The organism is Streptomyces sp. NPDC048603 (assembly GCF_043199475.1).
Classification (GTDB): Bacteria; Actinomycetota; Actinomycetes; order Streptomycetales; family Streptomycetaceae; genus Streptomyces.
The window spans coordinates 1-55,932 of sequence record NZ_JBICVY010000011.1 but is presented as its reverse complement, the minus strand read 5'-3'; the positions used below and the strand labels follow the sequence as shown (position 1 = coordinate 55,932).

Genomic DNA, 55,932 nt, shown 5'->3' with positions numbered 1-55,932 from the left:
CCTGGCGCTGACCGCGCCGGACCCGGAGGCGCCCCGGCTGCTGTGCGTGGAGATCCACGAGGGCAAGCCGCTGTCCTTCATGACGGAGACGGCGGCGGCCCTGCTGGCGGAGCTGGCCGGCCGGGAGGACGTCGTGTTCGTCCCGACCACCACCCGGACGCGCAAGCAGTACCAGCGCATCCGCTTCCCCGGACCGCCCGCGCCGTACGCGATCTGCGCGAACGGCGGCCAGCTGCTGGTCGACGGCGTCCCGGACCGGGACTGGCGGCGGACGGTCGCCGCGCGCCTGGCGCGGGAGTGCGCCCCGCTGGAGGAGGTGCACGACCGCCTGACCGGCACGGCCGACCCGGCTTGGCTGCGCAAGGCCCGGGTGGCGGAGGACCTCTTCGTCTACCTGGTGGTGGAGCGGGCGCTGGTGCCGGAGGAGTGGCTGAAGGCGCTCACGGAATGGGCGGAGGAGCGCGGCTGGACGGTCTCCCTGCAGGGCCGCAAGATCTACGCCGTCCCGCGCCCGCTGACCAAGAGCGCGGCGATGCGGGAGGTGGCCCGGCGCACGGGGGCCACGCACACCCTGGCCGCGGGGGACTCGCTGCTCGACGCGGACCTGCTGCTGGCGGCGGACCGGGCCTGGCGGCCGGGACACGGCGAGCTGGCCGAGTCGCGGTGGCAGGCTCCGGGAGTGGTCGCGCTGGCGACGGCGGGCGTGCTGGCGGGCGAGGAGATCGTCAGGGCGTTCGGGGAGGCGGCGGACGCCGCGAACCGGGCGCTGTAGGTGGCGACGGACGCTGCGAACCGGGAGGCGGCGGGGGCGGAGCCCGAGTAGGCTCCTCGATCATGACAAAGGGCAACACCACCAAAATCACGGATGAGTTGTACGCCTACATGCTCGCGCAGAACCCGCCGCTGACCGCGGCGCAGCACGGGCTGATCGAGAAGACCTGGGAGAAGTTCCCGGACGCCGCGGGCATGCAGTCGGCGGAGGAGCAGGGACCGCTGCTGGCGTTCCTGGTCGGGCTGACCGGCGCCCGTCTCGTCGTCGAGGTCGGCACCTTCACCGGCTTCTCCACCCTCTCCATGGCGCAGGCGCTGCCCGCCGACGGGCGGATCATCGCCTGCGACGTCTCCGAGGAGTGGACGGCGTACGGGCGCGAGGCATGGGCGGAGGCCGGCGTCGCGGACCGCATCGACCTGCGGATCGCCCCGGCGCTGGACACCCTCCGGTCGCTCCCGGCCGAGCCGCACATCGACATGGCCTACATCGACGCGGACAAGACGAGCCAGATCGCCTACTGGGAGGAACTCGTCCCGCGGATGCGCCAGGGCGGCCTGATCGTCACCGACAACACCCTCTTCCACGGCAAGGTCGTGGACGAGTCGGCGCCCGGCACCCCGGCCGCGGTGCGCGCCTTCAACGAGCACGTCCGCGAGGACAAGCGGATGGAGAGCGTCCTGCTCGCCATCTCGGACGGCCTGACGCTCTCCCGCAAGCGCTAGCAGCAGGCAGGGGACACGGGGGCAGGGCTAGCAGCAGCCCCCGCCACCGCAGCAGCCCCCGCCCCCGGCCGCCGGGGCGGGGGCGCTGCTGGTGCCGCCGACGGCGACGGCGGAGAGCAGCTTCACGGTGTCGGGGTGCCCGGCGGGGCAGTCGGCGGGATCACCGGACTCGGCCATCGGGCGGCTGAGCTCGAAGGTGTCGTCGCAGGTCCGGCAGCGGTATTCGTAGCGAGGCATGCAGGCATGCTAAACGCTCAGGACTGGTGGGGGAGCTGCCGCCGCAGGTACTCCTCGTGCCCGCTCGACCGGGCCTGGAGCCGGGCCCGGGCACGGTCCTCCCGGGCGGCCTGCTCGGGATGGCGGGCCCGCCAGTACGGGTTGTCGTGCGGGAGCGCGCTGCCCACCCGCCCGTACATCCCGAACCACATCAGCATCACACCCACCACGAAGCTGAACAGCACGTTCTGGATCTGGAACGCCAGGAAATTGAGCTCCGTGTCCAGCAGGGCGAGGTTCACGAACCCGCTGGCGATGAAGGCCAGGCCGAGCACGATGTTGAGGGTGGAGGCGAAGTTCCCGCCGATCACCATTCCCGTGAACAGCAGCAGCCCCACACAGATCGACAGCACGCTCAGCGAACCGTTGGTGTTCAGCCCCAGCACCCGGTCCCCGCCGGTGTCGAAGAACCCGATGTTGTCGGTGAGCCCCAGGATCCCGAAGGCGACCAGCAGGAGGCCGGTCAGCCCCGCCCCGACCCGGTAGACCTTGCTCAGCTTGTGGTCGACCGGCAGATGCTCGTCGAGCCGCGCGGTCACCGGGATCCGCAGGTGCGGCTCGACATGACTGGTGACGGGCATCCGCAGATGCCCTTCGGCATGACTGGCCATACCCCCAGCCTGCGCCGCCCGCGGCCCGGGGACAACCGGGTGCCGGGCCGGGCACCCGCCCGTCGGCCCCGGGCGGTGATCAGCCCAGCCCGCGCTGGGCGCGGATCTCGCCGACGACCCGTCCCACGCCGCTCCGCACGTCCTCCAGCTCCTTCAGGAACTGCCAGTAGTCGGGGTGCCGGCCGGTCAGCCCCGCCACCGCCCGGTCCACCCGCGCCACCGCTTCGTCCAGCGGCCGGGCGTGCCGCGGATCCGGCACCGTACGGCCGTCCATCGCGAGCCGCTGCGCGTCCCGGATCGCGAACCGGGTCCGCGAGACCTCGACCTCCGGGTCCCGGGCCACCGCCTCCAGCTGCTCCAGCCGGTCCTGCGCCTCCGACACCGCTCCGTCCACCGCGTCGAGCAGCGCCCGTACCGTCGCGAACAGCGCGGTGGCGTCCGCCCATCGCTGCTCCTCGCGTGCCTTGCCGGCCTCGCGTAGCCGTTCCTCCGCCTGCGCGACGTCCCGTGCCGCCTGCTCCGGCACCGGCTGCAGGTCCTGCCAGCACGCCGCCGAGAACCGGCGCCGCAGCTCGCTCAGCACGGGATCCACCCGCTCCGCCCGGTTCCGCAGCGCCTGTGCGCGCGTCCGCAGGCTGACCATGCGCCGGTCCATCTCCGCGGCCCGCCCCGGCAGCCGCTCGGCTTCGGCCCGGATGCCCTCGGCGTCCCGCAGGATCCGGTCGGCCCGCTGCAGGGTCTCCGGCACGCCGTGCTGCCCGGCCCCCTGCGTCAGCTTGGTCAGCTCCGGCCCGAGCGCCGCCAGCCGCGCCGCGAGCTCGTCGGCCCGCAGCCCCTGCGCCCGTACGGCGTCCAGCGCGTTGCTCGCCCCCAGCAGTGCCGCCCGCGCCCGCTCCCGGGCCGGCGCCACCTGCGCGAGCTGACTCTCGGCCCGGTCCAGCAGCGGCCGCAGCCCCTCCGCGAACCGGTCCAGCTCGCCCTTGACCCGCACCAGCTCGTCCCGTGCCCGGTCCAGCTGCTGCTTGGCCCGCCCGGCGGACGCGCCGTCGAGGTCGACCCGGTCCAGGTCGTACGCGTCGACCGCCTCGATGTAGGTGTGGCTGACCTCGTCGATCCGCCGCCCCAGCGCCCCGAACCCCTCCGCGGCCTGCCGCCCGGCCGGACTCCCGTCCACCGCCGCGATGGTCTCCATGGAGATCCGCAGGTCCCGCTGGGCGGTGTCCAGCTCGTAGAACGCTGCCGCGGCGGCATCCTTCGCGGCCTGCGCGTCCGCCCGCCGGCTCTCGTCCCGCCCACCGAACCACCGCCGGGATGCCGTCGCCACAATCCCTCTCCCGTACGCGTCCGCCCTGCCCCGCCTGCCTCGCTCCATTCTCACCCACCCCTACTCGTTTGCGTCCGGGGTGCGCCGTGCATGTAGGCTGTCCACTCATCCACGGGTGCGTAGCTCAGGGGTAGAGCGCTGCTCTTACAAAGCAGATGTCGGCGGTTCGAAACCGTCCGCGCCCACCAATGTGAAAGGCCCCTCGCCGTAATCGGCGAGGGGCCTTTCACATCTGCTCCTGACATCAACGGGAGCGGATCGGGCGCGACGCCCGCCGCCTCGGGGATCGGGTCCGAACGGTTATGTGCACGGTGGTCCGGTCGGAGCCCGCTGGCCGCATACTGGGCACAATGACAAAGCCAGCTGCACCGAAGCGCCATCTGCCGAGCAGCCCCTTCAAAGCCCCGACCGCGCCACCCCCCAAGCACTTCGCGGTGGGTGACCAGGTTACGCACGACGTGTACGGACTCGGCCGAGTGATCGGCGTCGAGGACGGAATCGCGACGCTCGTCGATTTCGGCTCGGCGCGAGAGCGGATCTTGAGCCCGTACACCAAGATGATCAAACTCTAGGGCCGTTGTCCCGGACCGCGCGGTGACAGCGCCCCGATGCGAGCTTGCAAAGTAGCTTTCGCCGGCTCGAAACCATCCGCGCCCACCGGCGAAGAGGTCCCCAGCCGATCCCGGTTGGGCACCTTCGGCGTGTGCGGGCGCGGGGTGTGGCGCTCACAGCCGGTGGATGTCGTGTGCCCTTGCCGGCGGGAAGCTTCGTCGTGGTGGCGAGCAATCCTCGAAGCCGGGCTTGCCGCACGACCCCGTTCGTTATCGTGTGAGGCGGTGTTGCGGGCGGAGCGGAGGGAGAGTGCCGGTTGAGTCTGGTGCGCAGGACTGGCTGTCTCATACTTCCCGTGGAGATCGACCGGGTCCCCGCATGGACCCCCGGGCCGTTACCCGCCTCCTCCTTATGGCCGTCCAATTCCTCCCACGCGCGCGACGCCGACGAAGACGCCAGACTGCAGTACTTCGAGCCGCGCATCGCCCACACCCTGTACGGCACTTCGGGAGACCCTGTCCGGTGGCACCGCTCATCCACCGTGACGCTGGGCACCCTCACCGTGCTCGCCGTCGAGGTCCTGCGCGCTCCCCCCGGCTCAGGGGCCACCACCGGCCTCGCAGTCCTCCACATACAGCTCGGCCATGACCCCGTCGGTGAGCTCGCGGGCCTCCGTGATCTTTCGTCCCCGGGGTCGGGAGCGGCCAACCGGCAGCGCTGCCAGGACACGCTCCCGGCGGGTGTCCGCATCGCGGCCCGCGCCCGCAGAGCCACCACGATCGGCCACGTGACGTTCGGCAGCGCCGCGCCACCGGTGATGCCCTCGGCCTACGCTGCATGGCCGGCGCAGGACCAGTGGCTGTGGTCCCTCGCTTCGGCCACGTCCTCGTCCGCCTTCCCCCCCGATCGCGAAGACGTCTCACTGTTCGACGGCCGCGTCCACTTCTCCGCGGATTGGCAGGCGCTCATCCTGCGGGACGGCGTCGCGTTCGTGGGAACGAGTCCGGATCCCGGGGGTGGCGATACGTTCCACGCCGCCGCTCAGACCTACGTGCACAGCATCTACCTCGATGTGATCCTCCTCGGACGACTCCAGGCAGATGCCCTCAACGCGCTGGCCAACCGGGTCGCGGACATCTCCCTCCCACGTCTCGGGGCAGGGAGGCTCGGCTCACTGGAGGGCCAACTCATCGAACTCCGGAGGGCGTTCGGACGGGACCACATCACGGTCCACGCCAAGGGGAACGAAATCCTCGAACAATACTGCGCCCAGCACCGGATGCCCGAGCTCCGTGCCCGTCTTGCCGAGGACCTCACCGATTCGGCGCGTTACGTGGAGGTCGCACTCGCTCGGTCCACCAACGCGGTGATGGGGCTGGTGGCGGTCCTGGGCCTTCCGTTCGGTCTTTCCTACGCGGCCGGAGCACTCTGGGGATCCAAGGGCCTGCGCGGATTCCTCGTGTGGACCGCCGTGGCGGGTACGGTTTCGCTCGCCATGACGGCGTTGGGCCCGGTGCGCAGGATGCTCCGCGCCACAGGAACCGAGCTCGACTCTTGAACGAAGCCAGCCGGTAGGGGGGAAGGAAGCAGCATGGTGTCGGCCGCTCTTGATCCGAAAGACCCGCGACTGCAGCGCCTGAACGCACTGCGGCTCATGATCCGGGACTGCGTCCTGGAGGACTCCTACAGATTCCCCGTGGAACTGGACGACGCCATCGTCCTGTCCGCGACGGGACAGGAATGGTTCGAGCGAGTGACCGCGGCAGTTCCGGGCCTGTCGCCCTCGGATGCCAAGGCGGCGGTGTTCGCCGAGTTCATCATCGGGAAGGAGCTCACCTTCATACCGGAGTCCACCGATCTGGACCTGGCCGTTCGCGTCGTCGGCGAAGACGTCAAGTACCGGAGGATCAACTATCCGTGGGTGTTCGGCCGCGAGCTCGACGACGCCTACATCAGCCGCTACGGGAACGAACCGCAGTCGTTCCTCGGCAACTCGGAGTCCCTTCAGCTCCTGCAGATGCTCCCGCAGGGTGTGTTCCAGGTGGCGGACCTGACCGTGGGCCCCCTCGGGATGCTGGTGGTGCCCGAGTATCGCTGCCTGGAGCCGACGACCTGTGGTCCGGCCATCGAGTGCCTGGACCCGGGTTGTGTCGGCGTGCACCATTCACGGCTCAAGACCGGCGAGACCTTGTGCGGCAGGGCCTACCAGGCGATCCTTCCGGACGTGCCCGTGGAACTGGCGCTCGGTCGGCTGGTCCAGGATCTTTCGCTGCCCGACGACGAGTACTTCCGTACCGACAACCGCTGGGGACTTCCCTGGTTGTTGGCGAACGCCCTGTCGGAATCGGAGAGGAGAACGCTTCTCGCCTCCCTCCTCAAGGACAACGTCGATGGCATCCGGGAGTTCGTCGGCCGGCACATCGGGAACGACCTCGGTGGCCGCCCGGCGGCCCGGATCGCCGAGACGGTCGAGGGCGCCGAGCTCTTCCAACTACTGCTGGCGGTCTCGGACCGCAGTCTGGTCCTCAAACTCGAAGACGCCATCAACGAGAACCGCATCAAGGTGGCGCGCACCGAGATCCGGCGTCCGCTGAGGTCGAAACACGACAACGGCGGATACTTCCGGGCGGAGAGCCAGGTCAGTCGCCTGGGCGTGCGCTTCGTGTCCCGTCTGGGCCCGACCGCACCCGTGGCGCTCAAACATCTGATCACTTCGCTGTACGCGGGCGATGCCCTGGAAGACCTGGACTGGCGGTTGCGCACGGTTCCCGGCGGCGATGCCATGACCCGGCTGGACAACTACCTCCGGGCGACGCCGCCGCGGGACGTGGTCGCACACCTGATCCTGGACGACCGGTCTCGTTTGCTCGCTGCCTTCGAAGAGCTCCGCTACGGCAGGTTCCGGATCCCTCGCACCGCGGAAGAGGAGGCGGAACTGATCGACCGCATCCTCTGGAAGCTGGGGCACCCCTTGGACAGCCCGGAGAGTCCCGATGCCGCCGTTAGGCAGTACCGGCAACAACTGCAGGGACTCCTGCAGACACCGGGAGGCTTCGGCGACTCGGTCGGCCGGGTGGAAGAGATTCGCAGCGTCGGAATCAACCTGTTCACCGCGTTGGAGAAGCTGCTGATCAGCACTCTGCGCTTCGTCTGCTGGACGCTGCTTTCCGACCCCTACCCGAATGAACGGCACAAGCGCTTCGTCTACCGGCGCTCCTGGGCCGACCGGTTCTTCGCCGACACGATGACCGATCCGTCGAACGTCCCCAAGGGCTTCGCCTACGACGTCGAGGGCCGGAACTCACTCGGAGTGCTGATCCAGTCTTTCCGAGTTCTCGCGGATGCGTGTGAACAGGCCGTGGAGAGCCCTCAGGACTTCTTGAGGGAAGCCGGCCGTGTGCCCTTCTTCTCCGCGAGGTCCTCCTCCATCTACACCTTCCCGTTCCTCCACACCCGGCTCATCCTGGACCTGAGCGATGAGAGCAGGCAGACCCTGCTGAGCGCGCTACGGGAATTCGCCTCGAAGCTGGAAACCGGCCGGGTGGCGGACCTGCGCAACCGAATCGCCCACGCGGGGGAGGACTTCCCTGAGAGCGGCACGATCTCGGCAGCCTGCGCCATGATCGAACAGGCACTGGACGTCCTGGTGGAGAACGGCCTTCTCCCGTCGATCTACACCTGTGTGGGGCAGTCGATCGATTCCTACAGCCGTAAGATCACCCTGATGGCCGACGGGCGCGGCCGCGAGGTGCAGCTGGTGAGTCCGTCGGAACTGGATCAGTGCGGCCTGCCGGGATACGAGCGTCCGCAGATGATCCTCACCGGGGCCCGACTTGCTCTCACCGGGGAGCCGGTCCGCGTCCGGTACGAGGAGGAGACCGAGTTCACCGCGATGTGGGACGACTACCTCATCTACGCCTCCCAGGCGAGCGACATCCAGGAGCTCGGGTCGGAGTGACGGTGGTCCCCCGACCTTCGAACACTATTTGAGGTTGAGGGTCTGGGTTTCCGAGGAGGTGGCCGGGCGGGCGATGGTGAACTTGACGGTGTAGGTCAGGGGGTCGCCGTCGCTGTCCTGGCATTGGACCTTGGTCCCCTTTTGGGCTACTCGTTGTCGTTGAGTTCTCAACTGTCGGTTGCCTCGGGCGGATCGGTGTAGTCCGCCGTGCGTCACGGTTCGCCGGGGTGCGCGGGGCTTGGCCGGGGGGCGAGGGCGTGGGATGGTCGGGGGATGGCCAAGGGGATGGCGGAGTGGCTGGGGTTGTGGGGGCGGGGGTTCGACCGGAGGCGGGAGCGGGAGCGCGAGCGGTTGCTGGAGCAGTTGCGGAGCGCGACTGCGACTGCGACTGCGACGGGGACCGTGCCGGGGCCCCGGGCGGTGCCGGGGGGCGGGAAGTACGTCGACTCGTCGGCGGGTGGTACGCCGCTGCTCGGTGATCGGCGGGACGACTTCACGCCGCTGCTGGTCGAGTACTACGCGTACGGGCTGACCCAGGCGCGCAGCAGTTTCGTGGTGAGTCAGGTCTTCGCGGCGTTCGGTGCCGGGATCCTGCTGCTCGGGGTCGCGCTGGCCGTGTGGAAGGCCGAGACCACCGGGGATCTGTACGCGGGGATCGTGACCAGCTCGGTGGGGGTGGTGGTGACCCTGATCGGGCAGCTGTTCCATCGGAGGGCGGATCTCGCGCTGCGGCACATGGCCGAGCAGACAGCTGCGCTGCGTGACGATCGCAGGACGGCGGAGACCACGCAGCAGGCCGTGCAGCTGCTGGCCGACGTGGCGGACCCGGCGCTGCGGGCGCGGCTGCAGGCCGGGCTGATCATGAAGCTGTCGGGGGCGGTGCTGCCCGAGGCATAGTGGGGGTATGTGCCGGAGCATCAAGACCCTGCGCCCGCCCGCCCTCCCCGAGAAGGCCACCGAGGAGGAGATCCGGGCCGCCGCGCTGCAGTACGTGCGGAAGGTGTCCGGGTTCCACCGGCCGGCCGCGCACAACCAGGAAGTGTTCGACGCGGCCGTGGACGCGGTGGCCGAGGCGACTCGGGTGCTGCTGGACGGGCTGCAGGTCAGGGGGCGTGCGGCGGCCGTTTGAGTGGTTGCGCGGTTGCCCGGTTGTTCGGTTGGCCGGTGGTTGGCGGGCCCGCGGGCGGGGCGGCTGCTCGTGTGGCGCCGGCGGGCGTGCCGGGTCAGTGGGTGGTTGCGCGGCGGCGGAGTAGCCAGATGCCGGCTCCGAGTGCGCCCGCCGCGAGGGAGCCGCCGATGGCGATCTCCGTGGGGCTGACCCCGCTGATGCTGCCGCCCGTGCCGCCGCGTGCGGCTCCGGAGGTGACCTGGAGGGTGAGGGTGACCCGCTCGCCGCCTGCGCCGCCGCACTCGAACACCACCGCATGGGCTCCGGAGCGGGCGTCCCGGTAGACCTGGGCCGTGCCGATGAGCGTGGTGGATTCGAGGTTGCCCGGGGTGAGCTGGAGTTCGCCGAAGGCGGTTGATGTCACGCGGCCGGTTCGGGTTCCGCAGCCCTGGAGGTTGAGGCCGACACGGCCGCCGGGGGAGACGGTGGTGGCGGACATGCTGGCGGTGGGGGCGGCCGAGGCGGTCGTGGCGGAGGCGAGAGTGATGAGGGCGGCGCTCATGGCCGCGGACGCGGCCCTGGCCCTGGCCTTGGCCTTGGTTCTGGCTCTGTTCCGGGGCTGGGTCCCGGCCGTGGTGGGGGTGGGATGGGCGGGCGTGTGCGTGTGCGTGGCGGGCATGGTGGTACTCCTCGGCTCCGGGAAGCACGGCGCGGCCAGGGCACGGATGTGACGCGGGGTCGGTTGCGCACCGTGTCTCGACGCTAGGAGGGGAGGGGTGGGGTGGCGATCGGGGCCGGGTGAACGGGTGAGGGGTTGGGCCGGGTGGGGGAGCGGCGTTTGAGTGTGGGCGCGTGGTTGGGTCCGTCCGGTGGTCCGGTGGTCCGGTGGTCCGGCAGTCCGGCGGTGAGGCCGTGAGGTCGTCTGGCCGTGCGGTTTGTGTTGGCCGGGCTCGGGGGCCTGAGATCCACGGGGCGGCTGCTGGGCTGGGGCGTTGGGGCGGGGCTCCGGTTGGGCGGGGTGCAGCTGTTGGGCGGGGGTGTCCCGGTGTGCCCACCCGTCCCGCCCTGCGGGACGCCTGCCCACACCGGGGTGGGGCGCCTGCCCGCACCGGGGGGCGGGCGTCCGTAGGGGTGTGGGGTGTTACGGCGTTGCTGTCGGGGTGGGGCGGCGGATCAGGTAGGCGGCCAGGGCGCCGGCGGCGAAGAGGGCCACCAGGGAGACTGCCGTGCCGAGCCAGGTGGTGCCCAGCCACTGGGTGCCGAAGTAGCCCAGGGCCACGCTGTAGCCGGCCCAGGCCATGCCGGCCAGGGCCGACCAGGGCAGGAACTCCTTCACCTTGCGCTGCATCTTGCCCGCGCCCAGGGAGACCACCGAGCGGCCCGCGGGGGCGAAGCGCGCGATGACCACCAGGGCGCCGCCGCCGCAGGCCAGGGCGGTGCCCAGGCGTTCCTGGGCCTGCGTCAGCCGGCGTGAACGGGCGATGGCGCGGTCCAGGCGGGGGCCGCCGCGCCGGGCCAGCCGGTACGCGGCCAGGTCGCCCAGCACCGAGGCGGTGGTCGCGATGACCAGCAGCGCCATGATGTCGGGTACTTGCTCCGGGACGGGTTCGGACGAGCCGGCCGCTCCCGCGGCGGCGGCCGCGGCCGCCGCCGTGATCACCAGGACGCCGCTCGGCAGAACCGGTACGAAGACGTCGAGGATGACGGAAACGGCCACAAGGGCGTAGATCCAGGGGCTCGTGGTCAGCGACCCCATAGTCTCGAACAAAACAGGACTCCCCAGTCCGGTTGGCGTGCCTCGGCATTGAAGCGCCGCGACGTCGCTGGGGCGGCAGGGGCGGCTGACAGCCATACAGCGTACGCCGGGTTGACGGAAGGCGTCCGGCCGGGGCGGTGTGCCTGTCCCCGCAGGTGACGACAACCCGTGCGGGGACTGGGCGAACGGCCTGCGGTGCGTCAGGGGAACTCTGTCAGGTTCCTGTCGAGGACCGTCACCAGGCGTGCGCCCTTGGCGCCTCTGCGCGTCCGCCGGGCCTGTTCCAACCGCAGCCGGGCCGACCGCCCGGAGAGGGCCAGGGTCATCAACTGGTTCCCGAACCAGGGCCCTCCGGACCGCCGCCAGGTCAACGGCGGCCGTCCGGTGCGTCCGTGCTTCGCGAACATCCGGCCGAGCCGGCGTCCGGCCCGGGACCAGCCCAGCCGGAATCCGAGCCGTACCGCCAGGTGGATCGAGTTGTGGACGGGGGAGCAGGTCAGCTGGAACACCCGGGCCGTGGTGGGTATCCGGGGCTCGGCCACGTAGGCGTGGTGGACGTCTCCAGACAGGACCGCCACCGTCGCCGGGGCCCGCGGGCCCGTCCCCACCTCCTCGATCAGATCGCTGAGTGCCGCGAACGAGGCGGGGAACGCGGCCCAGTGCTCCAGATCGCTGCGCCGCCGCAGGTTCTCGCCGATCCGTGCCCAGCGCGGCCCCCGCTCGCCGCGGCACAGGGCGGCGTTCCAGGCCTCCGCGTCATGGACCAGCGGGGGCAGGAGCCACGGCAGTGAGGAGCCCACCAGCAGGTGGTCGTAACCCCCGTGTCCGGCCAGCGCGTTGTCCCGCAGCCACTGCTGCTCCGCCGGGTCGAGCATGGCCCGCCGGTCCTCGGCCAGCACCCGGGCGGCGCGGGTGTCCACCATCAGCAGCCGGGTGCGCCCGAAGTCCCGGCGGTAGCTCCAGCGGACCGAGGCCGGGTCGGCATCCGCCTCGCACGCGAAGGCCCGGAGGGTCTCCGTGCCGTCCGGGCTGTCCCGGACCGCCGCGTACAGCTTGTCCGCCGCGAGTTCCGCCGGGGAGAGGTTGCCCAGGTGCTGGTACACCCAGTACGACATCAGGCCGCTGAGCACGTGCTCCCGCCACCACGAGGTGGCCCGCATCTCCGCGACCCACGCGGCGCTGGTGTTCCAGTCGTCGATGACGTCGTGGTCGTCGAAGATCTGCAGGCTGGGCACCGTGGACAGCAGCCAGCGGATCTCCGGGTCCAGCCAGGACTCGTAGTACAGCCGGGTGTACTCCTCGTAGTCCGCGACCTGCTTCCCCGGCGGGTCGTCCAGGTCCCGCCGGGCCTGCAGCCACCGCAGGGTCTCCCGGGACAGGGCGTCCGCGTACACCTGGTCGCCGAGCAGCAGCAGGAGGTCGGGCCGCTCCGCCTGCGGGTCGGCGGCCAGCCGTGCGGCCAGGGTGTCCAGGGCGTCCGGGCCGTGCGGCCCGTGGGAGTCTGCGGGCGGGGCCGCCTGCCTGCAGGAGCCGAAGGTGATCCGCAGCCCGGGGGAGGGCCGGCCGGGCCCGGCCACGGCCGGGGTGCTGATGGTGCTCGCCGGGAAGGGGCTGTCCGGGAGCGGCCACACCCGCACGCCGTCGAGCAGTACCTCGTAGGCGGTGGTGGTGCCGGGGGTGAGGCCGGTCACCGGGACCACGGCGTAGTGGTGTCCGGCTATCGCGAAGGTGCACACCCGGCCGTGGGCGCCGTCGGCGCAGCGCACCTCGGCCGTGCACGGGCGGCTGGTCTCGACCCATACGGTCGCCGAGCCGCCGGTGTCCCAGTCGACGTGCCGCAGCAGCGGCCCCAAGCGCAGGTCGGCCATGCAACTCCCCCTCCTCCATGCCCGTTTGAACCATCCGGAGGGTCTGGCGGGACCCTTCGAACCCATGATTCAAGGTACGTGGAGGAGGGGGCGTCCGCGTCCCCCGGGCGGGGGAGTCGTCCTGCCTCGCCCGGGGGAGGTTTCTCAGCAGCCGTTCAGGGTGCTCACCAGGGCGTTCTTTTCGGCGGAGTCCATGCTCAGGCCCCAGTACTGCTTCACGTGGACCCACATCCGCGCGTACGTGCAGCGGTAGGAGGTGCGCGAGGGCATCCACTCGGCGGGGTCCAGGTCGCCCTTGGCCTGGTTGACGTTGTCGGTGACGGCGATGAGCTGCGGCCGGGTGAGGTCGTTCGCGAACTGCTGGCGCTTGGCGGTGGTCCAGGAGCCGGCCCCGGACCGCCAGGCCTCGGAGAGTGCGACGACGTGGTCGATGTCGAGGTCGGAGGCGGCGTACCAGGTGGCGCCGTCGTACTCGGAGAACCAGCTGCCGCTGACGGCGGCACAGGAGGAGTCGGTGACCACGTTCACGCCGTCGCGCTTGAGGACGGTCTCGCGGGTGTTGCAGGAGCCGGAGACGGTGCTCCAGTGCGGGAACAGGTCACGGCTGTAGCCACTGGAGGAACCTTCCGCCTTGGGCGTGACCGTGGCCAGGTAGGCGCGGGCCGCGGCGGCGCTCATCGGGGCGGGCGGGGCTGCCTGGGCGGCGGGGGCCGTGATCAGGGCGGTGACGGCCAGACCGGCTACTGACGCGAGCACGCCAAGGCGACGCGCGTAGAACTTGGGCATGACGGGCATGAGGGCTCCCTGGGTGCGGGGGGTGAGCGGCCGTGCGCCCCGGCGGGGCCCGGCCATGGTGGCGGCGCCGGGTATCGCGGGGATGGGCGCCAGGTGACAGGGTGGCGACATGGGCACGTCACATCAAGTCGGGTAACGCGCCCTACTCAAACGGAAGTTGAGCGTCCGGGCGATGGTGTGCCGGTTTCCGGTGTGCATCCCGGGACGGGCCGGGACCAAAGGCCTATTCCGGACCCGCGAAATCGTCGCGTACGCTGTACGGAGCAGAAGGGGAGTAGCTCTTCGCCGGACCGTCGACATACTGCTGGGTCATCCCAGCCGGCGCCCGGAGGCAGGCCGCGGTCAGCGGCCGGCCAGCGAGACCTTCGGCCGCAGTGTCCTTGTACGTACAGGGCGCTGTCGAGCCGAAGCGACCCCTGAAACGGCCAACGGCCAGGTCTCTCGGTTCGGCAGCGTTCTGCCCGACCGATTGAGGTTCCATCCTGTGATCACCTTCAGCGTCATGGCGATCGCGTTCGGCGTCGTCTTCCTCGCCGAGCTGCCCGACAAGACGGCCCTCGCCGGCCTCATGCTGGGCACCCGCTACCGCGCCTCCTACGTCTTCGCCGGAGTCGCGGCCGCCTTCGCCGTGCACGTGGCCCTGGCCATCGCCGCCGGAAGCGTGCTCACCCTGCTCCCGCACCGGCTGGTCCAGGCGGTGGTCGGCGTCCTCTTCCTGGCGGGGGCGGCCATGCTGCTGCTGAAGAAGGACGACGGCGACGAGGAGATCAAGGCGCCCGCGGACCAGTCGTTCTGGAAGGTCTCCGGGGCGGGCTTCATGCTGATCCTGGTCGCGGAGTTCGGCGACCTCACCCAGATCATGACCGCGAACCTCGCCGCCCGGTACGACAACCCCGTCTCCGTCGGCCTCGGCGCCGTCCTGGCCCTCTGGGCCGTCGCCGGCATCGGCATCCTGGGCGGCCGCACCCTCATGAAGTACGTGCCGCTGCGCCTGATCACCAAGGTCGCCGCGGCGGTCATGGCCGCGCTGGCCGTCTTCTCGCTCTACGAGGCCATCGCGCCCTGACGCACCCTGACGCACCCCTGACGTACGGACGCGTACGCGGGAGCGGGAGCGGGAGCGCGGGGCGCGCGCACGCGAAGGGCTTGTCCGGGCAGTCCCCGGGCGGGCCCTTCGCGTACGCGGCTCAGGCGGCCGTGCGCACCGTCAGCCGGATCGAACCCTCGCCGTCCGGCTCCACGCGGATCCCCGTGAGGTCCGGGACGTGCACCGTCGGGCCGTGCTCGCCGGCCCGCGGGCCGACGCCGACCACGCGCATGCCCGCGGCCCGCCCGGCGGCGATGCCGGCGCCCGAGTCCTCGAACACGATGCAGTCGGCCGGGTCCACGCCCAGCTCGGCGGCGCCCTTCAGGAAGCCCTCCGGGTGCGGCTTGCTCTCCGACACCCGCTCGGCCGTCACCCGGACCTCGGGCATCGGCAGCGCCGACGCGGTCATCCGGGCCGTGGCCAGTGCCTCGTCGGCGGAGGTGACCAGGGCGTGCGGGAGCGGACCGAGCGCTGCCATGAACTCGGGAGCGCCCGCGACCGGGACCACGCCCTCGGTGTCGGCGGTCTCCCGGGCGAGCATCTCGGCGTTGTCGGCGTGGTTGAGCGCCATGGGCCGGTCGGGCAGCAGGATGGCCATCGTCGCGTACCCCTGGCGGCCGTGGACCACCTTCAGGGCCTCCCGCGCGTCGAGTCCGTGCGACTCCGCCCACTCCCGCCAGCAGCGCTCGACCACCGCGTCCGAATTGACGATGGTGCCGTCCATGTCCAGGAGCAGGGCCTTGGCGGTGAGGACGACGGGGGCGGGTGCGGTGCTGGCCGGCACGACGGGACTCCAGGGGGAGGAAGAAGAGAACAAGCGGTTCCGCCCGCCGGTCAGGGAATGCGGGCGGAACCACTTTGTTTCTTCACGATACAAAATACCGGGCCGACCGCGCCACCGGCAAACCACGAGGGCGAGCGGGCCGCCCGGGGCGCCTACCAGTCCCAGTCGTCGTCGTAGTCGCCCCAGCCGTCGTCGTCGCCCCAGTCGTCCTCGTACTTCTTGAGCGCCTTCTCCAGCGCCGCGCGCGTGGCCGGGCCGTAGACGCCCTCGGGGTCGGCCGTGACCCGCTCGTCGCGCTGGAACCTCGCGACGGCGTCCTTCGTCTTGCCGGAGTAGCGCCCGTCGACGCGGCCGTGGAAGTGGCCGAGGGACGCCAGGTCCCGCTGGAGCTGCGCCACCTCAGGGCCGGAGTCGCCGGACTGCAGCGTCAGGCCGTCCGTCCTGGGCGGCGCGGCCGTCGCGCCCGGCGGGCGCGAGCCGCTCGCGCCCGGGCGCGCCCCGGGGCCCGTGCTCGTGCTCGGCGCCGAGGTGGCCGAGGGGCCGGGGGAGGAGCCGGCCGGCACGGACGCGGAAGCCGAGGAGGAACGGGACGCGGAGGGGCCGCGCGAGGGCCGGCGGGGGCCGGAGGATTCCTCGCCGGGGCCGGTCGCCGAGGCGCTGGGGCCGACCGGGGCCACGCTCTCCGCGGCCCCCGAGAGCTTCGGATCGGGCAGGGCCAGGTTGCTGTCCCGGTCGTCGTCCCCCGAGCCGCCCAGCGCCAGTACGCCGCCGCCGATCACCAGGACGGCTGCGGCTCCGGCCAGCAGGGGCAGGCCGCGGCGCCGGCCGGCCGCGGCCTTCCGGCGCCGGGCGGACGGCGGGACCGGTCGCAGCAGCACGGTCTCGTCCGTCCGGCCGGACGCGTCGTCCTCGTCCCCCCACCCCCGCGGTCCAGGCGGTCCGGGCGGCGCGGGAGGCGCGTACGGCACGTGCGGTCCGGGCGGTACGTGCGGTCCGGGCGGTCCGGGCGGTACGGAGGCCTCGTACCCGGTGGTCAGGTACGCCGGAACGCCGTAGTCGTGGCCCGCCCCCGACGTGCCGTACGCCGGACCGGCGCCCGCGCCCCACTCCGGCGCGGGCGGTACGGGCGGCAGGACCTGGGTGGCCGGGCCGTCGGCCGCATCGTCGGCCGGAGCGGCGGCTGCGGCGGAAGGGGCGGAGTCCGCCAGGGATATGTACGGGCGGATGTGCAGCGGGTGGTACCCGGCGGGGCGCGCGCACCCGCAGCCGGTTCTCGCGGCACCGCATTCAGGACAGCGCTCAGCGCTCACTCAAACCCCTCCCTGGGAACTGCCAGCGATTATGTAGCCCCTTCCCCACTGCCCCCTACTGCCCGAGAGGCCATAACCGGGCACACCGCTCACCATGGACGTGAGGAGCGGCCCGAGGAGGAGTGCATGGGTCAGGAAGCGACCACGCCCGCCATCGATCCCGATCCCGCCCAGCGGCCCGGCCCGTCCGCCGAGCACCCCGCCCGAGGGGTACTCGTCTCCATCGGAGCCCTGCTGCTCGGCCTGCTGATCGCGGCACTCGACCAGACCATCGTCTCCACCGCCCTGCCCACGATCGTCAGCGATCTCGGCGGCATGGCCCACCTGTCCTGGGTCGTCACCGCCTACCTGCTCGCCTCGACGGCCGCGACCCCGCTCTGGGGCAAGCTGGGCGACCAGTACGGACGCAAGAAGCTGTTCCAGGGCGCGATCGTGCTGTTCCTGATCGGGTCCGCGCTCTGCGGCATCGCCCAGAACATGCCGCAGCTCATCGGCTTCCGCGCGCTGCAGGGCCTGGGCGGCGGCGGCCTGATCGTGCTGTCGATGGCGATCGTCGGCGACATCGTCCCGCCCCGCGAACGAGGCAGGTACCAGGGCCTCTTCGGCGGTGTCTTCGGCGCGACCAGCGTGCTGGGCCCGCTCCTCGGCGGGCTGTTCGTGGACCACCTGTCCTGGCGCTGGGTGTTCTACATCAACATCCCGATCGGCGTGGTCGCCCTGGCCGCGATCGCCACGGCCCTGCACATCCCGGTGCGCCGCGAGAAGCACACCATCGACTACCTCGGAACCTTCCTGATCGCTAGCGTGGCCACCTGCCTGGTGCTCGTCGCCTCCCTCGGCGGCACCTGGGGCTGGGGCTCGGCCCGCGTCATCGGCCTCGCCGTCCTCGGCGCCGTGCTGCTCGTCGCCTTCGTGTTCGTGGAGCGGAAGGCGGCGGAGCCCGTCCTCCCGCTCAGGCTGTTCCGGATCCGCACCTTCACCCTGTGCTCGGTGATCAGCTTCGTCATCGGCTTCGCGATGTTCGGCGCGCTGGTCTACCTGCCGACCTTCCTCCAGGTGGTCCAGGGCGTATCGCCCACCCTGTCCGGCGTGCACATGCTGCCGATGGTCATCGGCATGCTCATCTCCTCCACCCTCTCCGGGCAGATCGTCAGCCGCACCGGCCGCTGGAAGGTCTTCCCCATCGCCGGCACCGCCGTCACCGCCCTCGGACTGCTCCTCCTCCACCAGCTCCACCGCACCACCCCCACCTGGGAGACGAGCCTCTACTTCTTCGTCTTCGGCACCGGCCTCGGTCTCGTCATGCAGGTGCTGGTCCTCGTCGTGCAGAACGCGGTCAGCTACGCCGACCTCGGCGTGGCCACCTCCGGGGCCACCTTCTTCCGCTCCATCGGCGCTTCCTTCGGTGTCGCCATCTTCGGCACGGTCTTCACCAACCGCCTCGACGACAAGCTCGCCGAGGCCCTGGCCGGGGTCACGCTGCCGGCCGGCGCGAGCACCGCCCGGCTGGAGGCGGACCCGCGGTCCATCGCCGAACTCCCCGCCTCGCTGCGCCCCACCGTCCTCGACGCCTACGCCGCCTCCATCACCGACGTGTTCCTCTACGCCGTGCCGATCGTGCTCCTCGCCTTCGCCGTGTCCTGGTTCCTCAAGGAGGACCCGCTCCGCGGCTCGGTGACCGCCCCCGACGTCACCGAGACGCTCGCCTCCAATCCCGTCGAGCGGTCCTCCCGGGACGAGGTCGCCCGCGCCCTGTCCGTCCTCGGCACCCTCCAGGGGAAGCGCCACGTCTACGAGAAGATCACCAGCAAGGCCGGCTACGACCTGATGCCCGCCGCCAGCTGGATGCTGCTGCGGATCAACAAGTACGGCTCGACCGAGCCGGCCCTGCTCGCCGACCGGACCCAGGTACCGCTGCGGGTCATCACCGAGGCCGCCCGGCAGGTCGAGGAGCGCGGCCTCGCCCGTCGCGAGGGGCTGCCGCTCGTCCTGACCGACGCGGGACGCGTGGCCGCCGCGCGCCTGTCCGAAGCCCGGGAGGAGTCGCTCGCCGAGCTGCTGGGCGACTGGTGGGGACCGGACCGGCCCAGGGACCTGACCGAGCTGGTCAAGGAGATCAACGCGGAGCTGTGCGGCTCGGACGCGGAGGAGCCGTACGACCGACTGGCCGCCCGCGACCACGCCGCCCCCTGAGCCGACGCCGCCCCTGAGCCGACGTTGCCCCCCGACCCGACGCCGTCCCCTGAGCCGATGCCGCCGACCGGCTGCCGAAGCCGGCCGGGCCGGCGCCCCCGTGTCAGGCGAGGACCTTCTCGAACCAGTGCTGGGCGTACGGGCCCGAGTTGTACGCGGGTATCTCCGCGTACCCGTGCTTCGCGTAGAGCCCGCGGGCCTCCACCAGGTCCGTGCGGGTGTCCAGCCGGATGCGCGCGGCGCCCAGTCCGCGGGCGGCCTCCTCCAGGGCCGTGAGCAGGGCCGCCCCGCCGCCGCTGCCCCGGGCGTCCGGGCTGACGTACACCCGGGTGAGCTCCGCGGTGGCCGGGTCGAGCAGGCGTATCCCGCCGCAGGACGCGGGCTCCCCGTCCAGCCGTCCCACCACGAACGCGCCGGTGGGCGGGACCAGGTCGTCGGCCGGGTCGTCCACCATGCCCTGGTCGATCTCCGCCTCGCTGACGGAGCGCTTCCAGTACCGGCCGGCCACCTCGGCGTAATAGGCGCGGCGCAGGGCCGTGGCCTCCGGGGTGGTGAAGGCCTCCGGCTCGACGGACCAGGTCCGCTCCGCACGCACGATCTCGTTCTCGTTCATGGCGTCATTCTGGGGTCCGGTCCCCCACCGCCGCGTGGAATATCCACACCCCCGGACCGATGATGGGAAAGGCGTACAAACCGATCCCCGGAAGGGTGTGAGGAGCATGTCGCAGCATCCGGACTGTGCCCTGGTCCGCCGCGGTTACGAGGCCTTCGGCAAGGGCGACATGGAGACGATGGCCACGCTGATGACAGCGGACGTCATCCACCACGTCCCGGGCACCCACCCGCTCTCGGGACACCACAAGGGCAGGGAAGCCGTCCTCGACCTCTACCGGAGGATGGGCGAGGAGACGAAGGGCACCATGCGGGTGGAACTGGAGCGCGTGATGGCGGACGGGCGCGGACACGCCATCGCCGTCCACAAGTGGCACGCCGACCGGGGGGACCGCGGCATCGAGATGCACGGCGGGCTGTTCTTCACCATCGTCGGCGGGAAGATCACCGACATCGACGAATGCAGTGAGGACATCGACGCGGAGAACGACTTCTGGCACTGAGCCTCCGCGGGGCGCCGCACCGCACCGCACCGGACCCGGGCCCAGGCCGTCCGGTCCGGTGCAGCGCCACACGTCCGGTGCAGCGCCACACGTCCGGTGCGGCGCCGCACGTCAGACCACGACGGACGTCACCCCTGCTTCGGGGCCGCCTGCTGCACCACTTCGAACGACCACAGCGTCGAAGCCGAAGCCGCCGGCTTCGGCCGCTCACCGCCGCCGCCCTGGCCGCCCTCGCCACCACCGGCGGTCCCCTGGTGCGCCGCCTTCATCGGCCCCTCCATCCACGCCTGGAAGGCCGCCTCGTCCCGCCACCGGGTGTACACGAGGTACTGGTCCGTCCCCTCCATCGGGCGCAGCAGCTCGAACCACTCGAACCCGTCCGAGTTCTCCACCGAACCGGCCCGCGACGCGAACCGCTTCTCCAGGACTTCCCGCTGCTCCGCCGGGACCGTCAGCGCGTTGATCTTCACGATGCTCATGCCGCCATCCTAGGGAAGCCTTCACGTCCGACCTTGGCGGGACAGGCAGGTTGACGTTGCGCCCCGGGATATCGTCGTCCCGGGTAATTGAGCGCGGCAGCCAGGCGAAGTCGGGGTTGCAGGCAACAGGGCGGGAGGCCGGCGGGGCGTGGCGAATGCGTCAAGGCACAGCGGGGCGAAAGGCCATGCCGGAGTCATAGGCAGAGACGGCGACGGCGCGCGGCTGGGGGCCGCGCGCATCGTGCTCTGGGGCCTGGCCGCCGTACTCGCCGTACGGCAGGCCGCGGCGGTGCTGCGGGTGCCGCCGGGCGACTGGCTGACCGGCATCTACCTGCCCGACCTGGCCTCCGGTTCGCTCTACGACAGCGGGCTGTCCACCGGCAGCCCCTTCGCGGGCATGGTCCTGCGGCCCCTGACCGGGTTCGCCGACCAGTCCCTGGAGATCGCCTGGACCCTCGTCACGCTGCTCTCCGTCGCCGCCGTCGGCCTGGTGGCGGCGCGCGGCCTGCCCGATCCAGTGCCCCGCCGCACCGCCCTGCTCGCCGCGCCCGTGCTGGTCGCCCTGATGATGGTCTCCCTCCCCGTCCGGGAGGCCGCCTTCCCCGGGCAGACCGCCGTACTCCCCGTGCTGCTGGTGCTGTTCGCCCTGTTCCGGGTGCCCGGTGACCGCCCCGCCGGCGTCCTCACAGGCCTGGCCGCCGCGCTCCAGCCCGCCCTGCTCCTCTTCACCCCGCTGCTTTGGCTCACCGGCCGCCGGTCCGCCGCCAAGGCCACGCTCGCCACCTTCGCCGCCGCGTCCCTCCTCGCCCTGGTGACGCTGCCTCGCGAGTCGTGGACGTACTGGGTGGACCACCTCGCCGGCACCCGCCTCGGCGGCAGCCCGGACAGCCTCGCCAACCAGTCCCTGCACGGCGCGCTGCTCCGCTTCGGCCTGGCCGGCTCGGGCGAGACGGCCCTGTACCTCGTCCTCGCCGGTGCCGTCGCCCTGGTCGGCATGCGGCGCGCCGTCCGCTACGCCCGCGACGGCCAGCTGCTGCTGGCCGTCGCCGTGACCGGCTGCGTGGCCGTGGCCGTGTCCCCGACCGGCTGGCGCCACCAGCTGCTCTGGGTGCTCCTCGCGGTGGCCGGCAGGGTCGGCCGGCGGGCCGCCGACCGGCCCGTGTGGCCGGTGGCGGTGGTCCTGGTGATGACCCTGCCCAGCACGGTGCTGCTGCCGAACATGGCCGCGATGGGACCCGTACGCGACAACGTGCTGCTGCTGGCCGCGCTCGCTGCGGCCTGTGCCGTGCCCTTCCTGCCGCGCAGTTCGCCGTACTGGCGGGAGCCGGTGGCCACCTCCTACGGGCACCCGGCCGCGGCCCGCTGGCGCCGGATCCCGCTGCTGCCGGTCTGGCGGCGGGTCCTCAGCCGCCCCAACCTGCTGCTGGAACTGCTGCTCATCCGGGTCGGCTACTCGATGTACTCGCACATCCGGGCCGCCGCGCCGAACAGCCGCGAGGTGGCCGAGGCCAACGCGCACACCGTCCTCGCCGCCGAACGGGCCCTCGGCATCGACATCGAGCACGCCGTCAACCAGGCGGTGGTGCGCACGGAGTGGCTGGAGGGGTTCTTCAACTTCTACTACACCTCCTTCCACTTCGTGATCCCGCTGAGCCTCCTGGCGCTGCTCTACTGGCGGCGCCCCGCCGACTACCGCTGGGCCCGCGCCTCCCTCGGCCTGGCCACGCTCATCGCCCTGTTCGGCTTCTGGCTGTTCCCGCTCGCGCCGCCGCGGCTCATGCCCGGCCTCGGATTCACCGACACCGTGCACGGCCCGCAGGACCTCGCCAACCCCTCGTACGGTGCGATGACCGCCATCTCCAACCAGTACGCGGCGATGCCCTCGCTGCACTTCGGCTGGTCACTGTGGTGCGGCATCGTGATCGTCGCGATAGCGCCGAAGGTCTGGCAGAAGCTGCTCGGGGCACTGCACCCGCTCATCACGGTCTGCGCGATCGTCGCCACCGCCAACCACTGGCTGCTCGACGCCGTGGGCGGCGCGCTGGTGGTCGGCTCCGGATTCGCCCTCGTGTACCTGCTGTCCGGACCGCGACGGCTGCGGGTACGGGTGCCGGCCCAGCGCACCACGGTGCCCGCCGACGGCGACGAAGCCCAGGTCAGGACCGCCGCGAGCAGCCACTAGCAACCGCCGGCAACCACTGGCAACCGCCGGCAACCACTGGCGGCCACGCCGGGGAGCCGCGCTGATCACCGCCCGGGTGCCCTGTCCACAGCCCCCGGGCGGGCCGGGCCCGCGGTCGTAGACTGAAGAGGACCCGCGTCGTGCTCGCCCAGAGCCCGATGGAAGGGGCTGGCCGCCATGACCGCACGGACTGTTCCCCTCGGACCCGGGGCCACGGCCTGGGAGCCCGAGACGGTCACGACCGACCCGTACAACGCGCAGACGCCCATCGCTGCGCTGGCCGAACCGGTCACCCCGGTGGGCGCCTTCTTCGTCCGCGACCACTTCGGGATCCCGGGGACCGAGCCACGCGCCTGGCGGCTCCGGTTCGACGGCGCCGTCGCCGCCCCCTTCGAGCTCTGCTACGACGACCTGTCGGCGATGGACCACCGGGAACTCGACGTGGTCCTGGAATGCGCCGGCAACGGCCGCAGCATGATGACCCCCCGCCCGCCCGGCCTCCCCTGGGACCAGCGTGCGGTCGGCTGCGCCCGGTTCGCCGGGGTGCCCTTCCGCACCCTCGCCGCGCGGGCCCTGATCCGGCCGGACGCCGTGGAGATCGTCTTCGCCGGAGCCGACGCCGGCACCGTGCACGACCGCCGGGTGCACTTCGAGCGCAGCCTCCCCCTGGCCGTCGCCCTCCACCCGGACACCCTCCTCGCCACCCGGATGAACGGCGAACCCCTCGCGGCCGGACACGGGGCCCCGGTCCGCCTGGTGGTCCCGGGACGGTACGCGGTCGCCGACGTGAAGTGGCTGGTCGGGGTGAGGGCCGTCACCGAGCCCTTCACCGGCGTGTTCCAGGCCGAGGAGTACGTCTACGAGGACTCGCGCGGCACCCCCGAAGGGCCCGTGACCGCGGTCCGGGTCAAGTCCATCGTGACCGCGCCCGAACCGGACACGGCCCTGCGGCGTGACCACGAGACCGTCGTACGCGGCCGGGCCTGGTCCGGCGGAGGGTTCCGGGTACGCCGCGTCGAGGTGAAGGCCGCCTTCCAGGACGACGGCCCCGGCCCCGGAACCGGCCCCCACGCCGGAACCGGCCCCGGAACCGGCCCCGGAACCGGACTCGGCCCCCGCCCCGGAGCGGACCCCCGGCCGGCGCCGGACGGAGACCGGGCCGCGGACTGGCAGGAAGCCGAGCTGGAACCCCCGGCCGGCCCGTACGCCTGGACCGGCTGGTCCTTCCGCTGGACCCCGCGCCGCCCCGGCCCCTACCGGCTGCTGGCCCGCGCGAGCGACACACACGGCGACACCCAGCCGGCCCGGCCGCCCTGGAACGCCCGCGGCTACGGCTGCAATCCGGTGGCATCGGTCGACGTGGTCGTCGTATGAGACACGGCCCCCGGTGACGGACCTACGGCGGTGACGACGTGCACGAGATCGAGACGGTGACCACCACCGCTCTGGGGGACACCAGCTACCTCCTGGTCAGCGGGGACGAGGCCGCCCTGGTCGACCCGCAGCGGGACAGCTGGGACCTGGTGGCGTCCTGCACCTCCCGGAAGCTCCGCATCCGGTACGTCCTGGAGACCCACGTCCACAACGACTACGTCTCCGGCGCCCTGGAGGTCCGGGCCGCGACCGGGGCCACCGTGGCCGTCCCCGCCCGCGTCCCCTACGCCTTCGACCACCTGCCGCTCGCCGAGGACGACGAGATCACCCTCGGCGACCTGACCGTCCGCGCCATGGCGACACCCGGGCACACCGTCGAGCACACCTCCTACCTGGTGCTCGACGACCCGGCCCGGCCCCCCGCGGCCGTGTTCACCGGCGGCAGCATGCTCGTCGGCAACACCGGCCGCACCGACCTGGCCGGCGACGACCTCACCGAGCCGCTCGCCCGCGCCCAGTACCGGACCGTGCGGCGGCTGGCGCTGCTCCCCGACCCCACCCGGGTGCTGCCGACCCACGGCGCCGGCAGCTCCTGCGCGGCCGGCCCGGTGTCGGCGGCCCGCACCACCACCGTCGGCGCCGAACGCCTCGCCAACCCCGCGCTGACCGCGCGCGACGAGGAGGAGTTCGTCCGCAGCCGGCTGTCCGGGCTGCCTCCGTACCCCGCCTACTACCGGCACATGGCCACCATCAACCGGAAGGGCCCGGAGGTGCTCGGCGGGGTCCCCGCCCCCTGTCCGCTCACCCCCGAGCAGGTGGAGGGACTGTCCGGGCGCGGCGCGCAGATCGTCGACGGCCGCGACCGCGGCACCTTCGCCGCGGCGCACGTACCGGGCGCGCTCTGCTTCGAACTCGACGACCGCTTCGCGAGCCTGGTCGGCGAGGTCGTGCCGTTCGGCGCCCGCCTGGTGCTCGTCCTGCCCGAGCCCGCCGCCGAGGCCGCCGTCGAGGCGGCCCGCCAGCTGCTGCGGATCGGATACGACGGCATCGCCGGGTACCTGGCGGGCGGAGTCGGCGCCTGGGCCGCCGCCGGCCACCCGGTGCGCTCCTTCCGCACCGCCGACGCCGCGGAACTGGCGGCCCGGCTCGACGGCACCCGGGTCCTCGACGTGCGGCCGGAGCGCCCCGAGGGCGGTGTCCCGGGCACGCTCGCCGTCCCCCTCGCCGAACTTCCGCGCAGACTCGGCGAGATGCCCCGCGACCGGGAGATCTGGACGGTCTGCGGCAGCGGGCGCCGGGCGACCATCGCCGCGAGCCTCCTCGACCTGGCCGGCATCCCGGTGACGGCCGTCGTCCGGGGCGGCGTGGGCGAACTGCGGAAGCACGCGGACGGCTAGGGGCACATCGGGCAGCACGCGCTTCGAAGGGGGAAGAGAGGAGAGAACACCATGGCTGCCACGGGAGGCAACGGCTACGCCCATCCGGAGACCCTGGTGGACACGGACTGGCTGGCCGCGCACCTCGACGACGCGACGGTGCGGGTCATCGACGTGGACGAGGACACCACCGCGTACGAACAAGGCCACATACCGGGGGCCGTGGGCTGGAACTGGACCACCGACCTGCACGCCCCCGTGGGCCGCGACTACCTTGACCGCGAGGCCCTCGGGCGGCTGATGTCCGAGGCGGGCGTCGACTACGACACCACCGTGATCCTCTACGGCGGCAACAACAACTGGTTCGCCGCGTACGCCTACTGGATCCTGCGGCTGCGCGGCTTCAACAGGGTGAAACTGCTCGACGGCGGCCGGAAGAAGTGGGAACTGGACGGCCGGGAGACGACCAAGGAGGTCGAGCGCTACCGGCGCACCGAGTTCACCGTGACGGGCCAGGAGAACCCGCAGTTCCGGGCGATGCGCGGCGAGGTGCTGCAGAGCGCCGGATCCGGCGCGCACCTGGTCGACGTACGCTCCCCGGAGGAGTACCGGGGCGAAAAGCTGGCACCCCCGCACCTCCCGCAGGAGCAGGCCCAGGTGCCCGGCCACATCCCCGGCGCCGCCAACATCCCCTGGGCGCAGGCGGCCAACGACGACGGCACCTTCAAGTCGGCGGACGAGCTGAAGGCCCTCTACGCCGGCAAGGGCGTCACCGCCGACCGCGAGGTCATCGCCTACTGCCGGATCGGCGAGCGCTCCTCGCACACCTGGTTCGCGCTGCACGAGCTGCTCGGCTACCCGGACGTCAAGAACTACGACGGTTCCTGGACGGAATACGGCTCGCTGGTCGGCGTACCCGTCGAGCTCGGGTGAAGCGCGCGAGAGGGGCGGAGCCCGCGCCTCAGGCCGGCGGGATGTTCTGGTTGAGGCGGAACACGTTGTCCGGGTCGCAGCGCCGTTTGAGCTCCCGCAGGCGCGCGTACTTCCGCGCGCCGTACGCCTGCTCCACCCGCTCCGCGCCCTCCTCCATCAGGAAGTTGGCGTAGACGCCCGCCTGGTGCGGGGCCAGCGCCGACCACAGGCCGCGCGCCCAGGCCCGCTCCTCCTCGAAGCCCTCGGCGTCGAGGCAGGTGGCGTTGATGTTGAAGGTGTGCCCCGACGACCGGCCGCCGAAGGCCGTCTCGTCCTCGCCGACCCGGGAGATGGCCCCGCCCAGCTGGAAGATCGGAAAGGCGGTGTACGGGGAGACGATCCGCGCCGCGTGCTCCGCGGTCGTGTCGATCACCTCGTCCGTCAGCCGCTCCACGTCCAGGGACTTGAAGTAGTACCAGCGGCCGGGCGGGAAGGACGGGTCGAACATCGCCTGGTGTGCGGTGAACGGCTTGGGCGCGCACAGGTCCAGCACCGGCGGCGGACCCCACTCCCGCAGCGGCCGCAGCACCCGCTCGCCCTCCTCGACCGGTCCGGCGTAGCAGCACACCACCATCACCACGTGCTCGCCCTGCAGCTCGGCCGGGACGTACGGCAGCGCGGGCGCCCTGCGGTGCACGACGGCCGTGGTCAGCCCGTCCGGGACGGCGGTGATCCAGTCCCGGTAGAAGCGCAGCAGCCGGGCGGACTCGGCGACCCGCCACACGATCGGGCCGGCCAGCACCACCGGGCCCACGGGATTCAGCCGGAACTCGAACTCGGTGACGATGCCGAAGTTCCCGCCGCCGCCGCGCACGCCCCAGAACAGGTCGGGGTTCTCGTCCTCGCTCGCCCGGACCAGGTTCCCGTCGGCGGTGACCAGGTCCACCGCCAGCAGCTGGTCGACGGTCAGCCCGTACCTGCGCATCAGCCAGCCGATGCCGCCGCCCAGAGCGAGCCCGGAGAGCCCGGTGTGGGTGACGATCCCGGCGGGCACGGCCAGCCCGAACGCCTGTGTCTCGTGGTCCAGCTCCCCGAGCAGGACCCCGGCCTGGGCGCGCACCGTACGGCCTTCGGGATCGACCCGGACGCCCTTCATCAGGGACAGGTCGATGACGATGCCGTCGTCGCAGACGGAATGGCCGGGGAAGCTGTGGCCGCCGGAGCGCACGGCGAGCGGACGCCCGGCACCGGCGCCGGTGGTGGCCAGCCGGACGGCCGCCATCACGTCGGCGACGCCCGTGCAGTAGGCGATGAGCTCGGGGCGGCGGCTGATCGAGGCGTTCCACACCTGGCGGGACGTTTCGTACGCCTCGTCCCCGGGCCGCACCAGCGGCCCCCGGAACGGCGACGGGTCGGGTACGGCCCTGGCCATCGGCATGGGCATGTTCCCAGTCTGGCACCGGGCGAGGGGCCGGGCGAGGTGTGGGGCGAGGGGCCGGGGTGGGGGGTCGGGGTGGGGCGTCAGCCGAGGGTGGTATGGGGGAGGGAGGACGCGGCCGGGCCGGTGTCGGCATCGGTGTCGACCAGCACCACCATCAGCGGGCTGGGCCCGGCCGGGGCGCCGTCGAGGGCGCGGAGACGGTAGCGGGCCGTGGTGACCGCCTCGCGGGCCAGGGGGGTTCCGCCGGTGAGCAGCCCGTACGGCATGACGTCGTTGGCGATGCGCAGCGGTGCCGGGCGCCAGGCGCCGGTGGCGGGGTCCCGGCGCTCCAGCCGGTGGCCGGGGAGGGTGCCTCCGGGCATGGCCTCCATCTGGAAGGCGAGCAGCAGGTGCCGGTAGGCGCGGGTGTTGCCGTTGCGCACGGTGACGGTGAACTCCTGGGCCGGGCCGCCCGGCTTCAGCGCGAGCCGGCCGCCGGGGGTGCCGACCGTCATCACGAGCCGGGTGGGTGCGGGGGCCCGGTCCGCGGCCTTCGAGGGGATGGCCGGGGTGCCGGTGCGCGGGGTCCCGGCGGTGGTGGGGACGGCCGAGCCGGTCGGCGAGCCCGCCGGGGCGGACGGAGAAGCGGGAGAGGCGGGGGAGGCCGACGAGGCAGGGGATGTCGGGATGGCGGGGGCGGCGGGGGCGGTGGGTGTGGCCGCCGGGGCCGGCGCTGTCGTCCTGGCCGCCGTACCGGCTCCGGGTGCGCAGGCGGCGAGGGCCGCGGCGAGGGCCCCGAAGAAGAGCGCACGGGTGCGGCGCATGTGGTGGCGTCCCTTGGGTGCGGGTCGGTCGGTTGCCCGTGGAAACCTAACGGGCCCAGGACACGGGGACGACGAGGTCGGGTAACGCTTTCGGCTCTGCCGGGTGCGGTCACGGGCCGAAGGGGCGCCGGGGCGCTGTCGCCCCGGCGCCCCTTCGGCTGGATCGCCGCTCCTGTCATGATCTGCCCGGTCCGCCCGTTCCGCCACTCGGGTGAGGGGCGTGGCAGAGACGGCGGGGGCGGGCGGGTGCGCCTGCGGACGGCAGGGGCCTGGCGTGGAGGATGTCGCCCCTGCCGTCCCGGACCGCCAGGTCAGCCGTGGACGACCTGGAGTTCCTTGATCCCGTTGAGCCAGGCCGCGCGCAGCCGGCGCGGGGCCCCGCCGGCCGCCCGGAGGTCGGGGAGGGCGTCCGCCAGCGCGTTGAAGATCAGGTCGATCTCCAGGACGGCGAGGGACTTGCCCAGGCAGAAGTGCGGGCCGCCGCCGCCGAATCCCAGGTGCGGGTTCGGGTCGCGGGTGATGTCGAAGACCTCGGGGTTCTCGAAGACCTCGGGGTCGTGGTTGGCGGAGGAGTAGAACATCCCCACCCGGTCGCCCTTCTTGATCTTCTGGCCGCCGAGCTCGGTGTCCTGGGTCGCCGTCCGCTGGAAGGAGACCACGGGGGTGGCCCAGCGGACGATCTCCTCCGCGGTCGTCGAGGGCCGGGTCCTCTTGTACAGCTCCCACTGCTCGGGGTGGGTCAGGAAGGCGTGCATGCCGTGGCTGATCGCGTTGCGGGTGGTCTCGTTGCCCGCGACCGCGAGCAGCAGCACGAAGAAGCCGAACTCGTCGGAGTTCAGGTTGCCCTGCCCCTCGGCGGCCACCAGCTGGGTGACGATGTCCTTGGCCGGGCACTGCTTCCGGTCGGCCGACATGCCCATCGCGTAGCCGATGAGCTCCATCGCGGCCTCGGCGCCGACCTCCTCGGTGATGGCGTACTCCGGGTCGTCGTAGGCGATCATCTTGTTCGACCAGTCGAAGATCCTGGCGCGGTCCTTCTGGGGTACGCCGATGAGTTCGGCGATGGCCTGCAGCGGCAGCTCGCACGCGATCTGCGTGACGAAGTCGAAGGAGCCGCCGCCGGCCGCCTCCTTCGCCCCGGCCACGATCTGCCGGGCCCGGTCGCGCAGGGCGTCCTCCAGGCCGCGGATGGCACGCGGGGTGAAGCCGCGCTGCACGATCTGGCGGACCCGGGTGTGTTCCGGCGGATCCATGTTCAGCATGATCAGCCGCTGGGCATCTATCTGTTCGCGCTGGATGTGCTGGTTGAAGCGGATGATCGCGGTGTTGACGTTGGAGGAGAACAGTTCCGGGTGCGTGGAGACGTACTTGACGTCCGCGTGCCGGGTGACGGCCCAGTACCCCTCGTCGTCGAAACCGGTGATGCCGCGGGGCTGCGGGCACCACCAGACCGGTGCGGTCTGCCGCAGCCGCGCGAACTCCGGGTAGGGGACGCGGGACTGGAGGAGATCGGGGTCCGTGGCGTCGAAGCCCTCGGGCAGCGCGGGACAGGTCATCGGGCTCTCCACATCTGATCTGATCCGATCCGACTGAATTCTGACGGCCCATCAGAAATTTGTCCTGAACGTAGTAACGAGTTCTAGAAGTGGCAAGGGCCGCGGCGGCAACTGTTGCGTGGTGCCTCGTGTGGATCCGGTGCGCAAGGCGTGCAAGACCCTTGCGTGACGGGGCTCCGGGCCACTAAGACTTCGGGGAGAACTAGAACGCGTACTAGTTACCTCGGGTAGCTTCGCGTCCGGTTCAATCCGGTCTGGTTCGGTTTGTTCGACCCGGGTCGGGTCAGGTCAGGTCAGGGCGGGGCGCCGGGACGGCCCGCTGTGCAGGTCGTGCAGGATGTGCAGGAGAGGACGAGCTCATGGCCGCGGAACCCGTCATCGTCGAAGCCGTACGCACCCCCATCGGCAAGCGCGGCGGCGCGCTCGCCAACCTCCACCCCGCCTACCTGCTGGGCGAGACCTACCGCGAGCTGCTCGCCCGTACGGGCATCCAGCCCGACTGCGTCGAGCAGATCGTCGGCGGCACCGTCACGCACGCCGGCGAGCAGTCCATGAACCCGGCCCGGAACGCCTGGCTCGCGATGGGCCTGCCGTACGAGACCGCCGCGACCACCGTGGACTGTCAGTGCGGCTCCAGCCAGCAGGCCAACCACATGGTCGCCAACATGATCTCCGGCGGGGTCATGGACATCGGCATCGCCTGCGGGGTCGAGGCCATGAGCCGGGTGCCGCTCGGCTCCGGGTCCAAGCACGGACCGGGCAAGCCCTTCCCCGACGAGTGGAACGTGGACCTGCCGAACCAGTTCGAGGCGGCCGAGCGGATCGCCCGCCACCGCGGCCTGACCAGGGAGGACGTGGACCGGCTCGGGCTGCTCTCGCAGGAGCGGGCGGCCGTGGCCTGGTCGGAGGAGCGCTTCAAGCGGGAGACCTTCGCCGTGCAGGTGCCGACCACCGAGGAGGAGCAGCATGCCGGTCAGGGCATGTGGCGGCTGGTCGACCGGGACGAGGGTCTGCGCGACACGTCCATGGAGGCGCTGGCCCGGCTCAAGCCGGTCATGCCGACCGCCGTGCACACGGCCGGGAACTCCTCCCAGATATCCGACGGCGCGGCCGCGGTGATGTGGGCCTCGCGCAAGATGGCCCGCGCGCTGAAGCTGAAGCCGCGCGCCCGGATCGTCGCGCAGACCCTGGTCGGCGCGGACCCGCACTACCACCTCGACGGGCCGATCGACGCGACCCGGGCGGTGCTCGGCAAGGCCGGGATGTCCCTGAAGGACATCGATCTGGTCGAGATCAACGAGGCCTTCGCCTCGGTGGTGCTGAGCTGGACCAGGGTCTTCGACCAGGACCTGGAGAAGGTGAACGTCAACGGTGGGGCGATCGCGCTGGGGCACCCGGTCGGGGCCACCGGAGCCCGCCTGATCACCACCGCCCTGCACGAGCTGGAACGTCGGGACAAGGAGTTCGCGCTGATCACGATGTGCGCCGGCGGTGCGCTCGCCACCGGCACGATCATCCAGCGGCTCTGACCCGTCCGGCGCCCGCCCCGGCGGGCGCGGCTCCGGCGGCGCCCAAGGGTGCCGCCGGTCACTGACCCTGTGGGATGGGATGCGGAAGGCCCCGGCGGGCCGGACCTGGGGAGGCCGGCCACCGGGGCCTTCGCGTGCGTGTGTGGGGGCGCTGTCGCGTTCGCTGTCGCTGTCGCGCCGGGTGCCGTCGCGCGGGGGTGCCGTCGCGTCGTGCGCGGACCGGGCGTGTGCCCTCGCGTTCGGCGGGGACGCGCGGGGCGCCGTCGACTTCGCTGTCGACGCGCCGCATGCCGTCACGTCCCGTGATGGTGCTGCTGTGCTGCAGGCGGTGCTGGGTGTTGCTGATCCTGCTGGGTGTTGCTGATCTTGCTGGTGGTGCTGGTGCTGCTCGCGCCGCGTGTGTGCTCGCGGTTCCGCGCCGTGTGCGCGGGCTGCGGCCGGCTTAGTACCAGTGGTTGTTCTGCCAGAAGTTCCAGGCGTCGACCGGGGAGCCGTAGCGGGAGTTCATGTAGTCCAGGCCCCACTTGATCTGGGTGGCCGGGTTGGTCTTCCAGTCCGCGCCGGCCGAGGCCATCTTCGAGCCGGGCAGGGCCTGGACCAGGCCGTAGGCGCCGGAGGAGGCGTTGGTGGCGGTGGGGTTCCAGCCGCTCTCGTGCTCGACGATCTTGCTGAAGGCGGCGAACTGGGCCGGGTCCTTGATCATCTGCTGGGCGATCGCCTTGGCACTCGTCGGGGCGGCCTGCGCGGGGACGGCGGCGAGCACGGAACCCGCGACACCCAGGGCGACGACAGAACCGGCGAGGGCCTTCTTGGAAGCGGCGATGCGGCGGATGACAGCGTTGGACACGGATGAGCCTTCCGAAGGGGACAAGGACGGCCGCGGCGCATGCCGAAGACATGCGTGAGCCACTCACGCGGAGGAGAGGGGTTCGTCCGGCGGGGGGCTGTGCGCCCCGGCCGCCTCGGCGACGAGAACCAGTTAGCCAGGCCGACGAGGCCCTGGCAACGACCCCGCCTACGACCGGGGGTAGTGGCCCGGGGCCTCCGGCCCCGGGTGGCGGCGGGGGTGGGAACCGCAGGTGGGAGAGCGGAGGCAGGGTCCGTGAGGAGGTCTGGCGGGACTACTGCCCCGGGTCGTATGTGACCTGGGTCCTGTGGGCCGCCTCACCGGCTCGGGGCCTGAATCTCACCTTCTGTGGTCGGTTGTACCCCTTTCGGGGGTGTGTCCTGGGCCACTTCGACCCCGGATTCGAAGGTGGCGGACGCGTCGAACGCCGCTTTCCGGGTGGCCCGGCGGAGCGCCCGCAGCACGGTGGCACCGAGCACCAGGGTCAGCACGGCGGTCAGCGAGGCCCGGCCCAGGTCCCAGCCGAGGGAGGTGGCCAGGTAATAGGCGCCGAAGCGGGCCAGGTTCTCGGGCAGCGGGTCACCGGCCTGGAAGGAGATGTTCTCGGCGTACCGGAAGAACACCCAGCCCTGCAGGTTCATCACCAGGCCGTACCCGAACGAGGCGACGAACCCGTACGCCGCGAGCAGCCACAGCTCGGCGCGTCCGCGGAGCCGGATCCGGCCGGGCAGCAGGCCCGCGCCCAGCGCGAACCAGCCGAGCGACAGCATCTGGAACGGCATCCAGGGCCCCACCCCGCCGGTCAGCAGGGCGGACGCGAACATGGTGACGGCGCCCAGGACGAAACCGAAGCCCGGGCCGAGGACCCGGCCGCTGAGCACCATCAGGAAGAACATGGGCTCCAGCCCGGCGGTGCCCGCGCCGAGCGGGCGCAGGGCGGCGCCGACCGCGGCGAGCACCCCGAGCATGGCCACGGCCTTGGCGTCCATGCCGTCGTCGGCGATGGTGGCGACCACCACGGCCACCAGGAGCGGCAGCAGCGCGGCGAACAGCCAGGGGGCGTCCTGGGAGTGCGCCAGGCCGGACTGGCCGGAGGCGAGTAGCGGCCAGCCGAAGGCGGCGATGCCGATGAGGGTGACGAGGGCGAGGGCCGCGGCGGCACGGGGGCCGACGGGGACGGGACGGGGCGTACGGGCTGTACGGGCTGTACGGGGGCCCGGGGGAGTACGGCTCATCGGTCGGCCGCTCCTGCTTCGGCCGCTCCCGCTTCGGGTGCTCCGTCTTCCCGTGCTTCTGCGCCGGGTGCTCCGGGCGGTGGACCGGGACGGTCGGCCGTGTCCTGGAGCGGTCCGCTGCGGTAGGTGCGGCCGGGGCGGGGGGCCGGCGGGGCGCCGGTGCCCTCGCCCGCGGCGGCTTCGGTGTTCTCCCTCGGCGCGGGCAGGGATGTGGAGGGCGTGCCGGCCAGGGCCCCGGCGACCTGCGACACCGTGAGCCACGGGGCCGGCGCGAGGATCTTCGCGACCTGCGGGGAGAAGGCGGGGGAGGAGACCACGACCTCGGCGGTCGGACCGTCCGCGACGATCTCGCCGCCCGCGAGGATGACCACGCGGTCCGCCACCTCGGCGGCCAGTTCCACGTCGTGCGTGGCGAGCACGATGGCGTGGCCGTCGGCCGCGAGCCCGCGCAGCAGCTCGACCAGCCGGGCCTTCGCGGCGTAGTCCAGGCCGCGGGTCGGCTCGTCGAGCAGCAGCAGTGCGGGTCGGCCGGTCAGCACCAGCGCGAGCGCGAGGGCGAGACGCTGGCCCTCGGAGAGGTCGCGGGGGTGGGTGTCGTCCGCGACGTCCGGGAGCAGCGCGGACACCAGGCCCCGGCAGGTGCCGGGGGGAGCGCCGGCATCGGCGTCGGCCGCGTCGCACTCCGCCGCGACGGTGTCGGCGTAGAGGAGGTCGCGGGGGTCCTGGGGGACGAGGCCGACCCGGCGCACCATGGCGCGGGGCGCGGTGCGGTGGGGGGTGGCGCCCCCGACGGTGACGGAACCCGAGGCGGGTTCGAGCATGCCGACCAGCGCGGACAGGAGGGTGGACTTGCCGGCGCCGTTCCGGCCCATCAGGGCGATGGTCTCGCCGGGGGTGACGGCGAGGTCGACGGCGCGGAGGGTTTCGGTGCGGCCGCGGCGGACGGTGAGCGTCTTCGCCTCGGCGAGCGGGGCGTGGCCGGCCTGCGGTGGCTGCGCGGGCCGGGCGGTGCTGCGCCGGAACCGGCCGAGAAGTCCCCCACCCCGCCCTCCCCCTGGCTCCGCCGGGGAGACCCCCATGCCGAAACTCAGGGCTCCGCCCCGAGAGCCCGCTTTCCGCGGCTCCGCCTCGGGCCCGGTGGGGGCTGCGCCCCCCGGCGTGCCCAGGGCGGTGCCGCCCGGCGGGAGCGGGGTGGCGGGGAGGCGGGTGTGGAGGGTGGGGGCCTGGCGGCGGGCGTCGCGGACGGAGAGGGGGAGGGGGTGCCAGCCGGCCAGGCGGCCCAGGGCGACCACCGGGGGGTGCACCGGGGAGATCGCCATGATCTCGGCGGGGGTGCCGAGAACGGGGGGTGTGCCCGGGGCCTCCAGCAGCAGCAGGCGGTCGGCGTACTGCACCACGCGCTCCAGGCGGTGCTCTGCCATCAGCACCGTGGTGCCCAGGTCGTGCACCAGCCGCTGGAGCACCGCCAGGACCTCTTCGGCAGCCGCCGGGTCCAGGGCGGACGTGGGCTCGTCCAGCACCAGCACCTTCGGGTGCGCGGTCAGTACGGAGCCGATCGCCACCCGCTGCTGCTGGCCGCCCGAGAGGGTGGTGAGCGGCCGGTCACGGAGTTCGTTCAGGCCGAGCAGGTCCAGGGTCTCCTCCACCCGGCGGCGCATGACGCCGGGCGGCAGCCCCAGTGACTCCATGCCGTACGCCAGCTCGTCCTCGACGGTGTCCGTCACGAAATGGGCCTGCGGGTCCTGGCCGACCGTGCCGACCACGTCCGCGAGCTCCCTCGGCCGGTGGGTGCGGGTGTCCCGCCCGGCGACCGTGACCCGGCCGCGCAGGGTGCCGCCGGTGAAGTGCGGGACCAGGCCGGAGACCGCGCCGAGGAGCGTGGACTTGCCGACCCCGGAGGGGCCGACGAGGAGGGTGAGCTCGCCCTCCGGGATCGTCAGGTCGGCGTCGTCGAGCGCGGGCGCGGGTGCGCCGTCGTAGGAGATGGAGACCTGCTCGAAGCGGATCACGGGTTACGACGCCTCCTTCGGCGGTACGGGCGCCACGAAGGCGGGGAGCAGGCCGATCAGGACGGCGGCGGCGGGCCAGAGCGGCAGGCCGGGGGCGACCAGCGGTACCACGCCCGGCTTCAGGGCGGCCGGGGCGACGGCCGAGGCGTGGATCATCAGGGCGGCGACCGCCGCGCCCGAGCCCGCGACCAGCCAGGACCGAGGGCCCCAGCGGTCGGGCCGGTAGCGGGTGCGGACGCTGCGCCGGCCGCCGAGGCGGAGTCCGGCCAGGGCCAGGACGAGGCCGCCGAGCAGCACGGGCAGGCCGTACGCGGCGCCCGCGGCGGCGAGCAGCCCGTACGTGCCGGCGCACATGCCGATCAGGCCGCCGAGGGTGAGGACGGTGGTGGTGCGGCGCACGGCGGGCGGGACCGCGGCGGTGCGGCCGTAGCCGCGGGCGTCCATGGAGGCGGCGACGGCCACGGAGCGTTCGAGCGCGCCCTCCAGGACGGGCAGGCCGATCTGGGCGATGGCGCGGATGCCGCCGGTCGGGCGTCCGCGCAGGCGGCGGGCCCGGCGGAGGCGGGCCACGTCCGCGACCATGTTCGGCGCGAAGGTCATGGCCACGACGACGGCGACGCCGGCCTCGTAGAGCGCGGCCGGGAGCGACTTGAGCAGGCGGGCCGGGTTGGCGAGGGAGTTGGCGGCGCCGATGCAGACGAGGAGGGCGGCCAGCTTGGCGCCGTCGTAGAAGGCGAAGACCAGCTGTTCGGCGGTGACCCGGCCGCCGAACCGGATGCCCTGTGCCCAGTCGGGCAGCGGCACCTCGGGGAGGGTGAAGAGGACGTGGGTGCCGGGGATCGGGGAGCCGAGGAGTACGGAGAAGGCGAGGCGGAGGGCGAGCACGACCAGGCCGAGCTTGATGAAGGCGGAGTAGGAGCGTGCCCAGGGGGCGGTGGTCTCGCGGCGGGCGGCGACGACGTAGCCGGCGACGGCGACGATCAGGCCGAGGAGGAGGGGGTTGGAGGTGCGCGAGGCGGCGGTGGCGAGGCCGAGCGCCCACAGCCACCACGCGCCCGCGTGCAGGGCGTTGGCGCGGGTCGCCTCCGGAGCGGCCCAGCTCCGCCTCCGGCTCCGCTGGTTGGAGCGCGTCCGTCGGTACGAGGCCCCGCGCGCGGGGTCTGCGGTTGCCCGTGCGGGCGTACGGGGCGCAGGTGGGGCCGGGGCTGCGGTCGCGTCGGGTGCGGCTTCGTCGGGGGTGCGCCCGGCCTGCGGCCGGGCGGTGTTCCCACCCGCAGCACCCGTGCGGGCCGTGGGACCGGCGCGGGTGGCCCCGGTGGGCGGTACCGCGCCGTCGGCGGCCGCGGGCCGGTCGGTGGCCGATGGGGCCGCGTCCGGGGCGGCCGTGTCCGGTTGGGTGGCGGCTGCGTCGGGGATGGCCGCCGCGGACTCGGCCGCCTGGGACTCAGCCGGTTCGGTGGCGGCCGTCGGGTCGTGCTCGGGGGTCATCGGGTGCGGCGGCGGGACCGCACGAGGGCGGCCGTGCCCAGGGCGAGGATCGCGGCGATGCCTGCGAGCAGGCCGAGGGAGGGGCCGGAGCCGGAGTCCTCGGCGGCCGGTTCCGCGGACGTCGGTGCCGGGGACTGCGCGCCGGTCGGTGCGACGGTCGGGGCGGTGGGCTGGTCCGTGGGCTTCGGGGGCGTGTTCGCGACCTGCTCGCCGCAGCCCTGGCGGGGGTAGCCGGAGATCGCGCACAGCAAGGCCGTACTGTCGTAACGGAGCGGCTTGGCCACCGAGGCCAGGGCCTCCGCCGCCGTACCGGCACGGTCCAGCCGGGCGCAGGCCGTGCGCGGCGCGTCCTGCGGCGGGGTCTCGCCCGAGGGGGCGTCCGACGGGAGGCCGAAGTCGATGACCACGGCCACCCGCTTCTTGCCGGCCGCGGCCGGCGTCGACGCGCAGATCGCGGCGAAGTCCGCCGCGGCCCGGGGTTTGGCGACCTCCGCCGAGGCGTCCTTGCTCACCACGAAGCGGAAGCCCTGCACGGAGCCGTCCGCCGGGCGGGCCGCCGAGGGCCCGAGCGTCGCGTACGACCAGCCGCCGTCCGCGGCGCCGTCCCAGAACGACCAGTAGCGGTAGCCCGCGGCGTGAGCGGCGGGCCCGGCGACGAGGACGGTGAGGACGGCGAGGACCCCGGCGAGCAGCAGGGACGCGGCGGAGGCCCCCCGCCTCACGGCTGCTGCTTCTTCCGGCGGCCGCTCAGCAGGATGCCGATGCCGACGCCGGCGGCCGCACCGGCGCCCACCGTCCACCACAGGGCCGAGCCCGAGCCCGAGTCCTTCTCCTCGTTCTCGTCCTTCGACGGCATGCCGCCGGTGGCCTTCGTCGGGGCCGAGGCCGGGGCCGGGCCCTGGGCGTTCAGGCCCGCCACCAGGTCGGTGCCGCCGAACGCCCGCGGGTCGGCGCCGCCCGCGTGCGCGGCCAGGACCAGCTGGGCGTACGCGGCCGGACCGGCCGTCTTCGCCCAGGCGGCGGCGTTCTGCTGCAGCCAGGCCAGCGGCTTCGCCGCGGCCTGCTTGTGGCCCGCGGCGGCCAGCGCGACCACCGCGTCGGCGGTGTTGCCGAAGTCCGGCTGGTCGGTGGCGCCGGGCATCGCCGACATCAGGTGGTCGCCGGAGGCGGCCATGGTGCGGCTCAGGTAGCCCGCGCCGCCCGCCGCCGCCTGCGCCGGGTCCTTCGCGCCGCCCGCCTCGCAGGAGACCGGGTTCGGGCCCACCGGCTGGTCGGCGGCCGGGGCCGCCACGACCATGCCCTTGCCGAGCACGCCCAGCACCGCCGCGGCGGTACCGTCCGCGTTGGCGATGAGCTTGCCCGACTTGTCCGGCTGGAACGCGAACGCGCCGAGGTCGGCCTCCTTGGAGAAGCCCTCCTCCGCGCACGCCACCTGGAGGCCGCGCAGCGCGTCGTAGGCGGTCTTGCCCGCCTTCGACTTGAGCTCGGCGGGCTTCTCTCCGGCGGCCGCGAGCGCGCCGGCCACGATGCCGGTCGAGTTGGCGTCCGTACCGAAGTCCATCGCGCCGCCGGGGCTGTAGCTCCAGCCGCCGTTGTCGTTCTGGACCGACTTCAGCCAGTCCGTGGCCTTCTTCACCTCTGTCTCGTGGCCGCCGAGCGCGGTCAGCGCCTGCACGGCCGCCGCGGTGGCGTTGGAGTCGAGCACGGTGGAGGCGTCGCACGCCTTGGCGGGGTCCGGGCGGAACGAGGCGAAGCCGCCGTTCGCGCACTGCTGGCCGGTCAGCCAGGCCACCGCCTGCGGCGCGGGCTTCACCCCTGCCGTGTGCTGCGCGACGAAGGCCAGCGACTGGCGGAAGACGCCGTCGTAGGTCGGGTCGGCGGTGCCGTACAGGCCGGAGGGTATGACCACCGGGGACGGAGAGGGGGACGGCGCGGCGAGGGCGGCGGGGGCGGCGGCCGCGCACAGCGCGGCGGAGGCGGCGAGCGTGGCGGCGCTGCGGCGGACGTTCATGACGGGGCGGGTGCCTCTTCTGCAGGGGAGCGGGAGGCGGGCGCGCGCCCCTGCAGGCGCCGCCGTGCTCCGGCTCCGTTGACCTCGACGGTGCCGGCCACCCTTCCGGCACGGGGCATTCCGGCTTCCCGGCGCCCGGCGGCAAGGCCGGCGGGTCGGGTCACGGCTGCGGGTCAGCGCCGGATTCCCACCGGCTTCCCCCCGTACGAAAGCGTTGACGACCCGCTCACTCTACCGGCCCTCCCCTGAGCGCACCCGCCCCCTCATACCGTTCGGTACGTCACTCCTCATGCCGGTCACACCGCCCGGTACGTCACCGGGGAGGAGCCCGGGACCGCCTCCGCGCGCCCCAGCTTCACCAGTCGGCGCAGGTGCGCCTCGGCCTCCGAGACGGCGATGTTGCGGGAGCCGTACGGGATCTGTTCCCAGGGCCGGTTCCACTCCATCCGCTCGGCCAGGCCCCAGGGGGTGAGCGGTTCGGCGTCCAGCAGCCGGTGCAGTCCGGTGAGGCGTTCCTCGTGGTGGGCGAGGAGCTGCCGGACCCGTTCCGGGGCGTCGGTGAAGGAGTGCTGGTGGGCGGGGAGCACCTCGGCGGGGGCGAGCCGGCCGATGCGTTCGAGGGAGTCGAGGTAGTCGCCCAGCGGGTCGGTGGTCCGGGTGACGCCGTGCTCGTCGGGGGCCTCGTACAGGCCGATGTGCGGGGTGATGCCGGGGAGGAGGTGGTCGCCGGAGAAGAGGCGGCCGTTGCCGGGCAGGTTCGCCGGGTGCTGCTCCTCCAGGTGCAGGCAGACGTGGCCGGGGGTGTGGCCGGGGGTCCAGACCGCGCGGAGCCGGCGGCCGGCCAGCGGCAGCAGCTCGCCGGGGACGATGTCCCGGTCGGGGATCGCGGCGCGCAGTCCGGGCGGCGTCCGCAGCCTGCCCGCCTCGCGGGCGGCGCGCAGCGGGGCGAGGTGCTCCTCGGGTGCGCCGGCGGTGGCGAGCTTGTCGGCGAGGTAGTCGTACCAGGTGCCCGGTTCGGCGCTGCGGGTGCGCTGGACGATCTCGGTGTCGGCGGGGTGCATGGCGATCCAGCAGCCGGATGCCTCCCGGACCCGGCCGGACAGGCCGTGGTGGTCGGGGTGGTGGTGGGTGATGACCACGCCGTGGATGCCGGAGACGGGGATGCCGAGGGCGCCGAGGCCGGCGGCCAGGGTGTCCCAGGAGGCGGGGTCGTCCCAGCCGGTGTCGACGAGGACCGGGCCGCGGTCGGTGTCGAGGACGTGGACGAGGGTGTGTCCCAGGGGGTTGTCGGGGATGGGGACCTTGAGGGAGTGGACTCCGCCGCCGTGGTCGGTCACCTGAGGAGGCGCCGGCGATGCCCCTGGTGTCCCCGGCGTCCCTGCTGCCTCTGGCACCTTTGACACCTTTGACACCTCCGACACCTCCGACACCTCCGACACGTCTGAGACGTCTGTCATGGGTCCCCCATCCCCTTTTCGGCTCGTACGGTCACGAGAACTTGTTCCAGTCATCAGTAGTAGCCCAAGTCGACCATCTCGCGCACCTGTTGGCGCCGCATTGGATCTCCTGTCGCACTTCTGTCCTGAGCGTGGACTCCTGGAACTAGAACTGGTATCAGTTCTGAATCGTTCTGAAATACCGTCAGGGTGGGCGTCGCAGGCAGCGCAGGAGGCATCAGCCATGACCGAGCTCGTGGAACACGGAAAGCTGTTCATCGGCGGGGAGTGGACCGATCCGCTGGGCAGCGACACCATCGAGGTCGTCTCCCCGCACACCGAGCAGGTCATCGGCCGTGTCCCGCACGCCTCGCGGGAGGACGTCGACCGAGCGGTCGCCGCCGCCCGGCGGGCCTTCGACGAGGGGCCCTGGCCCCGGCTCCCGCTGGAGGAGCGGGTCGCCGTGGTCACCCGCATCAAGGACGCCATCGCCGTGCGGCACGAGGAGATCGCCCGGTCCATCAGCTCGCAGAACGGCTCCCCGTACTCCTGGAGCGTGCTCGCCCAGGCGCTGGGCCCGATGATGGTCTACGACGCCGCGATCACGGTGGCCCGCGACTTCCCGTACGAGGAGCACCGGACCGGGGCGCTCGGGCCGATCCTGGTCCGGCGCGAGCCGGTGGGCGTGGTCGCGGCGGTGATCCCGTGGAACGTGCCGCAGTTCGTGGCGGCGGCGAAGCTGGCACCGGCCCTGCTGAGCGGCTCGACGGTGATCCTCAAGCCCTCGCCGGAGTCCCCGCTGGACTCGTACATCCTGGCCGACATCGCCCGTGAGGCGGGGCTGCCCGAGGGCGTGCTGTCGATCCTCCCGGCGGACCGGGAGGTGAGCGAGTACCTGGTCGGGCACCCGGGCGTGGACAAGGTGTCCTTCACCGGCTCCGTCGCGGCCGGCAAGCGCGTCATGGAGGTCGCGGCGCGCAACCTGACCCGGGTCACGCTGGAACTGGGCGGCAAGTCCGCGGCGGTGGTGCTGCCGGACGCCGACCTGGCCGCGGCCGTGCCCGGCCTGATCCAGTCGGCCTGGATGAACAACGGTCAGGCGTGCGTGGCCCAGACCCGCATCCTGGCCCCGCGCAGCCGCTACGACGAGGTGGCCGAGGCGCTGGTGGCGGCGGTCCGCGCCCAGGTGGTCGGCGACCCGCTGGACCCGGCCACGCAGATCGGCCCGCTGGTCGCGAAGCGGCAGCAGCGGCGCTCGCTCGACTACATCGGGATCGGGCAGGAGGAGGGAGCGAAGGTCCTCACGGGCGGCGGGGTGCCGGCCGGGCTGGAGCGCGGCTGGTACGTGGAGCCCACGCTGTTCGGCGGCGTGGACAACTCCATGCGGATCGCCCGGGAGGAGATCTTCGGGCCGGTGGTCTGCCTGCTGCCGTACGGGGACGAGGCGGAGGCGGCGCGGATCGCCAACGACTCCGACTTCGGGCTGAGCGGCAGCGTGTGGACGGGCGACGTGGAGCACGGCATCGACTTCGCGCGGCGGATCCGCACGGGCACGTACAACGTGAACACCTTCAGCCTGGACATGCTCGGGCCGTTCGGCGGTTACAAGAGCAGCGGTGTGGGGCGGGAGTTCGGGCCGGAGGGCCTGAGCGAGTACCTGGAGCACAAGATGATCCACCTGCCCGCGGGGTACGCGCCCCCGGCGGCCGGGCCGGAGGCCGGTGCCTGATGGGCGACCGCTGGCACGTGGAGGTCGACCGGGGCGTCTGCATCGGCTCCGGCATGTGCGTGAACCACGCCCCGGAGGGGTTCACGCTGGACTCGGCCCGGCAGTCCCACCCCGCGGCGGCGGAGACGGACGCCAACGAGGGCGTCCTCGCGGCGGCGGAAGGCTGCCCCGTCGAAGCCATCATGATCACCCTCCAGGGCTCCGGCGAACCGGTGTTCCCGCCGGAGGAGTAGGTCGCGCACCCGGCGGCCGGGCCCGGGCGGTCCTGGTCCGCCGCCGTGTGTGACACTCCCCGGGCGACCGCAGGACGAACCGTGTCCGCCGGCGCTGCGAACACGAGGGACGTCATGCGCGGGACGGGGCGGTGGGCGGTCCTGGCCGCTGCCGGGGCGGTACTGATGGTGGCCGGATGCGGGGAGCCGCACCCCGGAGCCGGAGCCGGAGCCGGAGCCGTTGCCGCGGCTTCGCCGCTGCCGGGGGTCTCGCCCTCGGCCGGTGCCACCCCGGGCGGCGGGGCTCCGGCCCCGCCCGCCGGGGTGTCCGGCCGCCAGGCCGTGGAAGCAGACCTCCGGGCCGCGGCGGTCGCGGCCGGGGTCGCCGAACCGGAGGCGCTGCCGACGGTCCTGCCGTCGGGCAAGGCCGCGGAGTTCACGGCACACGAGCGGGACCTGCTGGGCCGGATGCTGAACTGCATGGTGACCCTGGGGGAAGGAGGGGGCTCCCCGTCCGCGCCCGGCCCGGACGCCGCGCAGTTCGAGGCGGCGGTGACCGCGCTGACCGGGCGCGGCTGGACGCAGACCGACCGCACGGCGACGCCGGTCGGCCGGGGCGGTGACTTCACCCAGGTCCGGTTCGGCAAGAACGGCTGGACCCTGTTCGCCCGGCGGGCCGGCTTCGACGGCTGGTCCTCGATCCAGCTCACCGCGACCGAACTCGCCTGCGAGAAGCAGTTCACCGACGAGGAGATGGCGTTGCTGGACAAGCTGGGCGACCGCGACCGCGACCGCGACCGCGAGCGCTAGGGGCGTCTCGCCGGCGCGGGCGGGGCGTTCGCCGGGGTCAGGAACCGGACTTTTCCCGGGACCGGGCCGTGGCCGGCGGAGTCGCGGCCTCCGGCGCGGGCGCCGGCGGGGCCGTCAGGTCGATCAGGCGGCACACCGTCTCGATGTCGATCTTCACCTGGGCGATCGACGCGCGCCCCGACAGCCAGGTGATCAGCGCCGAGTGCCAGGTGTGCTCGATCACCCGGACCGCCGACAGCTGTTCCGCGGTCGGCGGGGCGTCCAGCCCCATCGCGTCCAGGATGATCGCCGTGGTCAGCCGGGACACGGTGTCCACCTCGGGGCTCACGCTCCGGTCCGCGAAGGTCAGCGCGCGGACCATGGCGTCGGCCAGGTGCGGCTCGCGCTGCAGGGCGCGGAACGCCCGCATGAGGGTCTCGGCCACCCGCGCCGCCGGCTCCTCGGCCGCCGGCGGCCGCTTCCGCAGCGTCGTGTGCATGTGCTGCAGCTGGTCCTGCATCGTGGCCACGAGCAGGTGCACCTTGGAGGGGAAATAGCGGTACAGCGTGCCGAGGGCGACGCTGGAGGACTCGGCGACCTCCCGCATCTGGACGGCGTCGAACCCGCCGCGGCTGGCGAGCTGCGCGCTCGCGTGCAGGATCCGGCGGCGACGCGCCTCCTGGCGCTCCGTCAGCGGCGGGGACGCCGGAGTGGTGACGGCCTTGGCTTCCGCTGTCATATGTCCCGTTGTCCCGTTCCGAGCCGTTCCGATTGGTTCAGGCGGCTCTTTTCGCGCCGTTCTGGACTGGGCCGGGGGCCAGCATCTCAGGGGCGGGCGCCGTGGCGCGAATCACCTGCTCCGCCTCTTACGGTGTGGTTTCCGACCGGTAGATTCAATCTCCTTGACGGATCAAGTCTGAAACTTGTTCTACATTATCCGAGCGGTTACGCTCCGGCGAAAGTGCAGGGATGAAGGGGGCCGAGAGTGACCGCTGAGGCCATGGTGACGAGCCCTTTTGCGGGTGTCGCCGCCGACGGCGACCGTCCGCTGCGCATCGCGCTCCTCACCTATAAAGGGAACCCGTTCTGCGGTGGCCAGGGCGTATATGTCCGCCACCTCTCGCGCGAACTGGTCAAACTGGGCCACTCCGTCGAGGTGATCGGCGCACAGCCGTATCCCGTGCTCGACGAGGGCGCGACGCTCACCGAACTGCCCAGCCTGGACCTCTACCGCCAGCCCGACCCGTTCCGCACCCCGCGACGCGAGGAGTACCGGGACTGGATCGACCTCCTGGAGGTCGGCACCATGTGGACCGGCGGCTTCCCCGAGCCGCTGACCTTCTCCCTCCGCGCCCGCCGCCACCTGGCCGCCCGCGCGGGCGAGTTCGACGTCATCCACGACAACCAGACCCTCGGCTACGGCCTGCTGGCCGGCCTCGGCGCCCCGCTGGTCACCACCATCCACCACCCCATCACGGTGGACCGCAGGCTCGACCTGGCCGCCGCCCCGGACCGCAAGAAGCGGGCCTCCGTGCGCCGCTGGTACGGCTTCACCCGCATGCAGAAGCGGGTCGCCCGCCGCCTGCCCTCCGTGCTCACCGTCTCTGGCTCCTCCCGGCAGGAGATCATCGAGGACCTCGGCGTGAACGAGGACCGCATCCACGTCGTGCACATCGGCGCCGACACCGACCTGTGGTCCCCCGACCCGTCCGTCGCCGAGGTCCCGGGCCGGATCGTCACCACCTCCAGCGCCGACGTCCCGCTCAAGGGCCTCGTCCACCTCGTCGAGGCACTCGCCAAGCTCCGCACCGAACGGCCCGACGCCCACCTCGTCGTGGTCGGCAAGCGCCCCGAACGCGGACCGGTCGCCCGGGCCGTGGAGACCCACGGACTCCAGGACGCCGTCGAGTTCGTCAAGGGCATCACCGACCGCGAACTCGTGGACCTGGTCCGCGGCGCCCAGATCGCCTGCGTCCCCAGCCTCTACGAGGGCTTCTCGCTGCCCGCCGCCGAGGCCATGGCCACCGGCACCCCGCTGGTCGCCACCACCGGCGGTGCCATCCCCGAGGTCGCCGGAGCGGACGGGGAGACCTGCCTGGCCGTGCCGCCCGGCGACGCCGACGCCCTCGCCGGGGCGCTCGGCCGGCTGCTGGGCGACGCCGGACTGCGCGCCCGGCTCGGCGCGGCCGGCCGGGACCGGGTGCTGTCCCGGTTCACCTGGGCCAAGGCCGCGGAGGGCACCGTCGCGCACTACCGTGCCGCGATCGCCCGCAGCGCCGGCGGCGTCCGTGGTGCCGGCGCCACCCGTACCGCCCGCGACGCCCGGTGACCCGTACGACGTGAAGAACCGCCGGCTCCACTCGCGCCACTCGTGCCACCTGTGCCATCCGCGCCACTCGTGCGACCCGCGCCACTCGTGCCACCCGCGCCACCCAGAACGTCGCCCAGACCTTCACCACCCGCCCCACCCCCTCGACCGCGAAGGCAGGACCTCGTGCTGACCGTCGATTTCTCCCGGTTCCCGCTCGCCCCCGGTGACCGTGTGCTCGATCTGGGCTGCGGCGCAGGCCGGCACGCCTTCGAGTGCTACCGGCGCGGCGCCCAGGTGGTCGCGCTGGACCGCAACGGCGAGGAGATCCGCGAGGTCGCCAAGTGGTTCGCGGCGATGAAGGAGGCCGGCGAGGCACCGGCCGGGGCCACCGCCACCGCCATGGAGGGCGACGCCCTCGCGCTGCCCTTCCCCGACGAGTCCTTCGACGTGGTCATCATCTCCGAGGTGATGGAGCACATCCCCGACGACAAGGGCGTGCTCGCCGAGATGGTGCGGGTGCTCAAGCCGGGCGGCCGCATCGCGATCACCGTGCCCCGGTACGGGCCGGAGAAGATCTGCTGGGCCCTCTCCGACGCCTACCACGAGGTCGAGGGCGGTCACATCCGCATCTACCGGGCGGAGGAGCTGCTCGGCAAGATGAAGGCCGCCGGCCTCAAGCCGTACGGCACCCACCACGCGCACGGCCTGCACTCCCCGTACTGGTGGCTCAAGTGCGCCTTCGGCGTGGACAACGACAAGGCCCTGCCGGTCCGCGCGTACCACAAGCTGCTGGTCTGGGACATCATGAAGAAGCCCCTCGCCACCCGGCTCGCCGAGCAGGCGCTGAACCCCCTCATCGGCAAGAGCTTCGTCGCCTACGCCACCAAGCCCCACCTCCCGGTCGCCGCGGCGGCCCCGGCGGAGGACCGGTGAGCACGCCCCGGCGCACCGAACACCTCGTCCTGCCCGGCGTGCTGACGGCAGACCAGGCCGAGGCCACGGTGGCCGGCATCCTCGCCGTCCAGCGGGCGGACGGAGCCATCCCGTGGTTCCGCGGACACCACCTGGACCCGTGGGACCACACCGAGGCCGCCATGGCACTGGACGCCGCCGGCGAGCACGAGGCCGCCGAGCGCGCCTACGACTGGCTGGCCCGGCACCAGAACCCCGACGGCTCCTGGTACGCGGCCTACGCCGACCGCCCCGCGGGCGTGGACACCGACCAGCCGCAGGACGCCGGCAAGGAGTCCAACTTCACCGCCTACATAGCCGTCGGCGTCTGGCACCACTACCTGGCCACCGGGGACGACACCTTCCTGGACCGGATGTGGCCGGCCGTCTACGCGGCCGTCGAGTTCGTCCTCGCCCTCCAGCAGCCCGGCGGGGAGATCGGCTGGAAGCGGGAGGCCGACGGCACGGTCGTCACCGACGCCCTGCTCACCGGCTCCTCCTCCATCCACCAGGCCCTGCGCTGCGCCCTGGCCATCGCCGACCACCGCGAGGAGGCCCAGCCCGACTGGGAGCTGGCCGCGGGCGCCCTGGGCCACGCGATACGCAGCCACCCGGAGCGGTTCCTCGACAAGAACCGCTACTCGATGGACTGGTACTACCCGGTCCTGGGCGGGGCGCTCACCGGCGCCGGGGCCAAGGCGCGCATCGAGGAGCGCTGGGAGGAGTTCGTCGTCCCCGGGCTGGGCGTGCGCTGCGTGCTGCCGAACCCCTGGGTCACCGGCGGCGAGAGCTGCGAACTCGCGCTGACCCTGTGGGCGATGGGGGAGTCCGACCGGGCGCTGGAGATCCTGCGGTCCATCACGCACCTGCGCGACGAGGACGGCATGTACTGGACGGGCTACGTCTTCGAGGACCGGGCGGTCTGGCCGGTCGAGAAGACCGCCTGGACCGCGGGGTCGCTGCTGCTCGCCGTGGCCGCGCTGGGCGGCGACGAGGCGACGACGGCGGTCTTCGGGGGCGAACGGCTGCCGGTGGGGCTGGACCCCTCCTGCTGCGCCTAGCTTCCGGGGCGGACGTGCGGAGCGGATGATGCACGGCGGATCCGCTCCCGCGCCACCGGGGGAGGCCGAACGGGTGGCCCGAGTGGCGTCACCCGGGCGGCCGGGCGACGCTGCGGAGGACACCTCACTCCCCTGGAGGAAACCGTGTCCATGTCGAACCACGGAACCATTCGATCCAGGCGATTCGGTCACGCCCTGACGGCACTGACGCTGTCCTCCGCGCTGCTGGCCGGAGCCACCGGGTGCGGCAGCGCGATCGGAGGTCCGGACGGAGCCAGGGGCCGGGGCGGCGAAGTGTTCCGGGCCGTCACCGCGGCGGGGTACGCGGAGCCGTCACCGGCGTCCGAGGCCGTGCAGGTACAGGCGGCGCTGGCGCAGGCGGCCGCCCTGGCAGGGGCGGTGGCCCTGCCGGAGACGGTGGGCCTCGTGGAGGCGGCGATACCCGCCCAGCCCGAGCCCACGCCGACCACCTCCGCCGAGCGGCAGAAGTTCGCGAAGGCGCGCTTCGTGGCCAACGCCGGACTCGCGGCCGGGGCGACGTACCAGTGGATCATCAAGCCGTACCGGGAGGGCAAGTTCAAGAAGGGCGCCAAGGGGCGCACCTTCACCCTCGTCAAGGCGGGTCTCGCGGGCGCGTTCGCGTACAACCGGCTGAAGGCGGCGATCCGGAACGCGCAGGGCGACCCGCTGCTGTCCAAGGCGGTGGCCCCGCTGACGGCGGGCGTGGAGTCCCTCAAGAACCTGGGCACCAAGCTGCGCAAGGGCGAGGCGGGCGATGCCGACATCAGCTCGTTCGAGGACGTCATCAACGGCGTGAAGGACGCGGGCAAGGGCGCGGGCGCACCGGTCACCGACCAGGTCCCGAGCCTCTCCCAGCTCGGCGGCTGACCGCCGGGTGTCCGGCCACCCCTGTCCCGGCGGGGCCGGACACCCGGCCCCGCCGGGGCTGTTCAGTGGCCGTGGGACGTGTGGCCGTCCTCTGTCGACTTGGCGGGCGACTTGACGGGCGACTTGGTGGGCGCCTTGACAGGCGACTTCGTGGGCGCCTTGGCCGGGTGCTCCTGCTCAACGGGAGCCTGCTCCTGCTCAGCGGGAGTCTGGCTCTGTTCTGCCGGGGCCTTGGTCGTGGAGCCCTGGTCGTGGCTGTGGCCTCCGGAGCTGATGGTGCCGGCGAGAGCGGTCATGCCCAGCCAGACGAGGGCCGAGACGACGACGACACCTGCCGCGAACGGGCTGACGAGGTGCCGCCAGCGGCCTTTGGAGTCCTTGGCGACGAACGCGACGTACGACATGAGCAGGCCTATGGGGGTCATCCAGGCGCTGCGCTCGGGGAACTGCTCGAAGTGCTGGATGCCGCCGCCGACCATGCCGACACCGAAGGACAGCAGCAGGGAGAACGCGACCAGCGAGACCGCCTGGCTCAGCACCGGCCGCTCGTCGGCCAGCACGAACTCGTTGACGATGGTGCCGAGGAGGAACACGAAGGCGCCGACGACGCAGATGATCGTGTACAGCGACGGATCGATCGGGTAGTGGACGACGGCACCGGCGATGAGGGCGGCGCCCATGAAGTAGAGCATCTGGCCGCTGTAGCGAGCCGGGAGAGCCTTCTTGTCGAAGGCGAGGCGGCGCGGCTTCGAGGCGGGAGTCCGGTGCTCCGGCTCGAGAAGGGTGGTCATGCGGGTTGGGCCTTTCGGATCTTGGCGTGTGAGAGCAGGCAGAAGCCACGCCGGCACCGGTGGTGCGGGCGTGCCACTGGTGCGGCTCTCAGCAGCGCAGGACCGAAAGTTGGTGGAGGCGCGGTGGAGCGCCGGTGCGGCTGAGCCGGCCGTGCGCGGATGCTGCCCCTCGGCTGAGCACATAGAGGACACGCTCGGAGGGCCCGCGCCCGAGGGCGAGAGCGAGCAGGGCGGCGACGACGCACAGCAGCGCCAGGCAGGTCTCCGCGGTTCCGCCGTGGTCGTGGTCGTGGCCGTGGTCGTGGGGGGATTCGCCGACCGGGCTGTCCGGTGTTCGGGTGGCGTCCCCGGGGGCGACGTTCCCGGAGGTGACGTCCGTGTGAGCGTGCGGGTTCTCGTCCGCCGTGCCGATGAGCGGCAACGCGGCGGTGTGGCAGCTGTGGGCTTGCTGTGTGGTCAGGGAGTGCATCGCGAACACGGCAAACACCACGGCGAAGAGTGTTGCCAGCAGCAACGCTCCCGTGTGGTGGCCGAAACGGCTCTTGCCTGAACTCACGGCTCAGGACTATAGGCGGGCTTGGTGGCGAAAATGACAACAGGAGACGTCCCCGAGCCCTGACCAGGAGAAGATCTCATCAGGCGGAGCACGCGATTGCGCGGCGTCATGGCGTGACCGCACCGTGTTGCGGTCGAACGGGTGCCGATCGGCGGGTCAGGTGTTGAGCTCCGCCAGGACGCGGAGGGTGTGCGGGTCCGGTGCCGTGACCAGCAGGTCCGTCACCGGACCCTTGCGCCACAGTTCGAGCCGCTCGGCGATCCGCTCCCGCGGGCCGACCAGCGAGATCTCGTCGGCGAAGGCGTCGGGGACCGCCAGGACGGCTTCCTGCTTGCGGCCGGCCAGGAAGAGGTCCTGGATGCGGCGGGCCTCCGCCTCGTATCCCATGCGCGCCATCAGGTCGGCGTGGAAGTTGCGGGCCGCGTGGCCCATGCCGCCGATGTAGAAGCCGAGCATCGCCTTCACCGGGAGCAGCCCCTCGGCGACGTCGTCGCACACCTTGGCACGGGCCATGGGGGCGATCACGAAGCCGTCGGGGAGGTCCGCCAGCGAGGCCTGGTAGACGTCGGTGCGGGTGGGGGACCAGTAGAGCGGCAGCCAGCCGTCCGCGATCCGGGTGGTCTGGGCGATGTTCTTCGGGCCCTCGGCGCCGAGCAGGACCGGCAGGTCCGGGCGGAGCGGATGAGTGATCGGCTTGAGCGCCTTTCCCAGACCGGTGCCGTCCGGCCCGGTGTAGGGGTGGGTGTGGAAGCGGCCGTCGAGCGTGACCGGTGCCTCGCGCCGCAGCACCTGTCGGATGACGTCGACGTACTCGCGGGTCGCGGTGAGCGGGCTGGCGGGGAACGGGCGGCCGTACCAGCCCTCGACCACCTGCGGGCCGGACAGACCCAGCCCGAGCATCATCCGGCCGCCGGACAGGTGGTCCAGGGTCAGGGCCTGCATGGCGGTGGCGGTGGGGCTGCGGGCGGCCATCTGGGCGATGGCGGTGCCGAGCCGGATCCGGGAGGTGTGGGCGGCGATCCAGGTGAGCGGGGTGAAGGCATCCGACCCCCAGGCCTCCGCCGTCCAGACGGAGTGGTAGCCGAGGCGCTCGGCCTCGGTGGCGAGGTCGAGGTGACCGGGGACGGGGCCGCGGCCCCAGTAGCCGAGTGCGAGTCCGAGGCGCATGGACTTCAGTCCCCTCCCTTGGTGATGTGCCTTGGCCGAAACCTGTGCGAGACCTGTACCGGTCACCCTTGGGGCCTTTGCGGGATCTTCGCGAAATCTTCGCGAAGATCCTCCCCAAGGGGCGACGTGGCAAGTATTTCTGACGATGCATCAGCTTGCTGTTCGGGCCGACTGTAAAGGCAACGGCCCCTTGCCGGAAGTGGCAAGGGGCCGTTGCGGGGTGTTGCTCGGAAGGTGCTGCGCCGTCAGTCGCGCTGAGCCGTCAGCCTCGCTGAATGCCCGAGGTGTCGTTCAGGACGCCGCGGCGGCCGTCCTGGGTCTGGGCCACCAGCGCGGCACCGCGCTGCTCCACCGCCAGGTACCAGGTACCGGGGGCGAGTTCGGCCATCGGGGTGGGGGAGCCGTCCTCCGGGAAGAGGGGGCGGGCCACCGGCACCGCGAACCAGAACGGGGTGAAGTCCCCGGCCGGCACCGGAGCGGGCTCCTGCATCGGCTGGGCGTCCTGCGGGCCCGGCACCGGCGCGGGCGCCGGGGTGTGGTCCTGGCCGCCGTACGGGGGCACCGGCTGCGGGGTGGAGCCGTAGGGCTGCTGGCCGCCGGGGTATCCGTAGCCGGCACCGGGCTGGCCGAGCTGCTGGCCGGGCTGGGCGCCGTACTGCGGGTGCGCACCGGGGGCCGGGGCGGACACGAGCGGGGCGTTCAGCGCCGCGATCTTCGGCCCGGCGAGGGCCCCGAAGGCCATGCCCCAGGTCGCCAGGAAGGAAATGATCGAGCCGGGGCCGAGGTCCACGCGGTCCGGGGCCAGGAGCAGCGCCCACACGGCGGCCCAGGCGGACGACACGGCGAGCACCGTGCCCCAGCCGGCCAGCGGGACCCCCGCGAGGTTGCGCCCCTCGGGGAGGAAGCGCGCGGCCACGATCAGGCCGGCGGCGGCGAACCCTGCCAGGAAGATCGTGGGCAGGGCCAGGCCGTAGTAGTCGGTGTCCCAGACGCTGGGGAGATCCACCTCGGCGGAGTAGTAGTCGAGGAACGAGGCGATGAACAGCAGCACCGCTGCTCCGATCACCACGCCGTCGCCTCGAGTGAGGGAGCGGATGTTCACTTCGTAGGTGTCCTTATCGGTCTCGGTCGCGGGCGGGGACCATCGTACGGATGTTTCCCGGGTCCGGGCCGAGCGGGTCGGGGCACCCGGTGCCCCTGATCCCTACCCTGTCTCATCCCCCGAGAAAGCCGACGATGCCGTCCGCGATGCCCTGTGCCGCGCGCTGCCTCCATTGCGGATCGGTCAGCAGCGCCGCGTCCTTGGCGTCACGCATATTGCCGCATTCGACGAACACCTTGGGCTGCGTGGACAGATTGAGACCTCCGAGATCGTCACGAACCACCAAACCGGTACCGCCACCGACGTAGTTGGAGGGTGCCATGGAGGTGTTGCGGACGAAGTTCCCGACGATGCGCTCGCCGAGCTCGCGGGAGGGGCCGACGATCGGGGCCGTGTCGGCGGCACCGCCCTTCACCCGTGCCGGGAGGATGACGTGGAAGCCGCGGTTGCCGGCGGAGGAGCCGTCGGCGTGGACGGAGACCACGGCGGCGGCCTTCTGCTGGTTGCCGATCCGGGCACGTTCGTCGATGCAGGGCCCGAAGGGCCGCTCGGCGGCATGGGTGAACACGACGCGGACGCCACGGGCTTCGAGCGCGGTCTTGATGCGCCGGGACACGTCCAGGCTGAATTCCGCTTCCTTGTAGCCCGAGTTGGTGGTGGTGCCGGTGGTGTCGCACTCCTTGCGCCCGGTGCCGATGTTCACCTGCTGGTTGATTTCGCGGGAGTGCTGGAAGTTGCCCGGGTTGTGGCCGGGGTCGATGACCACGGTCTTGCCGGCGAGCGGGCCGGTGGCGGGCGCGCCGCCGCCGGGCGACGGGGTGGTGTTCGCAGGGTCGGCTGGGGTGTTGGGGTCGGAGCTCGTGTTCGGGCTCGCGTTGGGGCTCGGGCTTGCGCTTGCGTTCGGGCTCGCGCCGGTGGCGGGGGTGGTGGGGCTTCCGCTTGCCTTGGCGTCGGTCGGGCCGGAGGGGGTGGCGGAGCGGGAGACCGGCAGGGGCATCACCTGGGGAGGGGACTGGTCGTCGGATCCCCCTCCGCTCGTCACCTGTACGAGCACCCAGCCGGCCAGGACCGTCGGCGCCAGGGCCGCGGCACAGACGGCGAGCGTCGAGCGGCGCGCGAACCAGGGCCGGTCCGGGCTCACGGCGGAAGAGGACTCCGGGGGCGGGGGGCTGTCGTCGTACGGCACGTCGTGATGCTAGACGGCGATGCGGTCTGGTGTACGCACCCTGAGCCATCTGGGGGCGAGTGGGGGGTTTAGGGTGTGGGGTGTGTGGGAGCTGGCGGACTCGGCCGGAGGCTGACTGGTCGGTGGGGCGGGGGTGTCGGGTTGCCGGCTTCGGCTGGTCGGCGTCTGGGAGCGCCCGGGGGCTGCCCATCAGTCCCAGTGTCATTCCGTGCCGGCCGCCGGCGTCAAGGGCGCGACGTTGTCGCGTCGCTTCGCGATTCCGCTTTGCTCCACCCTTGACCCCGACGTCCGTCCCGGAACGACAAGGACTGTCGGGCGGCCCCCGGGGGAATGGCATGGAGGGACCCAGGCTCCCTTGGCCGGGGCGTTGGCGGGCACGAGCGGCGGCTGCCGCTCGGCCGGCCGCCCATCCGGGCGGACGCAGCGGTGAAGTCGATCAGATCTACGTAATCCAGCTCGGCCCACGCGCACCAGATCGCTACGCGCTTCTCCTTTCTCGGCGGATGCGGGCCGCCGGGGGCCGGACATAGACCGCCAACGATCGCTACGCGCTCCGGTCGGACGGCGGATGCGGGCCGCCGAAGGGCGGGCACAGCCTCGATCGCCACGGACTCCGGCCGGACGGCGGTAGGACTCGTGGGGGCGGATCATGGGCGGACGACGATCTCTCCAGGCTGACGGAAATTCGGTTTCAACCTTTCGGGTGGGACGGCGCTCTGAAGAGGGGTGAGAGAACAGGGTCCCTGCGGCGGGGCCCCCGAAAGGAGAGCAGATGCCGGAGTACGGCCGGGATCTCGAAGCGCCAGACGGCTTCGAGAGTTTTGCCCGGGCGAGCCAGAGACGGCTGTACCGGACGGCGTACCTGCTGTGCGGGGACGCGGACACGGCTCGGGACCTGACACAGACCACTCTCGCCAAGTTGTTCCAGTACTGGCGACGGGCCAGTGCCGCCGACAACATCGAGGCGTACGCCAGGACCGTTCTGACCCGCACCTATCTGGCTGAGCGGCGGCGTCGGCTGCGGGACCTGCTGGCGCACTCGCGTCCCGACCCCCGGCCCGCACCCGAGCACGCCGATCTGCGCATGACCCTGTTGTCCGCTCTGGCCGGTCTGCCGCCCAAGGCCCGGGCCATGGTCGTGCTCCGGTACTGGGAGGACCTGAGCGTCGAGTCCGTCGCCCAGCTGATGCGGTGCAGCGAGTCCACCGTCAAGAGCCAGTGCTCACGCTCCCTGGCCAGGCTGCGCGCCGAGCTGGGCGAGGCACACATCTACGTCACGGGGAGCTGAGCGATATGGGAAACAACACGTCCGAAGACGACCGCCGGAGCGCCCTGATGCTCAGGGACGCCATGGAACACGCCGTGGAGGATCTGCCGACCGTCAACGACCTCGTCCCCACCGCGATCGTGCAGGGACGACGCCGGAAGTCGCGTGCCCGAGCCGGGATCGCCGCCACGGTCGTCTGCGTCGTCGGAGCAGTCGCCTTCGGCTCCTTGGCGCTGCAGGGCAGCGACGGTGCCACGAAGGTGCGTCCCGCAGCTTCCCCGACAACGACCAGCAGCCCTTCCCCCACCCCGGAGCCGTACCGTACGCCGGTCCGCATCAAACCCACGAGGGAGGGAGAGGCACCCCCGCTGCCGCCCGCGGACCGGGAGCGGCTGGAGGCGTACCAGCAGCGGGCGGCCGTCCTCCTCGACGACCTGCTGCCGGACGCGGTGGGCCTGATCCGGCCGGTGGAAGGCCGTGTGAACCACTACCAAGGCCACACCAAGGACGGCAAGGTCTTCCCCGTCTTCCTCAACGTACGCCCGTCCGACGGGCCCTCCCGCACGAAGCCGTGCCCCAACAACCCCCGGATCACCCGATGTGAGCAGGCCACGCTCCCGGGAGGGCTCCAGGCAACCGCCTACCTCATGCCCAGCGACTCACCGACGACCACGACCACCCTCGCCTACTTCACCTACAAGACCAGTGACGTCTCGCTGACCGTCTACCCGTCCACGGACATCACGACATCCGGTCCGGTGACCGGTCAGGAACTGCTGAAGGCAGTCGCAGACCCCCGCTTCCTCGACCTCGTGCGCTACGCCCACGAGAACCCGGTGCAGGAGAAGCAGACCACCATCGTCGGTGGCTGAGGCCATCCCCTCCACTCCCGACGGCCCGCATCCGCCGTCCGACCGGAGCGCGTAGCGATCGTTGGCGGTCTATGTCCGGCCCCCGGCGGCCCGCATCCGCCGAGAAATGAGAAGCGCGTAGCGATCTGGTGCGCGTGGGCC

At 72.6% G+C, this 55,932-nt stretch carries 51 protein-coding genes, 1 tRNA gene and 1 riboswitch (1 of these 53 only partly in view); of the genes, 25 read left to right on the top strand and 27 right to left on the bottom strand.

The features are described from left to right. A protein-coding gene (locus tag ACGFQ9_RS26785) for an HAD family hydrolase (RefSeq protein WP_393577202.1) crosses the window boundary here: on the top strand, positions 1-772 show its 3' portion. The gene continues 56 nt to the left of window position 1, outside the view; the window shows 772 of its 828 coding nt (coding positions 57-828); its start codon lies beyond the left edge, outside the window; its stop codon occupies positions 770-772. Positions 773-834: 62 nt separating this feature from the next. After that, on the top strand, positions 835-1,494 hold the full coding sequence (locus tag ACGFQ9_RS26780) for an O-methyltransferase (RefSeq protein ID WP_393577201.1): 660 nt from the start codon (positions 835-837) through the stop codon (positions 1,492-1,494). A gap of 27 nt (positions 1,495-1,521) precedes the next feature. On the opposite strand, the gene ACGFQ9_RS26775 is transcribed toward ACGFQ9_RS26780, so the two are convergent. From ACGFQ9_RS26775 to ACGFQ9_RS26765, 3 genes are all read right to left on the bottom strand, one after another. Continuing rightward, on the bottom strand, positions 1,522-1,731 hold the full coding sequence (locus tag ACGFQ9_RS26775) for a zinc ribbon domain-containing protein (protein ID WP_393577199.1): 210 nt from the start codon (positions 1,729-1,731) through the stop codon (positions 1,522-1,524). Positions 1,732-1,748: 17 nt separating this feature from the next. Further along, the gene (locus ACGFQ9_RS26770; RefSeq protein WP_393577551.1) at positions 1,749-2,351 is read right to left on the bottom strand and encodes a DUF4383 domain-containing protein; all 603 of its coding nucleotides are present in this window, start codon (positions 2,349-2,351) and stop codon (positions 1,749-1,751) included. 109 nt (positions 2,352-2,460) lie between these two features. Next, on the bottom strand, positions 2,461-3,753 hold the full coding sequence (locus ACGFQ9_RS26765) for a hypothetical protein (protein WP_393577197.1): 1,293 nt from the start codon (positions 3,751-3,753) through the stop codon (positions 2,461-2,463). 65 nt (positions 3,754-3,818) lie between these two features. Here ACGFQ9_RS26765 and ACGFQ9_RS26760 point away from each other — a divergent pair. The 6 genes from ACGFQ9_RS26760 to ACGFQ9_RS26735 all read left to right on the top strand — a co-directional run bounded on the left by ACGFQ9_RS26760 (position 3,819) and on the right by ACGFQ9_RS26735 (position 9,344). Beyond that, a tRNA-Val gene (locus tag ACGFQ9_RS26760) sits at positions 3,819-3,893 on the top strand. 162 nt (positions 3,894-4,055) lie between these two features. Then, a complete protein-coding gene (locus ACGFQ9_RS26755; protein ID WP_393577196.1) occupies positions 4,056-4,277 on the top strand; it encodes a hypothetical protein in 222 nt (73 codons plus the stop codon). A gap of 335 nt (positions 4,278-4,612) precedes the next feature. Further along, positions 4,613-5,815, top strand: a complete 1,203-nt coding sequence (locus ACGFQ9_RS26750) for a hypothetical protein (RefSeq protein ID WP_393577194.1) — start codon at positions 4,613-4,615, stop codon at positions 5,813-5,815. 33 nt (positions 5,816-5,848) lie between these two features. Continuing rightward, entirely contained in the window at positions 5,849-8,215 is a 2,367-nt protein-coding gene (locus ACGFQ9_RS26745; RefSeq protein ID WP_393577193.1) for a hypothetical protein, read from the top strand. Positions 8,216-8,488: 273 nt separating this feature from the next. Then, a complete protein-coding gene (locus tag ACGFQ9_RS26740) occupies positions 8,489-9,112 on the top strand; it encodes a hypothetical protein (protein ID WP_393577192.1) in 624 nt (207 codons plus the stop codon). 7 nt (positions 9,113-9,119) lie between these two features. Next, positions 9,120-9,344: a DUF2277 domain-containing protein gene (locus tag ACGFQ9_RS26735; RefSeq protein ID WP_393577190.1), complete on the top strand. Its 225-nt coding sequence runs from the start codon at positions 9,120-9,122 to the stop codon at positions 9,342-9,344. Between the two features lie 94 nt (positions 9,345-9,438). Here the strand turns inward: ACGFQ9_RS26735 and ACGFQ9_RS26730 are convergent, their stop codons facing one another. The 4 genes from ACGFQ9_RS26730 to ACGFQ9_RS26715 form a co-directional block, all read right to left on the bottom strand. Next, positions 9,439-10,002, bottom strand: a complete 564-nt coding sequence (locus ACGFQ9_RS26730; protein WP_393577188.1) for a hypothetical protein — start codon at positions 10,000-10,002, stop codon at positions 9,439-9,441. Positions 10,003-10,464: 462 nt separating this feature from the next. After that, the gene (locus ACGFQ9_RS26725; protein ID WP_393577187.1) at positions 10,465-11,079 is read right to left on the bottom strand and encodes a DedA family protein; all 615 of its coding nucleotides are present in this window, start codon (positions 11,077-11,079) and stop codon (positions 10,465-10,467) included. Positions 11,080-11,279: 200 nt separating this feature from the next. Beyond that, entirely contained in the window at positions 11,280-12,947 is a 1,668-nt protein-coding gene (locus ACGFQ9_RS26720; RefSeq protein ID WP_393577185.1) for an alkaline phosphatase D family protein, read from the bottom strand. Positions 12,948-13,091: 144 nt separating this feature from the next. Further along, positions 13,092-13,733 carry an HNH endonuclease family protein gene (locus ACGFQ9_RS26715; RefSeq protein WP_393577550.1) on the bottom strand — a complete coding sequence of 214 codons (642 nt, stop codon included), beginning with the start codon at positions 13,731-13,733 and terminating at the stop codon, positions 13,092-13,094. Positions 13,734-14,244: 511 nt separating this feature from the next. Between ACGFQ9_RS26715 and ACGFQ9_RS26710 the strand changes: the two genes are divergently transcribed. Continuing rightward, positions 14,245-14,808, top strand: a complete 564-nt coding sequence (locus ACGFQ9_RS26710) for a TMEM165/GDT1 family protein (RefSeq protein WP_393577549.1) — start codon at positions 14,245-14,247, stop codon at positions 14,806-14,808. Between the two features lie 121 nt (positions 14,809-14,929). On the opposite strand, the gene ACGFQ9_RS26705 is transcribed toward ACGFQ9_RS26710, so the two are convergent. Together ACGFQ9_RS26705 and ACGFQ9_RS26700 are read right to left on the bottom strand one after the other, a co-directional pair. Further along, positions 14,930-15,613, bottom strand: coding sequence for an HAD-IA family hydrolase (locus tag ACGFQ9_RS26705; protein ID WP_393577184.1), 684 nt, complete (start codon positions 15,611-15,613; stop codon positions 14,930-14,932). Positions 15,614-15,765: 152 nt separating this feature from the next. Next, positions 15,766-16,923, bottom strand: coding sequence for a peptidoglycan-binding protein (locus ACGFQ9_RS26700; protein WP_393577182.1), 1,158 nt, complete (start codon positions 16,921-16,923; stop codon positions 15,766-15,768). A gap of 126 nt (positions 16,924-17,049) precedes the next feature. Here ACGFQ9_RS26700 and ACGFQ9_RS26695 point away from each other — a divergent pair, with 126 nt between their 5' ends. Further along, on the top strand, positions 17,050-19,116 hold the full coding sequence (locus tag ACGFQ9_RS26695; protein ID WP_393577180.1) for an MFS transporter: 2,067 nt from the start codon (positions 17,050-17,052) through the stop codon (positions 19,114-19,116). Between the two features lie 103 nt (positions 19,117-19,219). On the opposite strand, the gene ACGFQ9_RS26690 is transcribed toward ACGFQ9_RS26695, so the two are convergent. Next, on the bottom strand, positions 19,220-19,729 hold the full coding sequence (locus ACGFQ9_RS26690) for a GNAT family N-acetyltransferase (RefSeq protein WP_393577179.1): 510 nt from the start codon (positions 19,727-19,729) through the stop codon (positions 19,220-19,222). A 106-nt stretch (positions 19,730-19,835) separates the two neighbouring features. Between ACGFQ9_RS26690 and ACGFQ9_RS26685 the strand changes: the two genes are divergently transcribed. After that, on the top strand, positions 19,836-20,231 hold the full coding sequence (locus tag ACGFQ9_RS26685) for a nuclear transport factor 2 family protein (RefSeq protein ID WP_393577178.1): 396 nt from the start codon (positions 19,836-19,838) through the stop codon (positions 20,229-20,231). Between the two features lie 128 nt (positions 20,232-20,359). Here ACGFQ9_RS26685 and ACGFQ9_RS26680 read toward each other — a convergent pair whose 3' ends face one another. Next, positions 20,360-20,710: an antibiotic biosynthesis monooxygenase family protein gene (locus tag ACGFQ9_RS26680; protein ID WP_393577177.1), complete on the bottom strand. Its 351-nt coding sequence runs from the start codon at positions 20,708-20,710 to the stop codon at positions 20,360-20,362. A gap of 148 nt (positions 20,711-20,858) precedes the next feature. On the opposite strand from ACGFQ9_RS26680, the gene ACGFQ9_RS26675 reads away from it, so the two are divergent. From ACGFQ9_RS26675 to ACGFQ9_RS26660, 4 genes are all read left to right on the top strand, one after another. Continuing rightward, positions 20,859-22,892, top strand: coding sequence for a bifunctional glycosyltransferase 87/phosphatase PAP2 family protein (locus tag ACGFQ9_RS26675; protein WP_393577176.1), 2,034 nt, complete (start codon positions 20,859-20,861; stop codon positions 22,890-22,892). Between the two features lie 177 nt (positions 22,893-23,069). Next, positions 23,070-24,266 (top strand): molybdopterin-dependent oxidoreductase, encoded by a 1,197-nt coding sequence (locus ACGFQ9_RS26670; RefSeq protein ID WP_393577175.1) that lies wholly within the window; start codon positions 23,070-23,072, stop codon positions 24,264-24,266. A 38-nt stretch (positions 24,267-24,304) separates the two neighbouring features. Then, on the top strand, positions 24,305-25,663 hold the full coding sequence (locus tag ACGFQ9_RS26665; protein WP_393577173.1) for a rhodanese-like domain-containing protein: 1,359 nt from the start codon (positions 24,305-24,307) through the stop codon (positions 25,661-25,663). Between the two features lie 51 nt (positions 25,664-25,714). Further along, positions 25,715-26,575 carry a sulfurtransferase gene (locus ACGFQ9_RS26660; protein ID WP_393577172.1) on the top strand — a complete coding sequence of 287 codons (861 nt, stop codon included), beginning with the start codon at positions 25,715-25,717 and terminating at the stop codon, positions 26,573-26,575. Between the two features lie 28 nt (positions 26,576-26,603). Here the strand turns inward: ACGFQ9_RS26660 and ACGFQ9_RS26655 are convergent, their stop codons facing one another. The 3 genes from ACGFQ9_RS26655 to ACGFQ9_RS26645 all read right to left on the bottom strand — a co-directional run bounded on the left by ACGFQ9_RS26655 (position 26,604) and on the right by ACGFQ9_RS26645 (position 30,354). After that, on the bottom strand, positions 26,604-27,998 hold the full coding sequence (locus ACGFQ9_RS26655; protein WP_393577170.1) for an FAD-binding oxidoreductase: 1,395 nt from the start codon (positions 27,996-27,998) through the stop codon (positions 26,604-26,606). 77 nt (positions 27,999-28,075) lie between these two features. After that, positions 28,076-28,798 carry a hypothetical protein gene (locus tag ACGFQ9_RS26650; protein ID WP_393577168.1) on the bottom strand — a complete coding sequence of 241 codons (723 nt, stop codon included), beginning with the start codon at positions 28,796-28,798 and terminating at the stop codon, positions 28,076-28,078. Positions 28,799-29,109: 311 nt separating this feature from the next. Continuing rightward, on the bottom strand, positions 29,110-30,354 hold the full coding sequence (locus ACGFQ9_RS26645; RefSeq protein ID WP_393577166.1) for a cytochrome P450: 1,245 nt from the start codon (positions 30,352-30,354) through the stop codon (positions 29,110-29,112). Positions 30,355-30,713: 359 nt separating this feature from the next. On the opposite strand from ACGFQ9_RS26645, the gene ACGFQ9_RS26640 reads away from it, so the two are divergent. Continuing rightward, positions 30,714-31,883 carry a steroid 3-ketoacyl-CoA thiolase gene (locus ACGFQ9_RS26640; protein WP_393577164.1) on the top strand — a complete coding sequence of 390 codons (1,170 nt, stop codon included), beginning with the start codon at positions 30,714-30,716 and terminating at the stop codon, positions 31,881-31,883. Between the two features lie 442 nt (positions 31,884-32,325). Here the strand turns inward: ACGFQ9_RS26640 and ACGFQ9_RS26635 are convergent, their stop codons facing one another. The 7 genes from ACGFQ9_RS26635 to ACGFQ9_RS26605 all read right to left on the bottom strand — a co-directional run bounded on the left by ACGFQ9_RS26635 (position 32,326) and on the right by ACGFQ9_RS26605 (position 40,810). Beyond that, on the bottom strand, positions 32,326-32,730 hold the full coding sequence (locus tag ACGFQ9_RS26635) for a transglycosylase SLT domain-containing protein (protein ID WP_393577162.1): 405 nt from the start codon (positions 32,728-32,730) through the stop codon (positions 32,326-32,328). A gap of 317 nt (positions 32,731-33,047) precedes the next feature. Beyond that, positions 33,048-33,965 (bottom strand): ECF transporter S component, encoded by a 918-nt coding sequence (locus ACGFQ9_RS26630; RefSeq protein ID WP_393577160.1) that lies wholly within the window; start codon positions 33,963-33,965, stop codon positions 33,048-33,050. Further along, on the bottom strand, positions 33,962-35,974 hold the full coding sequence (locus tag ACGFQ9_RS26625; RefSeq protein ID WP_393577158.1) for an ABC transporter ATP-binding protein: 2,013 nt from the start codon (positions 35,972-35,974) through the stop codon (positions 33,962-33,964). Before ACGFQ9_RS26625 ends, ACGFQ9_RS26630 begins: the two co-directional genes overlap by 4 nt. A 3-nt stretch (positions 35,975-35,977) precedes the next feature. Continuing rightward, positions 35,978-37,390 carry an energy-coupling factor transporter transmembrane protein EcfT gene (locus ACGFQ9_RS26620; RefSeq protein ID WP_393577547.1) on the bottom strand — a complete coding sequence of 471 codons (1,413 nt, stop codon included), beginning with the start codon at positions 37,388-37,390 and terminating at the stop codon, positions 35,978-35,980. A 68-nt stretch (positions 37,391-37,458) separates the two neighbouring features. After that, complete coding sequence (locus ACGFQ9_RS26615; protein WP_393577156.1) at positions 37,459-38,184, bottom strand: SCO2322 family protein; 726 nt, start codon at positions 38,182-38,184, stop codon at positions 37,459-37,461. Continuing rightward, positions 38,181-39,473, bottom strand: coding sequence for a prenyltransferase/squalene oxidase repeat-containing protein (locus ACGFQ9_RS26610; protein ID WP_393577154.1), 1,293 nt, complete (start codon positions 39,471-39,473; stop codon positions 38,181-38,183). The genes ACGFQ9_RS26615 and ACGFQ9_RS26610 overlap by 4 nt, the downstream gene beginning before the upstream one ends. Before the next feature lie 113 nt (positions 39,474-39,586). Further along, a riboswitch (cobalamin riboswitch) is annotated at positions 39,587-39,674 on the bottom strand. 95 nt (positions 39,675-39,769) lie between these two features. Next, positions 39,770-40,810 (bottom strand): MBL fold metallo-hydrolase, encoded by a 1,041-nt coding sequence (locus tag ACGFQ9_RS26605; RefSeq protein WP_393577153.1) that lies wholly within the window; start codon positions 40,808-40,810, stop codon positions 39,770-39,772. A 343-nt stretch (positions 40,811-41,153) separates the two neighbouring features. Between ACGFQ9_RS26605 and ACGFQ9_RS26600 the strand changes: the two genes are divergently transcribed. The 3 genes from ACGFQ9_RS26600 (at position 41,154) to ACGFQ9_RS26590 (ending at position 43,660) form a co-directional block, all read left to right on the top strand. Further along, positions 41,154-42,638 (top strand): aldehyde dehydrogenase, encoded by a 1,485-nt coding sequence (locus ACGFQ9_RS26600; protein WP_393577151.1) that lies wholly within the window; start codon positions 41,154-41,156, stop codon positions 42,636-42,638. Then, the gene (locus tag ACGFQ9_RS26595) at positions 42,638-42,871 is read left to right on the top strand and encodes a ferredoxin (RefSeq protein WP_393577149.1); all 234 of its coding nucleotides are present in this window, start codon (positions 42,638-42,640) and stop codon (positions 42,869-42,871) included. Before ACGFQ9_RS26600 ends, ACGFQ9_RS26595 begins: the two co-directional genes overlap by 1 nt. Positions 42,872-42,952: 81 nt before the next feature. Then, complete coding sequence (locus ACGFQ9_RS26590; RefSeq protein ID WP_393577147.1) at positions 42,953-43,660, top strand: hypothetical protein; 708 nt, start codon at positions 42,953-42,955, stop codon at positions 43,658-43,660. 37 nt (positions 43,661-43,697) lie between these two features. On the opposite strand, the gene ACGFQ9_RS26585 is transcribed toward ACGFQ9_RS26590, so the two are convergent. Next, positions 43,698-44,378, bottom strand: coding sequence for a TetR family transcriptional regulator (locus ACGFQ9_RS26585; RefSeq protein ID WP_393577146.1), 681 nt, complete (start codon positions 44,376-44,378; stop codon positions 43,698-43,700). A gap of 246 nt (positions 44,379-44,624) precedes the next feature. Between ACGFQ9_RS26585 and ACGFQ9_RS26580 the strand changes: the two genes are divergently transcribed. The 4 genes from ACGFQ9_RS26580 to ACGFQ9_RS26565 all read left to right on the top strand — a co-directional run bounded on the left by ACGFQ9_RS26580 (position 44,625) and on the right by ACGFQ9_RS26565 (position 48,850). Then, positions 44,625-45,968, top strand: a complete 1,344-nt coding sequence (locus ACGFQ9_RS26580) for a glycosyltransferase family 4 protein (protein ID WP_393577145.1) — start codon at positions 44,625-44,627, stop codon at positions 45,966-45,968. Between the two features lie 165 nt (positions 45,969-46,133). After that, complete coding sequence (locus ACGFQ9_RS26575) at positions 46,134-46,883, top strand: class I SAM-dependent methyltransferase (RefSeq protein WP_393577143.1); 750 nt, start codon at positions 46,134-46,136, stop codon at positions 46,881-46,883. Beyond that, on the top strand, positions 46,880-47,962 hold the full coding sequence (locus ACGFQ9_RS26570) for a prenyltransferase (RefSeq protein ID WP_393577141.1): 1,083 nt from the start codon (positions 46,880-46,882) through the stop codon (positions 47,960-47,962). The genes ACGFQ9_RS26575 and ACGFQ9_RS26570 overlap by 4 nt, the downstream gene beginning before the upstream one ends. A 417-nt stretch (positions 47,963-48,379) precedes the next feature. After that, a complete protein-coding gene (locus ACGFQ9_RS26565) occupies positions 48,380-48,850 on the top strand; it encodes a hypothetical protein (protein WP_393577545.1) in 471 nt (156 codons plus the stop codon). A 62-nt stretch (positions 48,851-48,912) separates the two neighbouring features. On the opposite strand, the gene ACGFQ9_RS26560 is transcribed toward ACGFQ9_RS26565, so the two are convergent. From ACGFQ9_RS26560 to ACGFQ9_RS26540, 5 genes are all read right to left on the bottom strand, one after another. Continuing rightward, positions 48,913-49,641: a hypothetical protein gene (locus ACGFQ9_RS26560; RefSeq protein ID WP_393577139.1), complete on the bottom strand. Its 729-nt coding sequence runs from the start codon at positions 49,639-49,641 to the stop codon at positions 48,913-48,915. 88 nt (positions 49,642-49,729) lie between these two features. Continuing rightward, positions 49,730-50,197: a DUF6153 family protein gene (locus ACGFQ9_RS26555; RefSeq protein WP_393577137.1), complete on the bottom strand. Its 468-nt coding sequence runs from the start codon at positions 50,195-50,197 to the stop codon at positions 49,730-49,732. A gap of 156 nt (positions 50,198-50,353) precedes the next feature. Continuing rightward, entirely contained in the window at positions 50,354-51,364 is a 1,011-nt protein-coding gene (locus tag ACGFQ9_RS26550) for an LLM class F420-dependent oxidoreductase (RefSeq protein WP_393577135.1), read from the bottom strand. A 262-nt stretch (positions 51,365-51,626) separates the two neighbouring features. Then, a complete protein-coding gene (locus ACGFQ9_RS26545; protein WP_393577134.1) occupies positions 51,627-52,466 on the bottom strand; it encodes a hypothetical protein in 840 nt (279 codons plus the stop codon). Between the two features lie 112 nt (positions 52,467-52,578). Next, positions 52,579-53,652 carry an N-acetylmuramoyl-L-alanine amidase gene (locus ACGFQ9_RS26540; protein ID WP_393577132.1) on the bottom strand — a complete coding sequence of 358 codons (1,074 nt, stop codon included), beginning with the start codon at positions 53,650-53,652 and terminating at the stop codon, positions 52,579-52,581. A 772-nt stretch (positions 53,653-54,424) separates the two neighbouring features. Here ACGFQ9_RS26540 and ACGFQ9_RS26535 point away from each other — a divergent pair. Both ACGFQ9_RS26535 and ACGFQ9_RS26530 read left to right on the top strand, forming a co-directional pair. After that, entirely contained in the window at positions 54,425-54,940 is a 516-nt protein-coding gene (locus tag ACGFQ9_RS26535; protein ID WP_393577130.1) for a SigE family RNA polymerase sigma factor, read from the top strand. Between the two features lie 5 nt (positions 54,941-54,945). Further along, complete coding sequence (locus ACGFQ9_RS26530) at positions 54,946-55,791, top strand: hypothetical protein (protein ID WP_393577128.1); 846 nt, start codon at positions 54,946-54,948, stop codon at positions 55,789-55,791. Positions 55,792-55,932: the final 141 nt, after the last annotated feature.

Bases quoted from the DNA above. Each gene is read 5' to 3' on its own strand.
- ACGFQ9_RS26765 (WP_393577197.1), bottom strand. From the start codon at position 3,753: ATGGAGCGAGGCAGGCGGGGCAGGGCGGACGCGTACGGGAGAGGGATT.
- ACGFQ9_RS26670 (WP_393577175.1), top strand. From the start codon at position 23,070: ATGACCGCACGGACTGTTCCCCTCGGACCCGGGGCCACGGCCTGGGAG.
- ACGFQ9_RS26535 (WP_393577130.1), top strand. From the start codon at position 54,425: ATGCCGGAGTACGGCCGGGATCTCGAAGCGCCAGACGGCTTCGAGAGT.
- ACGFQ9_RS26560 (WP_393577139.1), bottom strand. From the start codon at position 49,641: ATGACCACCCTTCTCGAGCCGGAGCACCGGACTCCCGCCTCGAAGCCG.
- ACGFQ9_RS26775 (WP_393577199.1), bottom strand. From the start codon at position 1,731: ATGCCTCGCTACGAATACCGCTGCCGGACCTGCGACGACACCTTCGAG.
- ACGFQ9_RS26755 (WP_393577196.1), top strand. From the start codon at position 4,056: ATGACAAAGCCAGCTGCACCGAAGCGCCATCTGCCGAGCAGCCCCTTC.
- ACGFQ9_RS26640 (WP_393577164.1), top strand. From the start codon at position 30,714: ATGGCCGCGGAACCCGTCATCGTCGAAGCCGTACGCACCCCCATCGGC.
- ACGFQ9_RS26725 (WP_393577187.1), bottom strand. From the start codon at position 11,079: ATGGGGTCGCTGACCACGAGCCCCTGGATCTACGCCCTTGTGGCCGTT.
- ACGFQ9_RS26730 (WP_393577188.1), bottom strand. From the start codon at position 10,002: ATGCCCGCCACGCACACGCACACGCCCGCCCATCCCACCCCCACCACG.
- ACGFQ9_RS26780 (WP_393577201.1), top strand. From the start codon at position 835: ATGACAAAGGGCAACACCACCAAAATCACGGATGAGTTGTACGCCTAC.
- ACGFQ9_RS26650 (WP_393577168.1), bottom strand. From the start codon at position 28,798: ATGCGCCGCACCCGTGCGCTCTTCTTCGGGGCCCTCGCCGCGGCCCTC.
- ACGFQ9_RS26710 (WP_393577549.1), top strand. From the start codon at position 14,245: ATGGCGATCGCGTTCGGCGTCGTCTTCCTCGCCGAGCTGCCCGACAAG.
- ACGFQ9_RS26690 (WP_393577179.1), bottom strand. From the start codon at position 19,729: ATGAACGAGAACGAGATCGTGCGTGCGGAGCGGACCTGGTCCGTCGAG.
- ACGFQ9_RS26550 (WP_393577135.1), bottom strand. From the start codon at position 51,364: ATGCGCCTCGGACTCGCACTCGGCTACTGGGGCCGCGGCCCCGTCCCC.
- ACGFQ9_RS26680 (WP_393577177.1), bottom strand. From the start codon at position 20,710: ATGAGCATCGTGAAGATCAACGCGCTGACGGTCCCGGCGGAGCAGCGG.
- ACGFQ9_RS26655 (WP_393577170.1), bottom strand. From the start codon at position 27,998: ATGCCCATGCCGATGGCCAGGGCCGTACCCGACCCGTCGCCGTTCCGG.
- ACGFQ9_RS26645 (WP_393577166.1), bottom strand. From the start codon at position 30,354: ATGACCTGTCCCGCGCTGCCCGAGGGCTTCGACGCCACGGACCCCGAT.
- ACGFQ9_RS26715 (WP_393577550.1), bottom strand. From the start codon at position 13,733: ATGCCCAAGTTCTACGCGCGTCGCCTTGGCGTGCTCGCGTCAGTAGCC.
- ACGFQ9_RS26685 (WP_393577178.1), top strand. From the start codon at position 19,836: ATGTCGCAGCATCCGGACTGTGCCCTGGTCCGCCGCGGTTACGAGGCC.
- ACGFQ9_RS26695 (WP_393577180.1), top strand. From the start codon at position 17,050: ATGGGTCAGGAAGCGACCACGCCCGCCATCGATCCCGATCCCGCCCAG.
- ACGFQ9_RS26720 (WP_393577185.1), bottom strand. From the start codon at position 12,947: ATGGCCGACCTGCGCTTGGGGCCGCTGCTGCGGCACGTCGACTGGGAC.
- ACGFQ9_RS26735 (WP_393577190.1), top strand. From the start codon at position 9,120: ATGTGCCGGAGCATCAAGACCCTGCGCCCGCCCGCCCTCCCCGAGAAG.
- ACGFQ9_RS26600 (WP_393577151.1), top strand. From the start codon at position 41,154: ATGACCGAGCTCGTGGAACACGGAAAGCTGTTCATCGGCGGGGAGTGG.
- ACGFQ9_RS26740 (WP_393577192.1), top strand. From the start codon at position 8,489: ATGGCCAAGGGGATGGCGGAGTGGCTGGGGTTGTGGGGGCGGGGGTTC.
- ACGFQ9_RS26745 (WP_393577193.1), top strand. From the start codon at position 5,849: ATGGTGTCGGCCGCTCTTGATCCGAAAGACCCGCGACTGCAGCGCCTG.
- ACGFQ9_RS26595 (WP_393577149.1), top strand. From the start codon at position 42,638: ATGGGCGACCGCTGGCACGTGGAGGTCGACCGGGGCGTCTGCATCGGC.
- ACGFQ9_RS26660 (WP_393577172.1), top strand. From the start codon at position 25,715: ATGGCTGCCACGGGAGGCAACGGCTACGCCCATCCGGAGACCCTGGTG.
- ACGFQ9_RS26585 (WP_393577146.1), bottom strand. From the start codon at position 44,378: ATGACAGCGGAAGCCAAGGCCGTCACCACTCCGGCGTCCCCGCCGCTG.
- ACGFQ9_RS26770 (WP_393577551.1), bottom strand. From the start codon at position 2,351: ATGCCCGTCACCAGTCATGTCGAGCCGCACCTGCGGATCCCGGTGACC.
- ACGFQ9_RS26530 (WP_393577128.1), top strand. From the start codon at position 54,946: ATGGGAAACAACACGTCCGAAGACGACCGCCGGAGCGCCCTGATGCTC.
- ACGFQ9_RS26610 (WP_393577154.1), bottom strand. From the start codon at position 39,473: ATGAACGTCCGCCGCAGCGCCGCCACGCTCGCCGCCTCCGCCGCGCTG.
- ACGFQ9_RS26630 (WP_393577160.1), bottom strand. From the start codon at position 33,965: ATGAGCCGTACTCCCCCGGGCCCCCGTACAGCCCGTACAGCCCGTACG.